46 protein-coding genes (2 of these 46 cut by a window edge) are annotated in these 57,671 nt (G+C 61.2%); 19 read left to right on the top strand and 27 right to left on the bottom strand.

What is annotated here, in order from left to right:
- The 8 genes from BM026_RS01030 to aspA form a co-directional block, all read right to left on the bottom strand.
- Positions 1–3,425: the 5' portion of a dermonecrotic toxin domain-containing protein gene (locus BM026_RS01030; protein ID WP_093527143.1), read on the bottom strand. It extends 1,231 nt beyond the left edge of the window; 3,425 of the gene's 4,656 nt are visible here — the first part of the coding sequence; its start codon is at positions 3,423–3,425; its stop codon lies beyond the left edge, outside the window.
- A 96-nt stretch (positions 3,426–3,521) separates the two neighbouring features.
- Positions 3,522–8,000 (bottom strand): hypothetical protein, encoded by a 4,479-nt coding sequence (locus BM026_RS01035; RefSeq protein ID WP_371914401.1) that lies wholly within the window; start codon positions 7,998–8,000, stop codon positions 3,522–3,524.
- Between the two features lie 216 nt (positions 8,001–8,216).
- Positions 8,217–9,308 (bottom strand): polyamine ABC transporter substrate-binding protein, encoded by a 1,092-nt coding sequence (locus BM026_RS01040; RefSeq protein WP_092241597.1) that lies wholly within the window; start codon positions 9,306–9,308, stop codon positions 8,217–8,219.
- Positions 9,305–10,339 carry a histone deacetylase family protein gene (locus tag BM026_RS01045; RefSeq protein WP_093514221.1) on the bottom strand — a complete coding sequence of 345 codons (1,035 nt, stop codon included), beginning with the start codon at positions 10,337–10,339 and terminating at the stop codon, positions 9,305–9,307. The genes BM026_RS01040 and BM026_RS01045 overlap by 4 nt, the downstream gene beginning before the upstream one ends.
- Before the next feature lie 131 nt (positions 10,340–10,470).
- Entirely contained in the window at positions 10,471–11,463 is a 993-nt protein-coding gene (locus BM026_RS01050; protein ID WP_093527147.1) for an AraC family transcriptional regulator, read from the bottom strand.
- A 51-nt stretch (positions 11,464–11,514) separates the two neighbouring features.
- Entirely contained in the window at positions 11,515–12,492 is a 978-nt protein-coding gene (locus tag BM026_RS01055; protein ID WP_093527149.1) for an asparaginase, read from the bottom strand.
- A 77-nt stretch (positions 12,493–12,569) separates the two neighbouring features.
- The gene (locus BM026_RS01060) at positions 12,570–14,021 is read right to left on the bottom strand and encodes an alanine/glycine:cation symporter family protein (RefSeq protein ID WP_093120311.1); all 1,452 of its coding nucleotides are present in this window, start codon (positions 14,019–14,021) and stop codon (positions 12,570–12,572) included.
- A gap of 380 nt (positions 14,022–14,401) precedes the next feature.
- The gene (gene aspA / locus BM026_RS01065) at positions 14,402–15,826 is read right to left on the bottom strand and encodes an aspartate ammonia-lyase (protein WP_071490829.1); all 1,425 of its coding nucleotides are present in this window, start codon (positions 15,824–15,826) and stop codon (positions 14,402–14,404) included.
- A 182-nt stretch (positions 15,827–16,008) separates the two neighbouring features.
- Here aspA and BM026_RS01070 point away from each other — a divergent pair, with 182 nt between their 5' ends.
- From BM026_RS01070 to BM026_RS01090, 5 genes are all read left to right on the top strand, one after another.
- Positions 16,009–16,917: a LysR substrate-binding domain-containing protein gene (locus BM026_RS01070; protein WP_093514219.1), complete on the top strand. Its 909-nt coding sequence runs from the start codon at positions 16,009–16,011 to the stop codon at positions 16,915–16,917.
- A 240-nt stretch (positions 16,918–17,157) separates the two neighbouring features.
- Positions 17,158–17,649, top strand: coding sequence for a 5-(carboxyamino)imidazole ribonucleotide mutase (purE, locus tag BM026_RS01075; RefSeq protein WP_003176980.1), 492 nt, complete (start codon positions 17,158–17,160; stop codon positions 17,647–17,649).
- 11 nt (positions 17,650–17,660) lie between these two features.
- Complete coding sequence (locus tag BM026_RS01080; RefSeq protein ID WP_015886586.1) at positions 17,661–18,746, top strand: 5-(carboxyamino)imidazole ribonucleotide synthase; 1,086 nt, start codon at positions 17,661–17,663, stop codon at positions 18,744–18,746.
- Positions 18,747–18,852: 106 nt separating this feature from the next.
- Complete coding sequence (locus BM026_RS01085; RefSeq protein WP_058424295.1) at positions 18,853–19,098, top strand: GlsB/YeaQ/YmgE family stress response membrane protein; 246 nt, start codon at positions 18,853–18,855, stop codon at positions 19,096–19,098.
- Between the two features lie 78 nt (positions 19,099–19,176).
- Complete coding sequence (locus BM026_RS01090; protein WP_071490826.1) at positions 19,177–19,713, top strand: DUF3299 domain-containing protein; 537 nt, start codon at positions 19,177–19,179, stop codon at positions 19,711–19,713.
- Positions 19,714–19,774: 61 nt separating this feature from the next.
- On the opposite strand, the gene BM026_RS01095 is transcribed toward BM026_RS01090, so the two are convergent.
- Both BM026_RS01095 and BM026_RS01100 read right to left on the bottom strand, forming a co-directional pair.
- Positions 19,775–20,674, bottom strand: coding sequence for a D-hexose-6-phosphate mutarotase (locus tag BM026_RS01095; protein WP_093514218.1), 900 nt, complete (start codon positions 20,672–20,674; stop codon positions 19,775–19,777).
- Between the two features lie 58 nt (positions 20,675–20,732).
- Entirely contained in the window at positions 20,733–21,137 is a 405-nt protein-coding gene (locus BM026_RS01100) for an acyl-CoA thioesterase (protein WP_003176975.1), read from the bottom strand.
- Positions 21,138–21,595: 458 nt separating this feature from the next.
- Between BM026_RS01100 and BM026_RS01105 the strand changes: the two genes are divergently transcribed.
- The 10 genes from BM026_RS01105 to BM026_RS01150 all read left to right on the top strand — a co-directional run bounded on the left by BM026_RS01105 (position 21,596) and on the right by BM026_RS01150 (position 32,542).
- Positions 21,596–22,885, top strand: coding sequence for an MFS transporter (locus BM026_RS01105; RefSeq protein WP_093120318.1), 1,290 nt, complete (start codon positions 21,596–21,598; stop codon positions 22,883–22,885).
- A gap of 218 nt (positions 22,886–23,103) precedes the next feature.
- Entirely contained in the window at positions 23,104–24,090 is a 987-nt protein-coding gene (locus BM026_RS01110; protein WP_092241611.1) for a phosphate ABC transporter substrate-binding protein PstS, read from the top strand.
- Between the two features lie 384 nt (positions 24,091–24,474).
- Positions 24,475–26,508: an ABC transporter permease subunit gene (locus BM026_RS01115; RefSeq protein WP_172963318.1), complete on the top strand. Its 2,034-nt coding sequence runs from the start codon at positions 24,475–24,477 to the stop codon at positions 26,506–26,508.
- A gap of 15 nt (positions 26,509–26,523) precedes the next feature.
- The gene (gene pstA / locus BM026_RS01120; protein WP_071490822.1) at positions 26,524–28,194 is read left to right on the top strand and encodes a phosphate ABC transporter permease PstA; all 1,671 of its coding nucleotides are present in this window, start codon (positions 26,524–26,526) and stop codon (positions 28,192–28,194) included.
- Between the two features lie 69 nt (positions 28,195–28,263).
- Positions 28,264–29,097 (top strand): phosphate ABC transporter ATP-binding protein PstB, encoded by an 834-nt coding sequence (gene pstB / locus BM026_RS01125; protein WP_025856391.1) that lies wholly within the window; start codon positions 28,264–28,266, stop codon positions 29,095–29,097.
- Positions 29,098–29,167: 70 nt separating this feature from the next.
- Complete coding sequence (gene phoU / locus BM026_RS01130; protein ID WP_058424288.1) at positions 29,168–29,929, top strand: phosphate signaling complex protein PhoU; 762 nt, start codon at positions 29,168–29,170, stop codon at positions 29,927–29,929.
- A gap of 168 nt (positions 29,930–30,097) precedes the next feature.
- Entirely contained in the window at positions 30,098–31,009 is a 912-nt protein-coding gene (locus BM026_RS01135) for a response regulator (protein WP_092241615.1), read from the top strand.
- Between the two features lie 187 nt (positions 31,010–31,196).
- Positions 31,197–31,520, top strand: coding sequence for a type II toxin-antitoxin system RelE/ParE family toxin (locus BM026_RS01140; RefSeq protein ID WP_092241617.1), 324 nt, complete (start codon positions 31,197–31,199; stop codon positions 31,518–31,520).
- Positions 31,521–31,524: 4 nt separating this feature from the next.
- Positions 31,525–31,824, top strand: coding sequence for a helix-turn-helix domain-containing protein (locus BM026_RS01145; RefSeq protein WP_092241620.1), 300 nt, complete (start codon positions 31,525–31,527; stop codon positions 31,822–31,824).
- A gap of 55 nt (positions 31,825–31,879) precedes the next feature.
- Positions 31,880–32,542 (top strand): M23 family metallopeptidase, encoded by a 663-nt coding sequence (locus BM026_RS01150; RefSeq protein WP_092241622.1) that lies wholly within the window; start codon positions 31,880–31,882, stop codon positions 32,540–32,542.
- Positions 32,543–32,545: 3 nt separating this feature from the next.
- On the opposite strand, the gene BM026_RS01155 is transcribed toward BM026_RS01150, so the two are convergent.
- The 3 genes from BM026_RS01155 to phoB all read right to left on the bottom strand — a co-directional run bounded on the left by BM026_RS01155 (position 32,546) and on the right by phoB (position 36,213).
- Complete coding sequence (locus tag BM026_RS01155) at positions 32,546–33,886, bottom strand: hemolysin family protein (RefSeq protein WP_010207573.1); 1,341 nt, start codon at positions 33,884–33,886, stop codon at positions 32,546–32,548.
- Between the two features lie 269 nt (positions 33,887–34,155).
- The gene (phoR, locus tag BM026_RS01160) at positions 34,156–35,442 is read right to left on the bottom strand and encodes a phosphate regulon sensor histidine kinase PhoR (protein WP_219731685.1); all 1,287 of its coding nucleotides are present in this window, start codon (positions 35,440–35,442) and stop codon (positions 34,156–34,158) included.
- An 81-nt stretch (positions 35,443–35,523) separates the two neighbouring features.
- Positions 35,524–36,213, bottom strand: a complete 690-nt coding sequence (gene phoB / locus BM026_RS01165) for a phosphate regulon transcriptional regulator PhoB (RefSeq protein ID WP_003176964.1) — start codon at positions 36,211–36,213, stop codon at positions 35,524–35,526.
- A 155-nt stretch (positions 36,214–36,368) separates the two neighbouring features.
- On the opposite strand from phoB, the gene BM026_RS01170 reads away from it, so the two are divergent.
- Entirely contained in the window at positions 36,369–36,746 is a 378-nt protein-coding gene (locus BM026_RS01170) for a COG4315 family predicted lipoprotein (RefSeq protein WP_093527153.1), read from the top strand.
- 128 nt (positions 36,747–36,874) lie between these two features.
- Here BM026_RS01170 and ubiA read toward each other — a convergent pair whose 3' ends face one another.
- Positions 36,875–37,765, bottom strand: coding sequence for a 4-hydroxybenzoate octaprenyltransferase (gene ubiA / locus BM026_RS01175; RefSeq protein WP_093514212.1), 891 nt, complete (start codon positions 37,763–37,765; stop codon positions 36,875–36,877).
- Positions 37,765–38,328 (bottom strand): chorismate--pyruvate lyase family protein, encoded by a 564-nt coding sequence (locus tag BM026_RS01180; protein WP_092241628.1) that lies wholly within the window; start codon positions 38,326–38,328, stop codon positions 37,765–37,767. Before BM026_RS01180 ends, ubiA begins: the two co-directional genes overlap by 1 nt.
- A gap of 196 nt (positions 38,329–38,524) precedes the next feature.
- On the opposite strand from BM026_RS01180, the gene BM026_RS01185 reads away from it, so the two are divergent.
- The 3 genes from BM026_RS01185 to BM026_RS01195 all read left to right on the top strand — a co-directional run bounded on the left by BM026_RS01185 (position 38,525) and on the right by BM026_RS01195 (position 40,345).
- Positions 38,525–38,692, top strand: coding sequence for a rubredoxin (locus BM026_RS01185; RefSeq protein WP_015886569.1), 168 nt, complete (start codon positions 38,525–38,527; stop codon positions 38,690–38,692).
- A gap of 37 nt (positions 38,693–38,729) precedes the next feature.
- Positions 38,730–39,878 (top strand): NAD(P)/FAD-dependent oxidoreductase, encoded by a 1,149-nt coding sequence (locus BM026_RS01190; protein WP_092241630.1) that lies wholly within the window; start codon positions 38,730–38,732, stop codon positions 39,876–39,878.
- A 191-nt stretch (positions 39,879–40,069) separates the two neighbouring features.
- Positions 40,070–40,345, top strand: coding sequence for an HU family DNA-binding protein (locus BM026_RS01195; RefSeq protein WP_003176958.1), 276 nt, complete (start codon positions 40,070–40,072; stop codon positions 40,343–40,345).
- A 277-nt stretch (positions 40,346–40,622) separates the two neighbouring features.
- Here the strand turns inward: BM026_RS01195 and BM026_RS01200 are convergent, their stop codons facing one another.
- From BM026_RS01200 to tssA, 12 genes are all read right to left on the bottom strand, one after another.
- On the bottom strand, positions 40,623–41,384 hold the full coding sequence (locus BM026_RS01200) for a pentapeptide repeat-containing protein (protein WP_170856040.1): 762 nt from the start codon (positions 41,382–41,384) through the stop codon (positions 40,623–40,625).
- Positions 41,381–45,763, bottom strand: coding sequence for an RHS repeat-associated core domain-containing protein (locus tag BM026_RS01205; RefSeq protein WP_093514210.1), 4,383 nt, complete (start codon positions 45,761–45,763; stop codon positions 41,381–41,383). Before BM026_RS01205 ends, BM026_RS01200 begins: the two co-directional genes overlap by 4 nt.
- 14 nt (positions 45,764–45,777) lie before the next feature.
- The gene (locus tag BM026_RS01210; RefSeq protein WP_092241636.1) at positions 45,778–46,212 is read right to left on the bottom strand and encodes a DcrB-related protein; all 435 of its coding nucleotides are present in this window, start codon (positions 46,210–46,212) and stop codon (positions 45,778–45,780) included.
- A 15-nt stretch (positions 46,213–46,227) separates the two neighbouring features.
- A complete protein-coding gene (locus tag BM026_RS01215) occupies positions 46,228–48,174 on the bottom strand; it encodes a type VI secretion system Vgr family protein (RefSeq protein WP_092241638.1) in 1,947 nt (648 codons plus the stop codon).
- A gap of 147 nt (positions 48,175–48,321) precedes the next feature.
- Positions 48,322–50,979, bottom strand: a complete 2,658-nt coding sequence (gene tssH, locus BM026_RS01220) for a type VI secretion system ATPase TssH (RefSeq protein WP_093514209.1) — start codon at positions 50,977–50,979, stop codon at positions 48,322–48,324.
- Complete coding sequence (tssG, locus tag BM026_RS01225) at positions 50,972–52,015, bottom strand: type VI secretion system baseplate subunit TssG (protein ID WP_058424270.1); 1,044 nt, start codon at positions 52,013–52,015, stop codon at positions 50,972–50,974. The genes tssH and tssG overlap by 8 nt, the downstream gene beginning before the upstream one ends.
- Positions 51,979–53,838 carry a type VI secretion system baseplate subunit TssF gene (gene tssF / locus BM026_RS01230; protein ID WP_093527155.1) on the bottom strand — a complete coding sequence of 620 codons (1,860 nt, stop codon included), beginning with the start codon at positions 53,836–53,838 and terminating at the stop codon, positions 51,979–51,981. Before tssF ends, tssG begins: the two co-directional genes overlap by 37 nt.
- Complete coding sequence (gene tssE / locus BM026_RS01235; protein ID WP_005792513.1) at positions 53,835–54,350, bottom strand: type VI secretion system baseplate subunit TssE; 516 nt, start codon at positions 54,348–54,350, stop codon at positions 53,835–53,837. The genes tssF and tssE overlap by 4 nt, the downstream gene beginning before the upstream one ends.
- 78 nt (positions 54,351–54,428) lie before the next feature.
- Entirely contained in the window at positions 54,429–54,917 is a 489-nt protein-coding gene (locus tag BM026_RS01240) for an Hcp family type VI secretion system effector (protein WP_005792512.1), read from the bottom strand.
- 171 nt (positions 54,918–55,088) lie between these two features.
- Positions 55,089–56,588 (bottom strand): type VI secretion system contractile sheath large subunit, encoded by a 1,500-nt coding sequence (gene tssC / locus BM026_RS01245; RefSeq protein WP_058424268.1) that lies wholly within the window; start codon positions 56,586–56,588, stop codon positions 55,089–55,091.
- A 2-nt stretch (positions 56,589–56,590) separates the two neighbouring features.
- Positions 56,591–57,097, bottom strand: a complete 507-nt coding sequence (tssB, locus tag BM026_RS01250) for a type VI secretion system contractile sheath small subunit (RefSeq protein ID WP_010207547.1) — start codon at positions 57,095–57,097, stop codon at positions 56,591–56,593.
- Positions 57,098–57,151: 54 nt separating this feature from the next.
- Positions 57,152–57,671, bottom strand: partial view of a type VI secretion system protein TssA gene (tssA, locus tag BM026_RS01255; protein WP_093527157.1) — the 3' portion only. It continues 500 nt past the right edge of the window; 520 of the gene's 1,020 nt are visible here — the last part of the coding sequence; its start codon lies off the right edge, out of view — the gene reads right to left on this strand; its stop codon occupies positions 57,152–57,154.

A 57,671-nucleotide genomic window follows, 5' to 3' on the forward strand; every position in this document is an offset into this window, starting at 1 on the left:
TGCAGGCTCAGGCTGGGCAAGGCCTTCGACGACATCTGGATCACCTGTGCACCCGCGACGCCCAGCTTCTCCAGTTCTTTGAAACGCGAGTCGACATATTCCAGGCGACTGATCATTTCCAGGTTCAACGTGGACATTTCCTCGGCGAGGCGGGCTTTGTCCTCCGGCAAGGTGGCGGAGTCTTCGTCCAGGAGCGCAATGGTGCTGTTCAAGGTGTCTCGATAGGGCCGCAAGCGCTCCTCCACCGCGGACCGGGTGAGCAACAACTGCTTGTTCAAGTAGTCGGCCATCGCCACCTGATAGTGGGGAACCGTGTCGATGATGCCCAACGCCCGGAGCTGCCGGATGGGCTCTTCGTATTCGTCCAGCCGCCGGTTGACGTCTCGGATATACGCCTCGCGGCGCAAGTCGGTCGAGGGGCCCGGCTCCGAGCCGATGGCGGCGAGGGACTCCGAAAGCGCCGCTTGCTCGCTGCTTTCCCTGGCATCGAACTCGCTGAGGTGTTGCCTCAACTCGCTGATGCGTGACGGTTTCAGCTGTTGAGCGGTACGCCGGCGATTACGCAGGCCACCCCCGCGCAGGCGCAGGCGTGTGTCGACAAACCATTGCCCGGAGCGGTTGCTTACCAGCAAGGGGCCGGTACGCGCGGGCGCAAGGGGATCAACGATGACCACGTTATCATTTTCGTCCAGGTTGACTTCGAACCAACGCTCACCAACCGGTGCATACCACCGGTCTTTATCGGGATACAGGTTCAGGTAGGCCCCCGGTTTTCTGTTCTGCTCACCCAAGGTGGAGGGTTTCTCGGTCTTGAAGGTGTCCAGCCGGGTTCCCAGGCTCGAAGGTGCGCGGCTCAATGCGCCGCTGATGTGCAACGTGTTTTGATGCAGGGGGTAGAGGTCGCTGGCAGGCAGGTCCTGCAACTGTCTGGTTTCAACGGGCGCGGGCTTGGGCAGCGGTTGGTCCGTTGTTTCGGGGACGATATGGGGCAGGGTGTCGATGGGGTTTTCGGGTAGTGGCTCAAGGTCCGGTTTGAAGGGCTTGGCCGCAGCCTCCTTGGCCGGATGGCGCATCCCTATATGCAAGGCCAGGGCCATGCCCAGGTTGAACCACAGGTCGACAAGCGCGCTCCAGCCGTCGGCGGCGCTTGAGGGCTCTACACTTTCCTGCACCTGTTCCAGGTCTTCCATGATTTGCCACATCCAGGCGGCAACCCCCACGGTGGGGCCCAGGAAAGGCAGCGTGGCGTTGAAGATCCGCCAACCGGTCTGGCGAAACGTCGCCCAGCGTTTCTGGGTATTGGAAACCGACTGGCGGGCTGCCAGCGTGACCATGGCACTGGCGTTGGCCTGGAACAGCGCTGCGAGCGCGTCACCGCCCACGCTGTCGTCGCTCAGTTCGATAGGCCCGCTCATATGCACCGCCGTCACTGGTTCAACCCACACCCGCACCACGACCCACGGCGACGGCAGGGTATCGGGGAACACATATTGCTCGTAGTTGAAGCGTACGGCGTCGGGTAGCCAGGCAAGTACGGATTCGCGCAGCGCTCGATCCTGCTTGATGGCATCCAGCAGATTTTGCCTGGACGGAAACTGGGTCAACACCGGCTCCAGCAGCGGTCGGTACAACAAGCAGGGGCCACTGGCGGCGTTGAGCGGGCCGATCACGAACATGTTGGCGACCTCGTCGCGCTGAGTGCCCTTGCGCAAGGTCGGAACAAACGCCAGTGGGCGTATCACGATCTGCTGCCCGTCGACCTCCTGTTCCTGGCGCTGCACTTGCAGCGCCGCGGCGACGTAGCGGTAGCCCAACTCGTCAATGCCCTGCCGTTGCTGGATCTTCAAGTGCAGCGCCAACAATGGCAGTTGCACCCGCAAATGACTGGCGTACAGCAACTCCCGGTTCCTGGCCTTGATGGGATCGCCAAGCAATGTACTTTTGATCAGTGCCGGGTAGTGCTCGCCGATGTCGAGTGTTTCGATGACGTCCTTGAGGTAGCTGAACGTCATCCAATCGGGTGCCAGGGAGCCGTCATAAAACACGGTGGCTTGGCCTGTCGGCAGGCCGGTGAGGTTTTCCAGCGTCAGATCGATCAGGTTGCGCCGGGTGACATCGACCTGGCCGGGCAGGGCGAATGTTCCCCAGATCACCGGACTCTCGATGACCACCTCGATTTTTCTAGGATCAAGGCCCGCGCCTTCTTTGTGGGTGCGGATGTGCGCTTGCAGTCGCTGCAGGGCGTAGTCGCGCAGGGGCGGGATATCGTCCTGAAACGAACGGCCGTGGTTGGCCGTATGGATCTGGGCCAATTCAATGACGTAGCGGCTGTAAAAGGCGATGTCCTGATCCGAGGCATCGGTCAGCCAATCCGGTAATTGCTGGTGTATCTGCCGGATGTTGGACAGCGCATGATCGCTCAGGTTTTCGATACCGGGGAACACCCGCAGGAGCGGGGCAGGCATCTCGGGTGGCGGGGTAATGGAGCCGGGCATCAATGACTCCGCCTCGCCGATCGCTTCGATCTGCATGGTGATCAGGGCACAGGCCAGGCTGTCGAAAAAATTGTCGCCGGGCTCGTACAGCTGCCACTGCAGGGTAGTTCCCGATTGCAGTTGGATCAGCTTGGCCGGCAGCGCCTGGCCCAATTGCTCAAGGGATTCGAAGCGCTCGTAACCGCTGACCAGTGAGTAAGCGAGGATCATTGTGCGCTGGTTGTACTCGCCGACCAGCACTGCCATGTCCAGAACGCCGACATGTACGGTGCGGCCATCGCGTAACAGGCTGGTATCCACCAGGTAGGCACGGCTGTTATAGGGGTCGCTGGTGGCGCGTTGGGCGCGTCGCGGAAACTGGTAAAGGCCCCGTGCCATAGCACACTCAAGGACATCCCAATCCTCATGGACGCTGACGTTCCAGGCTTTGCGCAACGTATAGGCAAAGATTTGCCAGCGTGGCCATGTGCTGCCGCTCGACGCATTCCAGTAGTCAAGCTGATGTTCCTGGGACGCAACGAACAGCAGGCCGGCCAGTTCATTGATCAAATGGGCAATGGCGTCGATTTTCACGGGCAGGTGCACGGCGCTCGGTGACTCCGGGTTTAGCGTGAGAAAGTGCTCGCCTTCGATGTAGGTCACCGGGTTGGAGGCCAGCACCTGGCGTGCCAGCGCCGAGGTGAGGGACTCCACGTGGGGCCGCACGGGCACGATGCCCGATTTGAGTACCCGCCAGCGTGGCGTGACGACCATCGTCAAATCCGGGTCGATGTTAAGCCTCGGATACTGCTCGCGCAGAGCCGACCGCAAGATATCGGACGCCACTTCCCGGGTGGACGGTCCGGTGGTCAGTTGGGTGAGCAGTTCGTAGGCGTTGGTGGGGCGCCCGTTCAGGTTGTGGTTGTTGTTGGTGTGCGCGTGGGTGGGCATTTTCGGCTCCTTCTGTCGTTGACCCGGGCGAATGCGCACGGTAATGACAGAAGGAAGGTCGCGGATGGTAGTTAATTAACGGTCGACCCGGGCGGTTCAGGTTCTGCGCTTCTCGAAAAACAGCCGGCGGGCTTGCTCCAGGCTGATTTCGCTGAGGTAGAAGTCGATGCGCTGGGTTTCGCTCAGGCCTGTGGTGGTGTCAGCGGTCCGGCCCTGGCGTTGTTCGGCCACGGTTTTCAACCGCGCGGCGATGTAGTTTTTTGCCGGTGTCCAGGAGGCACTGTAGCGAAAGTGCGCATACCACAGCGGGCTGCCAGAGCTGCGCTCGGTGATGCTGTATTCATCGAGAAAGTCCGGGCGAGGGCCCTTGAGCCTGCGTCGAGAGACCGTTTTCCGGATTGTTATTTCATCATGCTCCAGCAGCCACTCGACACTCTGGGTGGTCGGCGGCAACTTCTTGTAAAGCCTGCGCACGTGATTGCGACTGCGGTTGTACAGCTCGGCGATGGCTGCTGTCAGCGCCTTGTTGACAGTGCTGGCCGAGAGCGTGTCGTCGTCGGTGATGTTGCTTTGGGTCAAGGCGCGGTCAATGGCTTCGACAGCCTGTTCCAGGCGCTGGGCTTGCTGGTGATAAAGAAATTCGATGCCCGTTGGTGTACGTGCCTCCTGGTTGGCACGCAATTCGGTACGACGATGGAAGTCGGGCAGTGTGTCCAGCAGGGCCTGGCCTTCGCTGACGGCGACGGACGTGCTGAGCGTGGGCATCGGTTTTTTAGAGGTGGGCAGCCTTTCGACCCAGACCCCCGGGCTTTTCTGGTGATAAGTGGCGATGATCCTGTTTGTAGTCGGGGAGCGGATATCCACCAGGTCGGTCTCCTGCCCGGCCGACGACAGCCGCGCTTCGCCGATGCGGATGCCATCGTAGCGGGTACGGATGAACTTGGTCAGGGGGCGCGGCCTCACGGGCGCCGGGGCGGGGCGCAACCTGAACGCATCTCTCTCGACGATCAGCAGTGCCAGATTCTGTGAAGCCTGCTGGCTGAACTCGCTGATGTGCGTGTGCAGCTGCCTGACCGGGTCCGTCTGTACATGTTCGGTAAAGCGTTCGGCAAAATCACTCAAGCGTTCGTCAAGCATCTGGAACTGACCGACCAGGCTGCCCAAGGTGTCGATACGTTCATCAAGGCGCGACTCACTGCGCTCCTGCAAGGTGTCGTTCAGGCATTGGACGACGATATCGGCGGCGTCGACAATCGCATCGATGGTCGACCAGGCCTGCGGGGCGGTGCTCAGTGTGTTTTGCGACAGGCACAAGTGGCGGGCGAGGGTGATCTGCAGGGCCTTGAGGTATTCGCGAGGATAATGCGGCAAGGTGCCCTTGGTGTCTCGGATCAAGGTGACGCCTTCCCTGGACAACAGCCGGAGTTCGTCGAAGCGCGTGTTCATGTAGTCCAGGCGCTCAAGCATGTCCTGGGTCAGGCCCATCATCTCGCGTGCGTCATCGAAGGGGCGTTCATCGGTTGGATTCTGAAGTTGGTCCAGCACCCTGCGCATCATGGGGGCAAAGCGGGTGAGGGCCTCGCGAATACCCGCGCGGGTGAATTCGATCTGTGCCTTGAGGTAGGTGATGGCCTTGGACGCGTAGTCCGATGAGGGCGCGAAGATATTCAACTGCTTGAGTTGCTGCAGGGCCGATTCATAGTTTTCGCGTTGATCGACCAGGGTCTGCAGATAGCGTTGCCGACGTGAATCGGCCGTTTCGGCGGCCCCGTTGGTCATGTCTGCGTGGGCTTTTTGCAGCTCGGCCTGTGCATCTTTTTTGGTTTTTTCGAATTCGCTCAACTGGGTGCGCAAGTGTTTCGCGCGCTCTTGCGCCAAGGCCTTGGCCCTTCTGGCTTTCAACGTAGGCCCGCCGCCGCGCAAGCGCAGGCGGGTATCGACGAACCAGTTGCCTTGGCGGTTGGCGATCAACAAGGGGCCCAGGCGCGACAGCTGTTTCCCATCGACAATCACGACATAGTCGCTTTCATCAATGATCACCTGGAACCAGCGGTTTCCCACGGGGGCGAAATATTTGTCCGCGACCTTGTAAAGGTGTTGGCTGGGGCCTTGCTCGCTGATCGGTTCGCCCAGGTTGCTGGGTTTCTCGACCTTGTAGGTGTCCAGGAACGCGCCCAGTTGCGAAGGGTTGCGGTGGGATGCACCGCTGGTGTGCAACGGCTGGGAGCGGTCTGCGGGGGTTTCAGAGGTATTGACGTCTGCGATCTTGCGAATGGTGGTCGATGGTTTTTCTTCGGGTAGTGTTGGCTCTATCAGCGGCCGCTTCGCAGGGGGAGGCAACGCCTCGGTGCGGCGAGTTACCCGGTGCAACGTGATCGCCATGCCCAGGTTGAGCAGCAAGTCGGTGATGGCATTCCAGCGTAACCGGTGCAGGGGGTCCTCCTCGGCGTCGACGACTTCTTGCAGTTGATCCATGACTTGCCAGATCCACGCCGCAACGCCGGCCGTGCGCCCCAGGAACGGCAAAGCGGCGTTGAAGATCAGCCAGCCGGTGCGCTCGAAAGTGGCCCAGCGTGCATCGGCATTGGAGACCGACTGCCTGTCGGCCAACGTGACCAACGCATTGGCATTGGCTTTGAACAGGGCGGCTAGCCGGTCGCCATCGAGGGTTTCCTCGCCCAACCGCAACGGACCGCTCAGGCTCAGCACCTTGGCAGGGTCCACCAGGAAATCCACCACCGACCAGGGTGACGGCACGGAGCTTGGGAACACGTACCGGGCGTAATCCGTGCGCACGTTGTCCGGCAGCCAGGCCAGCACCGATTCGCGCAGGCTCGGGGATTGCTGGATCGCGTAGATCAGATTGGCCGGCGAGGGGTATTGGCTCAAGGGGTCCTCGAGCAAGGGGCGGTAGAGCAGGCAGGGCCCGGCCTGCATATGGGAGGGCCCGATCACGAACATGTTCGCAACCGTGTCCGGCTTGCCGCTGGTGTTCCGACTTACAAAGGCCAGCGGCCGGATGACGATCGTATTGCCTTCGACTTTGTGATCGGTCGCGTTGTCTTGCATCACGGCGTTCACATAGCGATAACCCCGTTCGTCGATGCCGCCGATCCGGTTGAGTTTGCAGTGCAGCGCCAGCAGCGGCAGTTGAATGCGAAGATGGCTGGTGTAGAGCTGCTCGCGTCGCCACGATTCCGTCGGGTCATCCAGCAGTTTGCTTTTGATCAGCGCGGGGTAGGCGTTGCCGACATCAATGCCGGTAATCAAGGTTTCCAGGTAGCTGACAGTGAGCCACTTGGGTATTGCGCCGCCATTGCTTCTGCGCAGGGTTTTGTTGCCCAGGGGCAGGGCGATCAGGTTTTGCAGGGCCAGTTGCGCCAGGCTGAAGGTGGTGGTCACGGTTTGTCCAGGCACGGTGAAGGTGCCCCAGATGACGGGACTCTGGATCACGATGTCGAACTTTTCCAAAGCCAGGTCCCTGGCCTCTGCGTGATCTTTGCTCATCTGCAGTTTCAGCGCTTCGAGCGCGTACTGCTCGATCGGCGCAATGCCGTCATCGTAAGCCTGGCCTTCGTTCAGGCTATGCAGCGCCGCCAGATCCTTCAGGTGGCGGCCATAGGCATCCTGGTCCGAACTGGAGGCCTTGATGAGCCATTCCGGCAAGGCTTCCCTGTACCAGTCCAGGCCGGGTGTCTTTTGGCTGACAGCCTTGGCGGCAGGTGCCGTGATTGGCCCCGGCAGGCTTTGCATCGTGTCCGTAAAGTGCAGTGCACCGATGGCGTCGATCTGAATGGAGATCAAGATGCAGGCTTGTTGGTCGAAAAAGTTGCCGCTGGGTTCGAACAGGCGCCAATCGATTTTCTTGCCCAGGGCGCGGTCCGGCAGATAATTCTCCAGGGCATTGCCCAGTGCCTCGGTGGAATTGAATTTGTCATAGCCGTGCCCCGGCGCGTATGTAAGTAAAACTTCCTGGCCGTTCTGTTTACCGACCAGTACCGCGATCAAGCTGTCATTGAGGTGGGTGGCCTTGCCAGCGTCGTCGATCAGGAAGATATCCACCAGGCAGGCCCGGGATGCATAAGGGTCGTTGCGCTTGCGCAGATCCGGGTCCGGTTCAACGTACAGGCTGCGCGCCATGACACAGTCTTCATGGGTCCAGCCCTCCACCTTGTCCACATTCCAGAAGCTGCGAAGGGCGCTGGAGAGTTGATGCCAGTGGGGGACGGCATTGCCGTTGGACAAGTTCCAGTAATCGGCCTGTTGTTCCTGAAACCCGATGATCATCACCGGTGCCAGCAAATTGATAGTGTTGGCGATGTCTTCAATGCGCACGGGCAGGTGCACCGGCGGTTCAGCGATAGGCAGTTGGGTGAGAAAGTGTTCCCCTTCGACATACAGCGTCGGTACACCGAGTACTGCCTGTTTGGCCAGCACGTCGGACAGTGCCTGATACCGAGGGGGCTTGGCGATGATCTTATCGCCGACGATGTCCCAGACGGGCGTACCGACCACGGTGACATTGGGGTCTATATCCAGATGGGGATAGTTTATTTTGAGCTCGCGTCGCAGCAATGCGGCCGCCACCTCGCGAAAGGCAGGGCCGGCAGATAACTGAGTGATCAAAGTGGCTGTGGAGTAGAAGCGGGAGGCTGACGACGAAGCAGGCGATGCTGTGGTTGATGTCATAAGGGACCTGACAGGCATGGGTGGGCGACGCCCGAGGCTGAGCCCCGGGTGTTGCCATGCTAGGAAGCATGCCGTCAGGAAGGCGGTGTTTATCTATGGCAATCAGGTGCCGGACTTGATCTTGGTCCAGGCGCGGGTCCTGGCACGTTCGGCATCACGGCCCAGGGGTTTCAGGGTATAGAGCCCCGCCATCGCCGCCTCGGTGGGGTACAGGTTGGGGTTGTTGCGGATCGCCGGGTCGACCTGTTCGGTCGCATCCTTGTTCGGGTTGGGGTAGCCGACAAAGTCGCTGACAGGTGCGATCACCTGGGGTTGCAGCAAGTAGTTGATAAAGGTGTAGGCGTCCTGTGGGTTCTGCGCACCCTTGGGAATGGCGAGCATGTCGAACCAGATCGGCGCGCCCTCCTTGGGCAGGCGCATATCCACCACTACGCCGTTCCTGGCCTCCTTGGCGCGGTTGGCCGCCTGGGAGAAGCTGCCCGAATAACCCACGGCCACGCAGATGTCACCGTTGGCGATATCGGCCATGTACTTGGACGAATGGAAATAGGTGATGTACGGGCGGATCTTCATCAACAGCGCCTCGGCCTTGACGTAGTCCTTGGGGTTGCTGCTGTTGGGGTCCAGGCCCAGGTGCTGCAGGGCCAACGGCAGGATCTCCGAAGGCGAGTCGAGCAGGGCCACGCCGCATTGCTTGAGCTTGCTGATGTTCTCTTCCTTGAAAATCAGGTCCCAGCTGTCCACCGCAGCGTTGTCGCCGAGCGCAGCCTTGACCTTGGCCGGGTTGAAGCCGATCAGGATGGTGCCGTACATGTAGGGCACGGCGAATTTATTGCCGGGGTCATTGGCCTCGATCAGCTTCATCAGCTTGGGGTCGAGGTGGTTCCAGTTGGGCAATTGGCTGCGGTCCAGGGGCTGGAACACGCCGGCTTCGATCTGCTTGGCGAGGAACACGTTGGAGGGCACCACCACGTCATAGCCGGAGTTGCCGGTGAGCAGCTTGGCCTCCAGTGCTTCGTTGGTGTCGAAGATGTCGTAGACCAGCTTGATCTTCGGGTTCTGCGCCTTGAAGTCCTCCAGCGCCTTGGGCGTGATGTAGTCGAACCAGTTATAGACCTTCAGGGTTTTTTCTTCGGCGTGTGCGGTGCTGCTCAGCACGGCGGCGCAGAGCATAAGCGACTTGAGCATATTCATTGGGCGGCCCCCTCAAAACCTTCGAGCACATTGACGGCGTTGATGCCGATTTCTTCCACCGCGTAACCGCCTTCCATCACGAACAGCGTCGGCTTGCCCAGGCGTGCGATGCGCGCGCCCATGGCCAGGTAGTCCGGGCTGTCGAGCTTGAACTGGGAGATCGGGTCATCCTTGAAGGTGTCCACGCCCAGTGAGACCACGAGGATGTCGGCGCCGTAGTGTTCGATCTCCCGGCAGGCCTGCTCCAGTGCTGCGCTCCAGGTGTCCCAGCCGGAGCCGGCGGGCAACGGGTAGTTGAAGTTGAAGCCTTCGCCGGCACCTTCGCCCCTCTCATCGGCATAGCCCAGGAAAAACGGAAACTCGGCCTCCGGGTGACCGTGGATCGAGGTAAACAGCACATCGCGGCGGTCGTAGAAAATCGACTGGGTGCCGTTGCCGTGGTGGTAGTCCACATCGAGGATCGCGACCTTGCGGTGGCCCTGGTCGAGAAACGCCTGGGCGGCAATCGCGGCGTTGTTCAGGTAGCAATAACCGCCCATCAAGTCGCTGGCGGCGTGATGCCCCGGTGGGCGGCACAACGCGAACGCACTGTGGGCGCCGCCCTGGATCGCCTGTTGTGCGGTGAGCGCCACTTGCGCCGCCGAGTAGGCCGCCTGCCAGGTCCCGGCGGTAATCGGCGCGCCGCCGTCGAAACTGTAATAGCCCAATTGGCCGTGCAGGCTGGTGGGCAGCACGCGGCGCAGGGTGCGCGCGGGCCAGGTGTAGGGCAGCAGATCGCCGTCCTCGCCGTATTCGGTCCAGCGCGCCCAGGCGCCTTTGAAGAAATCCAGGTAGTCGCGGTTGTGAATGCGCTGCAAAGGCGCCAGGCCAAAGTCGTATGGCGCCTGCACTGGCCCCAATTCGCGGTCCTTGACCCGCTGCAGCACATGGTCGGCCCGCGAGGGCATTTCGAAGCAGGGCATCAGTTGCCCGTCCATCAATTCGCAGCGGCCGTGGTGCAGGTGGTGATCGTCCGAGTAGATCGTCAGCATTCTTGTTCTCCGCAGGCTGGGTCGGTGCATGCAGTCTTGCGGTGGGCGCGGTTCAAGAGAACGGCAGGAGCGGCCAAAAGGGGATGAATATGGCCAAAGTGTCTGTCCGTAATTCGCCCCTCAATGGCGCATCATGCTCGAAATTGGCTCGGTGCTACGCCGCTCCAGCGCACAAATGCATGCCGGAAACTCGCTGTTTCGCTGAACCCCAAGGCCTCGGCAATCCGGTAGATCGGCCACTGGTCCTCCGCCAGCAGTTGCTTGGCGCGCTCGAAGCGCAACTCGTCCAACAGCTCCTGGTAGCTGCAACCCTGGTCGTGCAAATGCCGGCGCAGGGTGCGCGCCGAGCAGTTCATCTGCATGGCCAGGCCTTCCAGGCCCGGCGCGGCGTTGAGTTGCGCGGTGAGCAACTGGCGAATCCTGCCCAGCCAGGCCTGGCGCCCGGTGAACTCCAGGTTCTGCTTGCGGCAGCGCTCGGCCATGGCGTGGTGGGTGACGGTGTCTGCCAGCGGCAGTGGCTGTTCGAGCCAGTGCCGGTCGAAGGCAAACGCGTTGGCGGTGGCCTGGAACTGCAACGGGCAAGGGAAGCTTTCGGTATAACGCGCGCAGTAGTCCGGGGCGTCGTACTCGAAGCGTGCGGCGAGCAGTGGCAGCGGCTGGCTCAGCAGGTCGTCGCAGATGACCTTCAGCGAGGCCAGGCACAATTCGACATTGAACATCTCAAGCGTCGGGTCTTCGCGATAATCACGGGCGGTGAACCAGACGCGCTGGCCATCTTCCTCCAGGCTCAGCTCGAAAAGTGTTCCCAACAGCGCCGGGTAGTGCAGCGCCAGGCGCAAGGCGTCACCAAAGGTGGCACTGGTGAGCAGGGCATAGCCGAGCATGCCATAGGCCGATACATGCATCTGCCGGCCCAGTTCCAGGCCGATATCCCGACGCCGCGCTACGGCATTGGCACACACGCGCATCTCCTGGTTGGTGGTGATGCGCGTGTCGGCGCGGCTCAAGTCCGCCGCGCAGATGCCGCTGCCAGCCAGCAGTTCCTGGGCCGGCAAGCCTTCGGCCTTGAAAGCGTTAAGCACCAGGGACACGGCGTTGAGAGTGGTCAGGTGGGAGTGCAGCATAGGGGACTTCCAGCCAGGGGATGGCTGGAAGGGAAGCAAGTTACAGGCCGGTCAGCTCAGCTCGCCACACAGGTCGAGTTCCACCAGGCGACGAACCTCGGCGGTCTCGAGCCCCGCACCGAGCAGTGCATTGAGCTTGCCGAACACCGCTTCGCGGGTCATGCCGCCACCGGACAACACGCCGACGCCGCGCAAACGGCTGCCCGCTTCGTACACATCCAGCTCCACACCGCCTTCATGGCATTGGGTGATCGCCACCACCACAACGTCTTGATCGTGCGCGCGTTGGAGGCTGGCCAGGAACGCCGGGTTGTCGCTCGGCCCGGTGCCGCTGCCGAAGCATTCCAGCACCAACGCCTGAATGCCGCTGTCGATCAGTGCATCCAGTTGCCCGGCGGCAATACCCGGCACCAGCGGCAGCACACCGACGTTGGCCACGGCTTTGGGCTGACGGTAATGCAGGGCGGCCGGGATCATTTCGGCCTGGGCGACGCCGCCATTGCGCTGCAGGGCAGCAAACGGGTGGCGACCGAAACTGCGGATTTTCGCGCAGCGGGTCGGCGCCATCAGCGCACCGTGGAAGAACAACTGCACGCCCGGCGCCAGGCCTTCGCCCAGCGCCGCCAAGGCACCGCTGACGTTTTCCCAGGCATCGCTGTCGGGCACGCCGGCGGGTAGCATGGAGCCGGTGAACACCACCGGCGCCGGCAGGCCGAGCAGTTGGAAGCTCATGGCGGCGGCACTGTAGGCCAGCGTGTCAGTGCCGTGCAGGATCAGTACGGCGTCGCAGCCGGCGTCCACCGCCTCAACCACGGCGGCGTGCAGGCGCTGCCAGTAGACGGGGGTCATGTTGGCGCTGTCGATCAGCGGCGACATTTCCTGGAAGCGCCATGCGGGCAGTTGCGCGTCGGCAAGCTGTTCGCGCATACGCGCCTCAAAACCTGAAGCGGGCGCCAGGCCGTTGGCGCTGGCCTGCATGCCGATAGTGCCACCGGTGTAGAGCACCATCACGTTGTTAGCTGGGGACATCGAATTTTCTCCTGAACGAAAAACGCCGCCGGGCCCAGAGCATGCCCAAGGCCGGGCGGCGTGTCATCTCTCTACACTCAGCGTTGCGCTTGAGCGTTCAGTTCAGCGGTAGTTTGAGCGTCTGGCTCAGGCTTGACCGGGTTGGCTGGCCAGGCCTTGCGGTCCAGGTCCAGGTCAGGGAACTGGCTGGAATCGAATACCGGGGTCTTGATGCCTGCGGCGCGCTGGTTGTCGTAGTCGTTGAGGATGCGCATGGCGATCTTGAACAGGAACGCCAGGGCGAACAGGTTGACGAACGCGAGCAGGGTCATGGTGATGTCGGCGAAGGCGAACACGGTGCTCAGGTTCTCGATGGAACCCCAGAAAATCAGCACCAGCACCAGGGCGCGGTAGCCCATCAGCACCTTGCGGTTGTTGCCTACCAGGAAGCGCAGGTTGCTCTCGCCCAGGTAGTAGTTGTACATGATCGAGGTGAACACGAACAACGCCAGGGCCACCGAGATGAACATGCGGCCCCAGTCGCCCACCACCGCCGCCAGGGAGTTCTGGGTCAGGGCAATGCCGTCGCCTTCGAAGCCCGGGGTGTAGAAGCCGGAGAGCAGGATCAGCAACGCGGTACAGGTGCAGATCACGAAGGTATCGAGGAACACGCTGAACGCCTGCACCACGCCCTGGGCGATCGGGTGTTCGACCGACGCCACCGCCGCCACGTTAGGCGCACTGCCCAGGCCGGCTTCGTTGGCGAACACGCCGCGCTTCACACCCATGATGATCGCGCTGCCCACCAGGCCCCCGAAGGCCTGGTCGAGGCCGAAGGCGCTCTTGACGATGGTCGCGAGCATGGCCGGCACATGGTCGAATTGCAGCACGATTACATAGAGAGTCACGGCGATGTAGACCAGGGTCTTGACCGGCACCAGCAGGTCGGCAATCGAGGCGATGCGCTTGATCCCGCCGATGAACACCAGGCCCAGCAGTACCGCCAGCGCCAGGCCGGTGTAGGTGGTGTCCAGGCCAAAGGCGTTGTTCAGCGAGTGGGTCACGGCGTGGGCTTGCAGGCCGTTGAAAGCAAAACCGAAGGTCACCAGCAACAGGAACGCCATGACCATGCCCAGCCAGCGCTTCTGCAAACCGTGCTGGATGTAGTAGGCCGGGCCGCCACGGAAGGTGCCTTCCGCGTCGGTGCGCTTGTACAGCTGGCCGAGGGAGCACTCGATAAAGCTCGATGACATGCCCACCAGTGCGGTGACCCACATCCAGAACACGGCGCCCGGGCCACCCAGTGTCACGGCAATACCGACACCGGCAATGTTACCGGCACCCACGCGACCGGCCAGGCTGAGCATCAGCGCCTGGAAGGAGCTGAGCTGGTCGGAGCTGTTTTTCAGGCTGTCGCGAAACACCGAAAACATGTGGAAGAAGTGACGCAGTTGTACGAAACGCGAGCGAATCGTGAAATAACCGCCGAGCCCGACAATGAGCACGATCAGTACTTTCCCTGAGAGGAAGTCGTTGATGACTTCGAGCATGGAGTGTTCCTCGCTGATTTTTCTAATGGCAAACGCAGGACGGTTCGACGCTATCGCTCAGCACCAGGCAGTGCACGACGTTCGACCCCAATCCTTTTGCGGGTGTTGTTATTCATGCGGTTTCGCGCTGCACAGGACCTCGTTACCGACGATCTCTGACGCGAAGAGGGGCGGCACTATACCTAGGCGAACGTGATCCGTCTGCTCGGGGCGATTAAAGGTTTCAGCTGGGCGGTGGGCCTGCAGAGCGATATTGGCGTTTTTATAGGCTTCATTTCACAACCTCGGGGCAAAAAAAAGGGCCTGAAGAACGAGCCTTCAGGCCCTCAAAAGGTGAGAGGTGTCTAGTCCCTCAGCCTGGTGAGCGGTGCAACAAACGCTTAGGCCTTCAGCGGGACCAAGCGTGGAGCAATCATGTTTTCGGGGCGCAGGATGTCGTCGAGCATGGCGTCGTCGAGCAAGCCTTCTTCGCGCACCAGTTCCAGCACGCCACGGCCGCTTTCGAGGGCGATACGGGCGATGCGGGTGGCGTTTTCATAGCCGATGTACGGGTTCAGCGCGGTAACCAGGCCGATGGAGTGCTCCACCAGTTCGCGGCAGCGGGCTTCGTTGGCGGTGATGCCGACGATGCAGTGCTCGCGCAGCATGTCCATGGCACGTTGCAGCAGGCGGATCGAGTCGAAGATCTTGAAGGCGATCAGCGGCTCCATCACGTTCAGTTGCAGTTGGCCGCCTTCGGCCGCCATGGTCAGGGCCAGATCGTTACCGATGACCTGGAACGCCACCTGGTTCACGGCTTCCGGGATCACCGGGTTGACCTTGCCGGGCATGATCGAGCTGCCCGGCTGGCGGGCCGGCAGGTTGATCTCGTTGATGCCGGTGCGTGGGCCGCTGGACAGCAGGCGCAGGTCGTTGCAGATCTTCGACAGCTTCACCGCAGTACGCTTGAGCATGCCGGAGAACAGCACGAAGGCGCCCATGTCGGAGGTGGCTTCGATCAGGTCGGCGGCTGGAACAACCGGCTGGCCGCTGATCACCGCCAGGCGCTGTACGGCCAGGGCCTGGTAGCGCGGGTCGGCGTTGATGCCGGTACCGATGGCGGTGCCGCCCAGGTTTACTTCGGTCAGCAGCTCAGGCGCCAGGGTTTTCAGGCGTGCCAGGTCTTCACCCAGGGTGGTGGCGAAGGCGCGGAATTCCTGGCCCAGGGTCATCGGCACGGCGTCTTGCAACTGGGTGCGGCCCATTTTCAGTACGTGGCTGAATTCTTCGCCCTTGGCGGCGAAGGCCTGGATCAGGCTGTCGAGGCTGGCCAGCAGCGCGTCATGGCCCAGCAGCAGACCCAGGCGGATCGCGGTCGGGTAGGCGTCGTTGGTCGACTGCGCCATGTTCACGTCGTTGTTGGGGTGCAGGTACTGGTACTCGCCCTTCTTGTGGCCCATGGCCTCCAACGCGATGTTGGCGATGACTTCGTTGGCATTCATGTTGGTTGAAGTGCCGGCGCCGCCTTGAATCATGTCCACCACGAACTCTTCGTGGAAATCGCCGCGGATCAGACGGGCACAGGCTTCGCTGATGGCAGCGTGCTTGGCTTCGCTGAGCTGGCCCAACTCGCGGTTGGCGTCAGCCGCCGCTTGCTTGACCATTGCCAGACCGACCACCAATTTCGGGTAATGCGAAATCGGAACGCCCGAGAGGCGGAAGTTGTTCACCGCTCGCAGGGTCTGGATGCCGTAATACGCTTGAGCCGGTACTTCGAGTACGCCAAGCAGGTCTTTTTCGGTACGGAAAGATGCAGCGGAGGACATGACGGAAATCATCTCGATATGGACCCGGAACTGGCCGGAACGCTGCGAATGCTAGGCTTGTAGAACTTTTTGGGCCAATGCTGTTAAGCACTGGCCTATGCACAAACGGCATAATGTGAGTGTGACCCGGTTATCATGGCGGGCGTGTGTGCCAAAATGGTGCGTACCCACGGGAGGCAGCAATGAACCTTGAGAGCAAATGGCTGGAAGACTTCAGCGCCTTGGCGGCGACCCGCAGTTTTTCCCAGGCGGCGGAGCGGCGCTTCGTCACCCAGCCGGCGTTCAGCCGACGCATCCGCAGCCTGGAGGCGGCCCTGGGCCTGACCCTGGTCAACCGCTCGCGCACGCCGGTGGAGCTGACGGCGGCGGGCCAGTTGTTCCTGGTCACGGCGCGTACAGTGGTCGAACAGCTCGGTGAAGTGCTGCGCCATTTGCATCACCTGGAAGGCGGGCAGGGTGAGGTCATGCAAGTGGCTGCGGCGCACTCCCTGGCCCTAGGCTTCTTCCCGCGCTGGATCGCGCAATTGCGCAACGAAGGCCTGAACATCGCCACGCGGCTGGTGGCCACCAACGTCGGCGACGCCGTGCATGCGCTGCGCGAAGGCGGTTGTGACCTGATGCTGGCGTTCTACGACCCGGACGCCGCGATGCAGATGGATTCGGAAATCTTCCCGTCGCTGCACCTGGGCAACACCGAAATGCTCCCGGTGTGTGCCGCCGATGCCGATGGCAAACCGATGTTCGACCTGGAAGGCGACGGCAGCGTCCCGTTGCTGGCCTACAGCGCCGGCGCGTTTCTCGGTCGCTCGGTGAATTTGCTGCTGCGCCAGCGTGCGCTGCGCTTCACCACGGTGTACGAAACCGCCATGGCCGACAGCCTCAAGAGCATGGCCCTGGAAGGCCTGGGCATTGCCTGGGTGCCGCAGTTGAGCGTGCGTGCCGAGCTGGCGCGTGGTGAGCTGGTGGTCTGCGGCGGGCCGCAATGGCATGTGCCGCTGGAGATTCGGCTGTACCGCTGTGCCTTGGTACGCAAGGCGAATGTGCGGTTGTTGTGGCGCAAGCTCGAAGGCGGGGCGGCGCAGAATACTTGAGCCCCTTCGCACAAGGTTTCGTGGTGCCTTGGACTGACTTCAAGGTCAATAAAACCGCCACTTTGCACCGCTAGACAGATGGTCATCCCAGGGGCTGTTTATCTGGATTATTACGGTATACTGCGCGGCCTTCGGCCGGTCCAACCGGCCTTAATTCGTACACCAAGCCACGCCGGATTTCCCGCGTGGCTTGTTGTTTTTTGACGCGCCTGTGGGCGCCCAGAGAGAAGAGGCACGACGATGAGTGCATTGGTTGGCGTGATCATGGGCTCCAAGTCCGATTGGTCCACCCTTAGCCACACCGCCGATATGCTGGAAAAACTCGGCATTCCCTACGAAGTGAAAGTGGTCTCCGCCCACCGCACTCCGGATTTGCTGTTCCAGTATGCCGATGAAGCAGAATCCCGTGGCATCGAGGTGATCATCGCCGGTGCCGGCGGTGCAGCGCACCTGCCCGGCATGTGTGCGGCCAAGACCCACCTGCCGGTACTCGGCGTGCCGGTGCAGTCGGCGATGCTCTCGGGCGTGGATTCGCTGTTGTCCATCGTGCAGATGCCGGCCGGTATCCCGGTGGCGACCCTGGCGATCGGCAAGGCCGGCGCGATCAACGCCGCCCTGCTGTCCGCCAGTATCCTGGGCGCCAAGCACCCGCAATTCCATGCGGTGCTGAAAAAATTCCGTGCTGAGCAGACAGACAGCGTGCTGGACAATCCAGACCCACGCATCGCCTGAGGTTGTTGACGATGAAAATCGGTGTAATCGGTGGCGGCCAACTGGGCCGCATGCTGGCCCTGGCGGGCACCCCGCTGGGAATGAACTTCGCTTTCCTGGACCCGGCGCCGGACGCCTGCGCGGCAGCCCTGGGCGAACACCTGCGCGCTGACTACAGCGACCCGGACCACCTGCGCCAGCTGGCCGACGAAGTCGACCTGGTGACCTTCGAGTTCGAAAGCGTTCCGGCTGAAACCGTGGCGTTCCTGTCGCAATTCGTGCCGGTATACCCGAGCGCCGAAGCCCTGCGCATCGCCCGTGACCGCTGGTTCGAGAAAAGCATGTTCAAGGACCTGGGCATTCCGACCCCGGCCTTCGCCGATATCCAGTCCCAGGCGGACCTGGATGCCGCCGTCGCCAGTATCGGCCTGCCCGCCGTGCTGAAAACCCGCACCCTGGGTTACGACGGCAAGGGCCAGAAAGTCCTGCGCACCGCCGCCGATGTGGTCGGCACCTTCGCCGAGCTGGGCAGCGTTGCCTGCCTGTTGGAAGGCTTCGTGCCGTTCACCGGTGAAGTCTCGCTGATCGCCGTGCGTGCCCGTGATGGCGAAACCCGCTTCTACCCATTGGTACACAACACCCATGACAGCGGCATCCTCAAGCTGTCCGTGGCCAGCACCGACCACCCGTTGCAAGCGCTGGCCGAAGACTATTCCAGCCGTGTACTCAAGCAGCTGGATTACGTCGGCGTGATGGCGTTCGAGTTCTTTGAAGTCGACGGTGGCCTCAAGGCCAACGAAATCGCCCCGCGCGTGCACAACTCCGGGCACTGGACCACCGAAGGCGCCGAGTGCAGCCAGTTCGAAAACCACCTGCGGGCGGTGGCGGGCTTGCCGTTGGGTTCCACGGCCAAGGTCGGTGAGAGCGCCATGCTCAACTTCATTGGTGTGGTGCCGCCCGTGGAAAAAGTCATCGCCATCGACGACTGCCATCTGCATCACTATGGCAAGGCCTTCAAGGCTGGGCGCAAGGTTGGCCACGCCAACCTGCGCTGCAAGGACCGTGCGACGCTGCAAGCGCAGATCCTCAAGGTCGAAGCGTTGATCGCCGAGCAATAAGCCAGGGAGCGGCGGGAACCATTCGGCGACCGCCGTCCTCTGATTGCAGGATGCCAAAGCCTGACTAGGCTTTGGCATAGCTCACCTACATTCAGAGGGAAATGCCATGGGTATCATTGGAACCATTTTTATCGGCTTGATCGTCGGCCTACTCGCGCGTTTCCTGAAACCAGGCGACGACAGCATGGGCTGGATCATGACCATCCTGCTGGGCATCGCGGGTTCGTTGGTCGCCACTTACGGTGGCCAGGCCCTGGGCATCTACCAGGCAGGCCAGGGCGCAGGCTTCCTCGGCGCGCTGATTGGCGCCATCGTGCTGCTGGTGATCTACGGCCTGCTGAAAAAGAAATGATCTAAGCGACGAAGCCCTCTGCGCTGCGCAGGCGCGGAGGGCTAGAATGCTCGCCACCTGTACTTGCCGAGCCTCTCCATGCGCCGTCTTTTGTTGATACTCCTCCTGCTGGGCCCTGGCCTGGCGCACGCCGGCGAACTGCCGGAAACCGACTGGCTCGACCTGATGCCGTTGTCGGATCAAAAAGCGCTCGAAGCCATGCCCGAGATCGACCACAACTCGCCAGAGGCCCAAGGCACGTTCACCGACAAGGGTGGCCTGAAGCAGAGCAAAGGCTTGCCGGCGGTGATGTATTCAACCAAGACCGTGGCGGCCATGAATGGCAAGAACATCCGCATCGGCGGTTATCCGGTGCCGTTGGAGACCGACGCCAAGGGCCGCAGCACCTTGTTCTTCCTCGTACCGTATCCGGGCGCATGTATCCATGTGCCGCCACCACCGCCTAACCAGTTGGTGCTGGTGCGTTATCCCAAGGGCTTGAAGCTGGATGATATCTATACGCCGCTGTGGGTCACCGGCACGTTGAAGGTGGAGAAGGTGAACAACGATCTGGCGGATGCGGCGTATGCGCTGGATGCCGGAAAAGTACGCGTGGTCAAGGAATCCGATCTTTAAAGGGCAACATATAACCAATGTGGGAGGGGGCAAGCCCCCTCCCACATTGTGATTGGCGTTCTTACAGGGCGACAGCGCTGATGCTCACGCCCAAGGTGTGGCTTTCACCGGGTGCCAGACTCACCACATCATCCAGCACATTGGCTGTCTCGATGCACAACATGCCCGTCCAGCCATCGTCAGCCATGTCATCAAACGCCTTGGCACGTTCGGTCCAGGGGTTCCAGATCACCGTTGACGTCGAGCCCTCGGCAGTGAGCTGGATACGGCGCTGCCAATCTTTATCGACAATACTCAGCTGTGCAGGCGTATCGAGGTAGATACGGTCAGTCTCGCCGGTGAAATGCAGCAACCCGGCTTGCTGCTTCGTTGCCCAGTTGTCAGCGGTATCGATATACGCCGCTCCGTCCAGTCCCTCGACGTGCACCTTGCGTACGTCGCTCACCGCAAAATAGGTGTGCAGTGCCTGGCTGAGGGTCACGGTATCGTTGCCACGGTTATGGCTGGTCAGGTGGACGTGCAACTGATCGTCCAGCAACAGGCTCAGTTTAAGATCGACCTCGTGGGGCCAGCCAGGAAAGCCGCCTGTTGGAACTGGCAGTACCAAGTCCACCCGCAGTGCCTCACCTTCAAGCGCGCTCGCGGCCAATTCCCACAGCGCTGTGCGCACGAAACCATGGGCGCCGGCTGGCTGATCGCTTTGGCGCATCGCCTTGACGCTCTGCGGGTTACGGTCGAACACGCCAAACCACGGCCAACATACCGGCACGCCGGTGCGGATGCCTTTGCCCTGCTTGAACACCGCTTCGGGGTTCGGCCAGATCAGCGGCTGCTCGCCGTCGCGCTGGTAACTGAAGATATGTGCGCCCTGTCGGGCCACCATCAGTTCGGCGCCGTTGTGACGGATGCGCCAGCAGTCCAACTCGTCGATTTTCACGGTTTCAACGTGGGGTGTCGGCATAACAAAGCACTCTTCATGGCAGGCAATGGGGCAATTGACCGTCAAAACCCGGTGAGGTTTAACGTGCGCGCGACGGCACCGAACGCGTGCGGCCACTGCCATCGATGGCGACGAACACGAACACCGCCTCGGTCACCTTGCGCCATTCGCTGGACAGCGGGTCGTCGCTCCACACTTCGACCATCATCTGGATCGAGCTGCGACCGATTTCCAGGGCCTGGGTATAGAAGGAGAGCTGCGCGCCCACGGCGACCGGCACCAGGAACGCCATGCGATCAATGGCCACGGTGGCTACACGCCCGCCCGCGACCTTGCTTGCCATCGCGGTGCCGGCCAGGTCCATCTGTGCGACCAGCCAGCCGCCGAAAATGTCGCCAAAACCGTTGGTTTCACGCGGCAGGGCGGTGATTTGCAGGGCGAGATCGCCTTGCGGGATAGGATCTTCTTGTTCGAGTTCGATCATGCCAAGGGTGCCTCTGACCCGTAACGCTTCATGGGTATTTCAAGTGGATAGCCGTCTTATGGAAAAACGTTTCAGCACCAACATACTCCGCGTGATGCGTTTCTCGTAAGGCGTACTAAAGGGAAGCTCTGCCAAATCGGCTGGACGGCTTCCAACGACGGTTTGGCACAGCAGCCCCTCAAGACTGGGGGTCTTGCGCTTGCAAGGGCCGAGTATATCGACACGTTGTCGCCACGACGACCTCTGGGCGTTCATTTGGTCGGCAATTCGCGGCTGTATTGCGGCTTTTTCCGGCAACTGTGCTTCTGTGCGCAGATAACGCTCAGGAAAGCGGAATAATTCGCGCGGTTGAACGGTTATTCGCTCACCGCTGTGCTTTTGCGAGCGATTTGCTATCTTGCCATGCCTGCCGCAAGTCCCGGGCTTGCCGTCCCGACTACTATAAGAGAAGCCTTGCCATGTCCTCCGTGCCCGCAAGCAGTGCGCAACCTTCGCGCCCGCTGACCCGCAACGACTACAAAACCCTGTCGCTGTCTGCCTTGGGCGGGGCGTTGGAGTTTTATGACTTCATCATTTTCGTGTTTTTCGCCACCGTGGTCGGAAAACTCTTCTTCCCGCTCGACATGCCCGAATGGCTGCGCATGATGCAGACCTTCGGCATCTTTGCCGCCGGTTACCTCGCGCGCCCCCTGGGCGGCATCATCATGGCGCACTTCGGCGACCTGCTGGGCCGCAAGAAGATGTTCACCCTGAGCATCTTCATGATGGCCGTGCCCACCCTGATCATGGGCCTGCTGCCAACTTACGCGCAGATCGGCCTGTGGGCGCCGATCCTGTTGCTGCTGATGCGCATCATCCAGGGCGCGGCCATTGGCGGCGAAGTACCCGGCGCCTGGGTGTTCGTCTCCGAACACGTACCGCCACGGCATATCGGTTACGCCTGCGGCACCCTGACCAGCGGCCTGACCGCCGGGATCCTGCTGGGATCGCTGGTGGCCACCGCCATCAATACTATTTACAGCCCGGAGCAAGTCTCGGATTACGCCTGGCGTATCCCGTTCCTGCTGGGCGGTGTGTTCGGCCTGTTGTCGGTGTACCTGCGCCGCTGGCTGCATGAAACGCCGATCTTCGCCGAGATGCAGCAGCGCAAGGCACTGGCCGCCGAGTTGCCGTTGCGCGCGGTGCTGCGCGACCACCGTGGCGCCATCGTCTTGTCGATGTTGCTGACCTGGTTGCTGTCGGCCGGCGTGGTGGTGGTGATCCTGATGACCCCGACCGTGCTGCAGACCCTCTATCACTTCAGCCCGACCGTGGCATTACAGGCCAACAGCCTGGCCATCGTCACCCTGAGCCTGGGCTGCATCGCCTCCGGCGCCCTGGCTGATCGCTTCGGTGCCGGCCGGGTACTGGTGATCGGTTGTGCGCTGTTGCTGGCCACATCCTGGACGCTCTATCACAGCCTCTTCAACCATCCTGACTGGCTGTTCCCGCTGTACACCCTGACCGGTCTGTTCGTGGGCACCATCGGCGTGGTGCCCTACGTGATGGTCAAGGCCTTCCCGCCCGTGGTGCGTTTCAGCGGCCTGTCGTTCTCTTACAACGTGGCCTACGCCGTATTCGGCGGGCTGACGCCGCTGGCGGTATCGCTGCTGATGAAGGAAAGCCCGCTGGGTCCGGCCTACTACGTTGCCGCCCTGTGTGTGATGGGGATGGTGGTGGGTGGGTATTTGTGGAAGCGTTCGCGCTAAGCCATGGATGATGATCGTTCCCGGCCCTGGGAACGATCACGTTTCAACGTATTTCCAAGCCTCAATCTCTCCCTCCCAGGCCTCGTGCCTGCGCGCTTTCCGTGGCGTCGTTGAGTAGTGGCCTTTCATCTAATTGTCACATTACAGACATAGAGTGTTCACACGGCCTCCCGATACTTGGCCCCGATCCAATTATCCCTATCTGCTAGGAGCAAGGCATGAAACTGAAACGTTTGATGGCGGCAATGACTTTTGTCGCTGCTGGCGTTGCGACCGCCAACGCGGTGGCCGCTGGTGTTGATCCGGCAATCCCGGCGTACGTGAAGACCACTGGTGTGTCGGGCAACCTGTCCAGCGTTGGTTCCGATACCCTGGCTAACCTGATGACCCTGTGGGCCGAGGGTTACAAAAAGGAATACCCGAACGTCAACATCCAGATTCAAGCTGCCGGCTCGGCCACCGCGCCACCTGCGCTGACCGAAGGCACCTCCAACCTGGGCCCGATGAGCCGCAAGATGAAGGACACCGAACTGGCTGCCTTCGAGCAGAAGTACGGTTACAAGCCAACCGCTATTCCGGTTGCGGTGGATGCCCTGGCCGTGTTCGTGCACAAGGACAACCCGATCCAGCACCTGACCATGGAACAAGTCGACGCGATCTTCTCCTCGACTCGCCTGTGCGGTGGCAAAGCCGACGTGAAAACCTGGGGTGATCTGGGCGTGACCGGCGACCTGGCCAACAAGCCGGTGCAACTGTTCGGTCGTAACTCGGTGTCCGGCACCTACGGCTACTTCAAGGAAGAAGCCCTGTGCAAAGGCGACTACAAGCCAAACGTGAACGAACAACCAGGCTCGGCTTCGGTCGTGCAGTCGATCAGCTCTTCGCTGAACGGCATCGGTTACTCGGGCATCGGCTACAAGACTGCCAGCGTGAAGACCGTGGCTCTGGCCAAGAAAGGCAGCACTGACTTCGTCGAAGACAGCGAAGAAAACGCCCTGAACGGCAAATACCCGTTGTCGCGTTTCCTCTACGTGTACGTCAACAAAGCGCCGAACAAGCCTCTGGCCCCGCTGGAAGCCGAGTTCGTGAAACTGGTGCTGTCCAAACAAGGCCAGGAAGTTGTAGTGAAAGACGGCTACATCCCACTGCCAGCCAAAGTCGCCGCCAAGGCCCTGGCTGACCTGGGTCTGAAAGAAGGCAACTGATTGCCTCTGCGGGGCCGGCCTGCCGGCTCCGCATCCGAATTTTCTAGTCCGCTGCCAGCCATGCTTCGCGGCGGATTTGTTGCGTCACTGCACTGTCATCTTTCTGTCATACAGGATCGCTAGGGTGTGCGCATGAATGATCTGGCCAATTCCACCATGACGACGACTTCTCCCCCCAAGCGCATTGACTTCAATACGCCTGAGTTGCAACGCAAGCGCCGCATTCGCGCGCTCAAGGATCGCCTGACCCGTTGGTACGTGCTGGTCGGCGGCCTCGCCGTCCTCGGCGCCATCACCCTGATTTTCTTCTTCCTGGCCTACGTCGTCGCGCCACTGTTTCAAGGCGCCTCATTGACCAAGGAAGACGCACTGACCCCGGCCTGGATCCAGGACGCGGGCAAGCCGCTGATGATCTCCCTCGAAGAACAGAACCAGGTCGCCATGCGGGTTTCCGACAAGGGCCAGGCGCTGTTCTTCAATGTCGAGACCGGTGCCGAGCTCACGCGTGTCGACCTGCCCCTGCCCGCCGGCACCAGCGTTGCTTCTATCGGTGAAGACCAGCCCGGCAGCCCGCTGGTGATCCTCGGTCTATCCAATGGCCAGTCCCTGGTGTTCCGCCACACCTATAAGGTGTCCTACCCGGACGGCAAGAAAACCATCACGCCGGCGATCGAATACCCCTACGGTGAAACGCCGATCGTTCTGGATGACGCCGGCCGCCCGCTGGAACACGTGGCCCTCAACGCCACGGATTCGTCCCTGGTGGTGGCAGGCTCCGCGGGTTCGCACTTGAATGTGCTGTCCCTGAGCCGCGAAGAAAACATGATGACCGGCGAAGTTACCAGCGAGCAGAAGCGCATCGAGCTGCCACAGATGACCGAGCCGGTGAAGGCAATTTTCATCGACCCGCGCCAGCAATGGCTGTATGTGATCAACGGCCGTGCCTTGGCCGATGTGTTCAGCCTGCGCGACAAGAGCCTCAATGGTCGCTACAAACTGCTGGAAGACGGGACTGCCGAAGTCACCGCGAGCACGCAGCTGGTGGGCGGCATCTCGCTGATCATCGGTAACTCCAAGGGCGGCCTGGCCCAGTGGTTCATGGCCCGCGACCCGGATGGTGAACAGCGGCTCAAGCAGATCCGTACCTTTCAGATGGGCACCACGCCTATCGTGGAAATTTCCGCCGAAGAGCGCCGCAAGGGCTTCACCGCCCTCGACGCGTCCGGCCAGTTCGGCGTATTCCACAGCACTGCCCACCGCACCCTGCTGGTGGACCCGGTGGTCGACGGCCAAGGCGTGTACGGCATGTCGCCACGGGCCAACCGCGTGATCGTGGAGGCGGGCGGCAAGCTGCAGCCGCTGATGCTCGACAACCCGCACCCGGAAGTGTCTTGGAGCGCGTTGTGGAGCAAGGTCTGGTACGAAAACTACGACGAGCCTAAATACGTCTGGCAGTCGACCGCCGCCAACACCGACTTCGAACCCAAGATGAGCCTGGCCCCGTTGACCTTCGGCACCTTGAAGGCCGCGTTCTACGCCATGTTGCTGGCCGCGCCACTGGCCGTTGCCGCCGCGATCTACACCGCCTACTTCATGGCCCCGAGCCTGCGCCGCAAGGTCAAGCCGGTGATCGAATTGATGGAGGCGATGCCGACGGTGATCCTCGGCTTCTTCGCCGGCCTGTTCCTGGCGCCGTATGTGGAAGGGCATCTACCGGGCATTTTCAGCCTGTTGATGCTGTTGCCGATCGGAATCCTGGTGGCCGGCTTCATCTTCAGCCGCCTGCCTGAGTCCCTGCGCCTGCGCGTACCGGATGGCTGGGAAAGCGCGATCCTGATCCCGGTGATCCTGTTCGTGGGCTGGCTCTCGCTGTACATGAGCCCGTACCTGGAAACCTGGTTCTTCGGCGGCGATATGCGCATGTGGATCTCCCACGACCTGGGCATCACCTACGACCAGCGCAACGCCCTGGTGGTCGGCCTGGCCATGGGTTTCGCGGTGATCCCGAACATCTACTCCATCGCCGAAGACGCCGTGTTCAGCGTACCGCGCGGCCTGACCCTGGGTTCCCTGGCCCTGGGCGCCACGCCGTGGCAGACCATGACCCGCGTGGTCATCCTCACCGCCAGCCCGGGCATTTTCTCGGCACTGATGATCGGCATGGGCCGTGCGGTAGGCGAGACCATGATCGTGTTGATGGCCACCGGTAACACCCCGGTGATGGAGATGAACCTGTTCGAAGGCCTGCGAACGCTTGCGGCCAACGTCGCCGTGGAAATGCCCGAGTCGGAAGTGGGCGGCAGTCACTACCGCGTGCTGTTCCTCTCGGCGCTGGTGCTGCTGCTGTTCACCTTCATCATGAACACCCTCGCCGAGCTGATCCGTCAGCGTCTGCGCAAGAAATACTCGTCGCTTTAAGAAAGGTAGAAGTCTGTGAAACAGAACTCCCTGAATGGATGGTTCAAGAGCGGCGCCCCCGGCGTCTGGATCAGTGGTGGCGCGGTGTCCATCGCGGTCATCATGACCATTGGTCTGCTGGCTGTGATTGCCGTGCGTGGCCTGGGCCATTTCTGGCCGGCCGACCTGATCCAGGCCAACTACAACGTGCCGGGCCAGGAAAATCATATCGTCATCGGCGAAGTGGTGCAGAAGGAAGAAGTGCCCCGCGAACGCCTGAAAAGCGCTGGCCTGCCGGTGCCGGACCAGGGCCCTGAGTTCATGACCCGCGAGCTGATCAAGGTCGGAAACCGTGACCTGAACGGCAACGACTTCACCTGGATCGTCGGCGAGTGGCTCAAGGACCAGACCACGCCGGCGAACCTGATGACCATCGAGCGCCGTGAGTGGGGTAATTTCTACGGCACCCTGGTCAACGTTAAGCAGGACGGTAAAGTCATCGCCGAAGGCGAGGCCGCATGGCCGGAGCTGCAGGCCCGTGTGGACCGCGTCAACAAGCTGGCCGCTCAACTCAAAACCCTGGAAAAATCCGACATCGGCGCGATCAACGCCGGTTTGGAGCGCATCCGCCTGCACGGCCGCAAACTGGAGCTGGAAGGCAAGCTCGACGCCGCCGCCCAGGCCGACATGGATGCCGACCGCGCCGAGCTGAATGCCCGTTACCAAGACATCGAAGCCCGCCTGGCCGACCTGCACGCCCAGTTCAACCGCGACGCGCTGACCGCTCGCGACGGCAACGGCAAGGAAGTGGAAATCGGCATCGGCAAAGTGGTGCACGCCTACCAGCCGAACGCCATGGGTACGATCACCAAGATCGGCTTCTACTTCAGCAAGGTCTGGGAATTCCTCAGCGATGACCCACGGGAAGCCAACACCGAAGGCGGGATCTTCCCGGCCATCTTCGGCACCGTGATGATGACCCTGATCATGGCGATGATCGTGACCCCGTTCGGCGTGCTGGCGGCGGTATACCTGCGTGAATACGCCAAGCAGAACACCCTGACCCGCGTCATCCGTATCGCCGTGAACAACTTGGCCGGCGTACCAGCCATCGTCTACGGCGTGTTCGGCCTGGGCTTCTTCGTGTATGTATTGGGTGGCTCGGTTGACCGGCTGTTCTTTGCCGAAGCCCTGCCGGCGCCGACGTTCGGCACGCCGGGCCTGTTGTGGGCCTCGCTGACCCTGGCGCTGCTGGCGGTGCCGGTGGTGATCGTGGCCACGGAAGAAGGCTTGGCGCGAATTCCTCGCACTGTGCGTGAAGGCTCCCTGGCACTGGGTGCGACCAAGGCGGAAACGCTGTGGAAGATCGTGCTGCCGATGGCCAGCCCGGCAATGATGACCGGCATGATCCTCGCCGTGGCCCGCGCCGCCGGCGAGGTGGCGCCGCTGATGCTGGTGGGCGTGGTGAAACTGGCGCCGTCGTTGCCGCTGGACGGCAACTACCCGTACCTGCATCTGGACCAGAAGATCATGCACCTGGGCTTCCACATCTATGACGTCGGCTTCCAGAGCCCCAACGTCGAAGCCGCCCGGCCGCTGGTGTACGCCACCGCGTTGCTGCTGGTGCTGGTGATCGCCACGCTCAACTTGTCGGCAGTGTGGATCCGTAACCACCTGCGCGAAAAATACAAAGCGTTGGACAGCTAAAGCTTTTCAATGTGGGAGGGGGCAAGCCCCCTCCCACACACAATGAATTGGTAGCACAGGGAGCATCCCATGCAACAAGACACCCACACTCACGGCATCAACATGTCTGCCCTGGGTCGCGACAAGCAGAGCCTGAGCCTGGCCCAGGAAACCGTGGCCATCGAAGTGCCGGGCCTGAGCCTGTACTACGGTGAAAAACAGGCGCTGTTCGACGTCAGCATGAACATTCCCAAGCAGCGCGTGACCGCCTTCATCGGCCCGTCGGGCTGCGGCAAGTCCACGCTGCTGCGTACCTTCAACCGCATGAACGACCTGGTGGACGGTTGCCGTGTGGACGGTGCCATCAACCTCTACGGCACCAACATTTACCGCAAGGGCGAAGATGTGGCCGAGCTGCGTCGGCGCGTGGGCATGGTGTTCCAGAAGCCCAACCCGTTCCCCAAGACCATCTACGAAAACGTGGTCTACGGCCTGCGTATCCAGGGCATCAACAAGAAGCGCATCCTCGACGAAGCGGTCGAGTGGGCCTTGAAAGGCGCGGCGCTGTGGGACGAAGTGAAGGACCGCCTGCACGACTCGGCCCTCGGTCTGTCCGGCGGCCAGCAACAGCGTCTGGTGATCGCTCGCACAATCGCCGTGGAGCCGGAAGTGTTGCTGCTCGACGAACCCTGCTCGGCTCTCGACCCGATCTCGACGCTGAAAGTCGAAGAACTGATCTACGAGCTCAAGTCCAAGTTCACCATCGTTATCGTGACCCACAACATGCAACAGGCGGCGCGGGTTTCCGACTACACCGCGTTCATGTACATGGGCAAGCTGGTGGAATTCGGCGACACCGATACCCTGTTCACCAATCCGGCGAAGAAGCAGACCGAAGACTACATCACCGGTCGCTACGGCTAGGAAGCTGTGGTTCTGATTGCACTGACGCTGCGGTTATCCGCACCTTACCGGACGCTCCAAGGACGCCAACATGATTAGCAAAGAAGGCCTTACCCACCACATCTCCGCGCAGTTCAACGCCGAGCTCGAGGAAGTGCGCAGCCACCTCCTGGCGATGGGCGGGCTGGTGGAGAAGCAAGTCAACGATGCGGTCACCGCGCTGATCGAGGCCGACTCGGGCCTGGCCCAGCAAGTGCGTGAGATCGATGACCAGATCAACCAGATGGAACGCAATATCGACGAAGAATGCCTGCGCATTCTCGCCCGTCGCCAGCCGGCGGCGTCCGACCTGCGGTTGATCATCAGCATCTCCAAATCGGTGATCGACCTGGAGCGCATCGGCGACGAAGCCACCAAGATCGCCCGACGCGCCATCCAGTTGTGCGAAGAAGGCGAAGCGCCGCGCGGTTACGTGGAAGTGCGCCACATCGGCGACCAGGTGCGCAACATGGTGCGCGATGCGCTCGACGCCTTTGCCCGCTTCGACGCCGAACTGGCACTGTCGGTGGCCCAGTACGACAAGGTCATCGACCGTGAGTACAAGACTGCGCTGCGTGAGCTGGCCACCTACATGATGGAAGACCCGCGCTCTATCTCGCGGGTCTTGAGCATTATATGGGTGCTGCGCTCCCTGGAGCGGATTGGCGACCATGCGCGCAATATCTCCGAACTGGTGATTTACCTGGTGCGCGGCACCGACGTGCGGCACATGGGCCTCAAGCGCATGAAGGCCGAAGTTGAAGGTTCAGTCGATCAAATCCCTAATGTTCCGGGCGTACCTGACGATAAGTAAGGTTGCCCGAGAAATTAACGCCCGGCCTTTGGTCGGGCGTTTTTGTTTGCGGGCCCGAATTTTTCAGCGAGGGGGCACAAGAAAGTCCCAACGTGACTGCAGAGTTTTTGGCAAAATGCCATCAGTCAGGCGTCTTGCGTGCCGAAGTTTTTATAGGATGAAGGGTCGATGAGTAAAGTCAGTGTGTTGGTGGTGGATGACGCCTCGTTTATCCGCGACCTGGTGAAGAAGTGCCTGCGCAACTACTTCCCCGGGATCAAGCTTGAAGATGCGGTGAACGGCAAAAAGGCCCAGGCCATCCTGATGCGCGAGACCTTCGACCTGGTGCTGTGCGACTGGGAAATGCCAGAGATGTCCGGCCTTGAGCTGTTGACCTGGTGCCGCGAGCAGCCTCACCTCAAAGCCATGCCGTTCGTGATGGTCACCAGCCGTGGCGACAAGGAGAACGTAGTCCAGGCTATCCAGGCCGGGGTTTCCGGCTACGTCAGCAAACCGTTTACCAACGAGCAGTTGCTGAACAAGGTCAAGCAGGCCCTGCACAAGATCGGTCGCCTCGACGCCCTGGTCGCCAGCGCGCCGACCAAGATGAACTCGGCTTTCGGCAACGATTCCTTGAGCGCCCTGACCGGCGGCAAACCCGAAGTGGCGCGTGCGGCTCCCGTTGCGGCTGCCGCTCCTGCGCCTAACAAAGGGTTGCTCAACAGCCCACCGGTGCAGGCGCCGGTAGCGGCTGCGCCGGCTGGCGGTCGTGGCCAGGGCCAATTGCGCCTGTCCAGTGGCACCCAGCAATGCGTGATCAAGGCGCTGAGCATCAAGGAAGCGCTGCTGGTGGTGCGTCGCGGTGAAGTCCTGCCCCAGGTACTGGAAAGCGCCGTGCTCGACCTGGAGCAAGGCGAAAACGCCGAAGTGGCCCGCCTCAATGGCTACCTGCACGCCATCGTCGCCTTCGAACCGAAGCCGGACAGCGATTGGCTGCAGCTGACGTTCCGGTTTATTGACCAGGATGCGCAGAAGCTCGACTACATCTCCCGCCTGATCGCACGTGGCACGGCGCAGAAGCATTTTGTGCCGGGTGCGTGATTCCCTGAGTGCCGGGAATCGACCGACTGTCTGATTCCCGGTACGTGCCTTGATTTATATCTGTTTCGATATAGGCTTTCGGTAACGCTTCGGTGTCAGCGAGGCTTTGCTATGCCTTGAAACAAACCTCCACGTTCCTTGGCCGAATCGTCGATTACGCTTTTTCTTTCCATGAAAGGAGAAGCCAATGCCAAGGCACAAGGATGTGGTGTTTCTAGGAAGCTCGCTCAAGGATCTCAAAGCGTTTCCGCTCGATGCCCGGAGGGCAGTGGGGTTTCAGTTGGATCTCTTGCAGCACGGTGAGCAACCCTTTGACTGCAAGCCGATGAAGACCATTGGGAGGGGCGTCAGCGAGATCCGGATCACTGAAGAGTCGGGCGCTTTTCGGGTGTTTTATGTGGTCAACCGGCCAGAGGCCATCTATGTGTTGCACGCGCTGCGCAAGACCACACAAAAAACCGAAGGGCGTGATATCGAGCTGGCTCGTGCCAGATTGCAGGAGTTAGGGTGAGCCCATGACGAATCAAAAAGATTACGGCGAGCGTTTCAGTTGTGTCTGGGATGCTCTGGAAGACACACCCCAGCAAGCCGCCAATATGCGGCTGCGTTCAAAATTGCTTTTGGAGCTGTGCCAAACCATTCGTCGCTGGGAGCTTTCTCAAAAAGATGCGGCGCAAAGACTGGGGATCAGTCAGCCCCGACTTAACGACGTTCTCACCGGCAAGATCGACAAACTCTCCCTGGATGCCTTGGTCAATTTGTCGGCGGCCGCCCAAATGAACGTGGATATTTGTTTCAACGGGCTGCCTGCCTGAAGTTGTCATCAAACCGCGCTAACCTGCCGCTCAGTCATCCCGGCAGGTTTACGCCATGCTTATGCGCTTCTTGCTGTGCTGCGGGTTGGCAACGGTCGCCGTGTCGACCCAGGCCATGACCCTCTACAAATCCGTCGATGCCAATGGCCTGGTGTTTATCAGCGACCGGTATACGCCGGGCGCCCAGGTATTTGTGATCCGGGAGCGCAAGCTTGAACGGCCGATAATCGACAGGCCTCCGGCCCGCTACCCGCCTCAGGCCTACCGCTACCCCTTGCCCTGGCGTGGCGGTCCGTTTCGTCTGACCCAAGGCCCCAACGGCACCTTCAGCCATACCGATAGTAAGAGCCGCTACGCCATGGATATCGCCATGCCCGAAGGCACGCCAATCATTGCGGCGCGCAGCGGGATGGTGGTGAAAACCGAGAACGAGCAGACCGGGCGGGGCAGTGATGCGTCGGGGAATTTCGTGAGGGTGCGCCACGACGACGGCACCGAGGGCGTGTACCTGCACCTCAAGCAAGGTTCGGTCAGCGTCCGGGTCGGGCAGCATGTAGCGGTGGGGAGCCCGCTGGCGTTGTCGGGCAATACCGGCAACAGCAGCGGGCCGCATCTGCATTTTGTGGTGCAGCGCGTTACCGGGGCGGGGCTGGTCTCGATCCCATATGAGTTCAATCAGCCGGTCGGTGCATTGCCCAATTTTGCATTGGGCAATTGACGGTCAATCCAGCAACAGCACCTTGGCCAGTACGATCTTCGGCCCTTTCATCTTCTTGATGATGATGCGCAAGCCTTCAACCTCCAGCACTTCTTCCTCCTCGGGCACCCGCTTGAGGGTGTCATAGATCAGGCCGGCCAGGGTTTCGGCTTCGATGTGGTCCAGGTCCACGCCCAGCAGGCGCTCCACCTTGAACAGCGGCGTGTCGCCACGCACCAGCAGCTTGCCCGGCTGATAGGCCAGGATGCCGCGCTCGGCCTTGCGGTGTTCGTCCTGGATATCGCCCACCAGCACTTCCAGCACGTCTTCCATGGTGAGGTAGCCGATGATCTTGCCGTCGGCTTCTTCCACCAGGGCGAAGTGCGCGCCGCCTTTGCGGAACTGTTCCAGCAGCTGCGACAACGGCATGTGCCGCGACACACGCTCCAGCGGGCGGGTCAGCTCGGCCAGGTTGAACGACTCGGGGATGTGGTCCAGGGCCGCCAGTTCCAGCAGCAGGTCCTTGATGTGCAACAGGCCCACGAATTCGTTGCGTACCGCGTCATATACCGGGTAACGGCTGAACTTGTGGCGACGGAACAGCGCAAGGATTTCCTTGAGCGGCGCGTTGAAGTCCAGGGTCACCAGGTCTTCCCGGGAGTTGGCCCAGTCCACCACTTCCAGCTCGCCCATTTCCACGGCGGAGGCCAGTACGCGCATGCCCTGGTCGCTCGGGTCCTGGCCACGGCTGGAGTGCAGGATCAGCTTGAGTTCTTCGCGGCTGTAATGGTGTTCATGGTGCGGGCCAGGCTCGCCCTGGCCGGCAATGCGCAGGATGGCGTTGGCGCTGGCGTTGAGCAGGTAGATCGCCGGGTACATGGCCCAGTAGAACAGGTACAGCGGCACCGCCGTCCACAGCGACAGCAGCTCGGGCTTGCGAATCGCCCAGGACTTGGGTGCCAGTTCGCCGACCACGATGTGCAGGTAGGAGATCACGAAGAACGCCGCAAAGAACGACACGCCCTTGATCACTTCCGGCGACTCGACGCCCACGGCGCCCAGCAGTGGCTCGAGGATGTGCGCGAAGGCCGGTTCACCGACCCAGCCCAGGCCCAGGGAGGCGAGGGTGATGCCCAGCTGGCACGCCGACAGGTAGGCGTCGAGCTGGCTGTGTACGGTGCGCAGGATCTGCCCGCGCCAGCCGTTCTTGTGGGCGATGGCCTCGACCCGGGTGGCGCGCAGTTTGACCATGGCGAACTCCGCCGCAACGAAGAAGCCGTTGAGCAGTACCAGGATCAGAGCAAAAAGAATCATGCCGAAGTCGGCGAAGAGTGTCGCGAGGGTGATACCAGGGGAAGGGTCCATGATGGGGTTTTGCAGGTTCCGTATGTTCAGTAAGGGGTGGCAGGCGGGCCTGAAAGGCAGGCGCAAGTCGGCCAATGTAGCGGCTGACGGGGCGCTTGCCTAGTGCCCACTGCCGGGCGGGGCCTGGAATGCACTCTCTAAAACAACACCGGTCCACTGTGGGAGGGGGCTTGCCCCCGATGGCAGTATGTCAGGCAGCACATTCATATCTGACCCGCCGCCATCGGGGGCAAGCCCCCTCCCACATGTAGGCCCGTGGTGTCTTTGGTTTAGTTGTCGTTGCCGAGGGCTCGCGAGCGCGCCACCTGAGCCGGCGGAAAATGGCAGGTAAACGTGCTGCCATGTCCCAGCACGCTGCTGATTTCCAGGCGTGCGCGGTGGCGCAGCAGCACGTGCTTGACGATCGCCAGGCCGAGCCCGGTGCCACCGGTGTTGGAATTGCGGCTGGAGTCGACACGGTAGAAGCGCTCGGTCAGGCGCGGCAGGTGCTTGGCGTCGATACCGATGCCGGAGTCCTGCACGCTCAAATGCGCACCTTGTTCGTCGGCCCACCAGCGGATGCGGATATTGCCTTTGTCCTGGGTGTACTTCACGGCGTTGAACACCAGGTTGGAAAACGCGCTGCGCAACTCGCCTTCGCTGCCCTTGAGCAGCACGGCCGGGTCGGCTTCCAGGCTGATCTGCTGCCCGCGTTGGCCGGAGAGGGCCTGGGCGTCGTTCTTGATGGTCTGCAACAGGCTTTGCACGGCCACCGGCTGGTTATCCGACGGATAATCGGTGGCTTCCAGCTTGGCCAGCAACAGCAGGTCGTTGAGCAGGGTCTGCATGCGCGAGCCTTGCTGCTGCATTTGCTGCAGGGCCCGGCTCCAGCGTGGGTTGATCTCGTCGACGTTGTCCAGCAGCGTCTCCAGGTAGCCGCAGATCACCGTCAGCGGTGTACGCAACTCGTGGGAGACGTTGGCGACGAAGTCCTTGCGCATCTGCTCCAGCTGGTGGATGCGGGTGACATCGCGCACCAGCATCAGGTGTTCATTATTGCCGTAGCGCGTCAGGTACAGCTGGATGCGTACGCGGTCATTGGTGGGCGAGGGGATTTCCAGGGCTTCTTCGTAGTTCTCCTGTTCGAAGTACTCCTTGAAGCGCGGGTGGCGCACCAGATTGGTCACTGGCTGGCCGCTGTCCTGGGGGGTCTTGAGGCCCAGCAGGGTCTCGGCGGCGCGGTTCCACCATTCCAGGTTGCCGTCGCTGTCGAGCATGATCACCGCGTCCTTGAGCGCGGCGGTGGACTCCTGCACCCGGTCGATCACCGCTTGCAGGCGGCCGCGCACACGCTGGTCGCGACGTTGCAGGTGGTAGATGCTGTCGAACACCTCGCCCCACAGGCCGTAGCCATCGGGTGGTGCCTCATCGGGTTTATGCTGGCGTAGCCATTCGTGCAGGCGCAGCAGTTGCTTGAGGGTCCAGCCCAGGTACAGCGCGATGCCGACTGCCAGACTCCAGCCGTAATAGCCGCTGACCAGCCCAACCAGCAGGCAGCCGGTGATCAGCAAAAGCATGTGGCGGATCAGGGTGCCATGCCAGTTTTGGTTCACTTGAACATGCGTCCTTGTCAGCTGTTAAGTCAGGATCCGATTGGCTCAGCCCTTGGTAGAGAAGCGGTAACCAGTGCCGCGCACGGTTTGTACCAGATTCTCGTAGGCATCGCCCAAGGCTTTGCGCAGGCGACGGATATGCACGTCCACGGTGCGTTCTTCCACGTACACGTTGCCGCCCCACACTTGGTCCAGCAGTTGGCCACGGGTGTAGGCGCGCTCCTGGTGGGTCATGAAGAATTGCAGCAGGCGGTATTCGGTGGGGCCCATCTCGGCCGGTTTGCCGTCGATGGTCACGCGGTGGCTGATCGGGTCCAGCAGCAGGCCGCCGACTTCGATAGGCGCTTCGCCATCGGTAGGCCCGGCGCGGCGCAGTACGGCCTTCAGGCGCGCTACCAACTCCCGTGGGGAAAAAGGTTTGGTGATGTAGTCATCGGCACCGACTTCCAGGCCCTGGATCTTGTTGTCCTCTTCGCCCTTGGCGGTGAGCATGATGATCGGGATGTCCCCGGTCAGCTCGTCACGCTTGAGGCGGCGGGCCAGTTCGATGCCGGAGGTGCCGGGCAGCATCCAGTCCAGCAGGATCAGGTCCGGCTTGCGGTCGACGATAATGGCATGGGCCTGCTGGGAGTTCTCCGCCTCCAGGCAGTCATAGCCGGCCATTTCCAACGCAACGGCGATCATCTCGCGGATGGGCGCTTCGTCGTCAACAATCAGAATGCTCCTGCCAACCATGCTCGAAAATCCTCTTGTCATTTAACTGTCTTGCGCCGCATTAGATAACGGAATTATTGCAGTCGTGTGACAGTAATTTAGTCGCTCGGGCAATTCCCGCCTCTCTGGACTACGCTTTGAGTCCGAATCCTGACAACCACAAAAGGAAGGTTCCGATGACTTACAGCACGATTTCCTGGAAAGCCCTGCTGGTGACGGCTGCGTTGACACTGCCGGGCCTGGCGTTTGCGGCGGAGCCGGCGATGACCAAAGACGGAATGCTGGTGGACCACAAGGGCATGACGCTCTACACCTTCGACAAGGACGCTGACGGCAAGTCCGTGTGCAAGGACCAGTGCGCGACCAATTGGCCGCCGTTGAAGGCAGAGTCCACTGACAAGTCGATGGGCAAATGGACCGTTATCACCCGCGATGACGAGACCAGCCAGTGGGCCTATGACGGTAAGCCCGTCTACACCTACAAGGATGACCACAAGGCCGGTGACAAGACCGGTGATGGCAAAGGTGGGGCGTGGCACGTGATCAAGCCTTGATGACGCGGTGCCGCTGAAATCACCGGGGGCAAGTCGAATCGTCGTACCACCCCTCCCACAGGGGAACACATTCCAAATGTGGGAGGGGGCTTGCCCCCGATGAGGTCGGGACAACCGCCACAAAAACCTCAGCGAAACGCATAGTCCGCCACAATCCCGACAAATATCGCCAACCCCGCCCAGTGGTTGTGCAGGAACGCCTTGAAGCACTTCATGCGGTCCTTGTCCCGGGTGTACCAGAACTCCCAGGCAAAACAGCCCGCCGCGCCCAGCAGACCCAGGTGGAACCAGCCACCCAACTCGAATCGCGCCCCCGCCAGCAACAGGCACACCAACGACAGCCCTTGCAGCGTAAGGATAATCACGCGATCCGCATCGCCAAATAGAATGGCGGTGGATTTCACGCCGATCTTCAAGTCGTCATCCCGATCGGTCATCGCGTAATACGTGTCGTAACCCACTGTCCACAGCAGGTTGGCGATATACAGTAGCCAGGCCGTAGCGGGAAGGTGACCCGTTTCGGCAGTGAACGCCATCGGCATGCCCCAGGAAAACGCCGCCCCCAGCACCACCTGCGGGTAATAGGTGTAGCGCTTCATGAACGGGTAGCTCGCCGCCAGGGCCAGGCCACCGAGGGACAGCAGGATGGTGGTGGCGTTGGTCAGCAGCACCAGCAGGAAACTGATGCCCATCAGCACGGCAAAAAACACCAGCGCCTCTTTGGAGCTGATCTTGCCGCTCACCAGCGGGCGTTGCTCGGTGCGCTTCACATGGCCGTCGACCTTGCGGTCGGCCCAGTCGTTGATCACACAGCCACCGGCGCGCGTCAGCACCACGCCGAGCACGAAGATCACGATATTGATTAAAGAAGGCGAGCCTTTGCCGGCGATCCACAGCGCCCATAGGGTCGGCCACAACAGCAGGTAGATGCCGATGGGCTTGTCCATACGGGTCAGTTGAATGAAATCCCAGGCCCTGGGGTTCAGGTGGTTCAGGGACTTGAGCAGACGTTGGTACATCAGCAATTCTCCGGATGGGCGTGCAGCGCGTGCCAGAAACTGGGCAAGAAGACTTCCGCGACCAGCACGCTCAGCGGCCCGCGATCAAAGCGTGAGCGGCGTGCCCACAGCCCGTCGACCTGATCGGCCGCTGGCAACCAGTGCCGAGGGTAATGGCACACTTCGATGGCCTGGCGGGTGAAGGCCTGGTCACAGAACAGCAGTTCGCCCAGGGACCGGCTGCCCAACTCATCCATATGCAGGCCGTCGCCCTGCAGAGCGCCGCGTGCGGCCACACTGCGTGCGAACACCCACGGCTGACCATGCCCACGCAGATACACCTCGCGCACCCAACCGATACTGGCCGGCGCCAGCGCCAGGGCGGCACATTCGTCATCGCGTAGCGGTTGCCAGCCTTCGAACAGTGGCGTGACGCTGAAACCGTCGTTGGACAGCCACGTCAACCGCCGCGTCAGCGAGTCTTCGTTGAACAGCCAATTGAGGGTCAAGGACGTGGGTACAGGGGCCAGGAGGCTCTGGGTCAACCATTGGCAAGCATCGGGAGGGTCGATTGAGTGCGGCACGGTGAGTCAGTATCGGCAGCAAAAGAGGCGGCGAGCTTACCATGGCGTCCAACGTTTTTGCCGGAGGCAACCGGCTGTTTGCGTCGATCATGCTTGCATCTGTCGGCCACCATCAGTACAAAACGCCCTGAGCCGTACGGCAATGCGGGTCTATCGACCGTCGGCCAAGAAGCCTGGACTCCTGAGGAAACAAGTAATGAAGAAGTGGCAATGTGTCGTCTGTGGCCTGATCTACGACGAAAAGGACGGCTGGCCGGATGACGGAATTCTGCCTGGCACCCGTTGGGAAGACGTCCCGGAAGACTGGCTGTGCCCGGACTGCGGCGTGGGCAAAATGGATTTCGAAATGATCGAAATCGGCTGATTCTCGATTTTCAGAAAAGTATTACAAGGAGAAAGGAATGAACGCACCTGTCGTGATCATCGGCACCGGATTGGCCGGTTACAACCTGGCCCGTGAGTTTCGCAAGCTCGACAGCGAAACCCCATTGCTGCTGATCACTGCGGATGACGGGCGCTCCTACTCCAAGCCCATGCTTTCCACCGGGTTTGGCAAGAACAAGGAAGCCGATGGCCTGAGCATGGCTGAACCGGGCGCCATGGCCGAGCAACTCAAGGCCGAAGTGCGCACTCACACCCGCGTCAGCGGTATCGACCCCGGGCACAAGCGCCTGTGGATCGGCGAGGAGGCGGTGGCCTACCGCGACCTGATCCTGGCCTGGGGCGCAGAAACCGTGCGTGTGCCGGTTGAAGGCGATGCGGCTGACCTGATTTTCCCGATCAACGACCTCGAAGACTACGCGCGCTTTCGTGCCGCCGCTGCCGGCAAGCGCCGTGTGCTGCTGCTCGGCGCCGGCCTGATCGGCTGCGAGTTCGCCAATGACCTGATCCTGGGCGGTTATGAAATCGACCTGGTGGCACCGTGCGAGCAAGTCATGCCGACCCTGTTGCACCCGGCCGCCGCCGCCGCGGTACAGGCCGGCCTCGAAGGCCTCGGCGCGCGTTTCCACCTGGGCCCGGTGCTCAATCGCCTGCAGCGCACCGCTGATGGCCTGGAAGCTCACCTGTCGGACGGTGAAGTGATCGCCTGCGACCTGGTGGTCTCGGCCATCGGCCTGCGCCCACGCGTCGACCTGGCCGCCGCCGCCGGCCTGCAGACCAATCGCGGGATCATGGTGGACCGCCACCTCAAGACCTCCCACGCCAATATCTACGCCCTGGGCGACTGCGCCGAGGTCGACGGACTGAACCTGCTGTACGTGATGCCGCTGATGAGCTGCGCCCGTGCGTTGGCCCAGACCCTGGCCGGCAACGCCACCGCCGTCAGCTACGGCCCGATGCCAGTGACCGTGAAAACCCCGATCTGCCCGCTGGTGGTTTCGCCACCGCCTCGGGGCACCGAAGGCGTCTGGAGTGTCGAAGGCGAGGGCGCCGACATCAAGGCCCTGTGCCGTGACGCCAGCGGTCGCCTGCTGGGTTACGCACTGACTGGCAGCGCCGTGATGGAAAAACTCGCCCTCAACAAAGAACTTCCGCCGTTGCTGGCGTAAATACCGGTCGTTCTGTCGGAATAAGCACGTTTTTCCCTCCAGAAAGGTCGCCGCTAGACTGGCGGAGCGTGCGAGGGCATGCCATCCTCACTCCCGTCTGCCGCAGAGTAGAGCCTGCGGCGCTTTGGGCGCTGCTCCAGAAGAGAGCAGCACGGACATAACAACAAAAAACCGTCAAAGAGGCTTCACTTATGCGTAAACCAGAACTCGCAGCCGCCATCGCTGAAAAAGCCGATCTCACTAAAGAACAGGCCAACCGCGTCCTCAACGCCGTTCTCGAAGAAATCACCGGCGCCCTGCACCGCAAGGACAGCGTCACCCTGGTTGGCTTCGGCACCTTCCTGCAACGCCACCGTGGCGCTCGCACTGGCAAAAACCCTCAAACCGGTGAGCCGGTGAAGATCAAGGCGAGCAACACCGTTGCGTTCAAGCCGGGCAAGTCGCTGAAAGACACTGTCAACGCGTAATAGCGTTACCGTCTCGAAGGGGGCGGGGTGGTAGGAGAGATGGGCACGCCGACTGGATCGGGTGCCCATTTTTTGTGGGGTATTGATACGTATGCCAATTCAAGCCAGTTCGTCTAATCGCGTTTTAGAGCGTCGACTTGCTCTTCCACTGCCTTGACGACATCAGCGCCACCTTCCCCGATATCAACAAATTCCCACTCCTCACTGGGCGGGTCAATCATCTTGGCCAGTGTTGAAATAGCGTGCACGATCAAAGGCTTCAACTGTACTGTGCTGTTTAAGAATCCTGGAGAAGTGAAATAAATCGTGCGGTGAATTCTGCGCCTTCATATTCTTCCAGATTGTCAGTGTTGAAAACTGCACCTCGTTGAGTTGTGAGTTTTAACAGTCGTCGCTTTAATATTTTGTTGATCTGGCTTTCAGGTTCCGCAGAGATCACTGTGAGTGCTTTTTTTGCGCGGGCTGCCACATCCTTAAAGAAAACGTGTTTGGCCTCGGCGGGGGGTATGATGTTTTCCAGGTTGCAGTTTTCAAAGGTTACATAGTCAAGTTTGCAAAGTTCAAAGTCGACAGAAATTGGGGTGTGGGGCTGATCTGATATAAAACGGACTTCCTGGAGTTTTCCAATGAATTTAATGTTGGTTATATTTTTTGCGTTAAACGAGTTATCAATGATTTTGCACTGAGAAAAGGTGCAGCTGACAAAGGTGCAATCCTTCAAGGATGCTTCACGGAAGTTGCATTTCACAAACGTGCAGTTTTCGAATTTGCTATTGCTGAAGCCGGATGCCTGAAAATCCGCATTCTTGAACGAGCAACGGGTCAAGGATGTTTTATTGAAGAATCGCGAGCCGGAAAAGTCAGCTTTCTCAAAGTCGCAATTTTCCAAAACACATTGGTCAAAAATCGGATCGCAGAGGTTCGCGTTTTTCAGTTTGCAACCACTGATGAGCTCGTTTTCAAAGCGCGTTTTTTTAGGCAAAACAAGTCCGTCCTGCTCAACGCCGGACAGTACCTTTGATGGAATTTTTTCACTCACCATAATATTCCTTCATAACCATTGCCCCAGTCCCCGTAACGCCGCTGATGCGTGCCCCTTTTCCAATCAGCCTTCGTCGTGAGATCCCACCAGGTTTTAGTTTTAGTTTCATACACATCGGGTAGGCGTTGCCCTGATTTGGATACCTCCAAATGCCCCAGTGACGGGTCATTTTTTACTCTGTTTTTGAAGTCTGCATCTATTCTCTGCCCTACATACCGGCGATAGCGTGATCGTGCTTGTCCGAGATCACCTCTGTCATAGGCTCGTTTTACTGCTGCTCTCTGTTTCGGGGTCAACGACCGTTGAGGGTTACTGTAAACAGCCTTTCTAGCGGCATTGGCGTGTGCCTGAAGCTTGGCTGTTGTTGAACCGCAAGGTGCCCATCCCAACGGATCGATCCATCCGGAAGGATTAGGAGAATACTGATAAAGGTTAAAACCTCCTGCCAGCCCAACAGGGTCCGGCGTTGTAAAGCGCCCTATATCCGGATCATAAAACCGAAATGTATTGAAATGCAGCCCCGTCTCCCGGTCCAGGTACTGTCCCTGGAATCGTAGGTTCTGCTCTTCAATGTAGTAAGGCTCGCGCACTTCCTCGGAGGTATTGCCCCACACTTGGTAACTGGCCTGCCAGAGGGGGTGTCCATCGGCCTCGGTAAGCTGCTCAGGGAGGCCGTTCAGATCATTGTGGTAATAGCGAATTTTTTCAAGCGACCCGGTACCGTCTATTCGGGCCAGAGGCTCGTAGCTTTCCCCTTCATAAACATAAAGGCTCGTCTGGCTGTGCTTATGCTCTTGCAACAGGCGTAAACCATCCCAGGTGAAACGTGTCTGACCCAGCGGATAGCCATCGTCGTCATATTCGTTTTTTTCGACGCGTCGACCCAGTGGGTCATAGGTCATCCTGACCACGCTGCCGCTCTCATTTCGCACTTCAACCAGCCGACTTTCCGCGTCATAGGCAAAGCGCTGAAAACCACGCATGCCGCTGCGTTTTTCGATCATACGGCCCATGGCATCGTATCGATAACGCTTGTCCTGATAGGTGAGCAGCCGGTTATGTCGTACAAGTCCCCCTTGATGCCCGCTATCCAGCAGGTTGGCTGCGGCGTCATAGGCGTAGGTTTCGCTCTTTCCGACGTGGTGGCAGACAAGAATGCGGTCGGTGCTGTCGTAACCCAAGTGCTCTTGGCGATCGTGAATACGGCCGATGCGACGACGCCCGATCAGGTTATCGCTGGAATCGTAGCTGTAGCCAGTCTCGACCAACGGCGGCAACTGCCACGGTTGGTCAATACTGCGGCGCTGCCGTGAGCGAATCCTGCCACTGCGGTCGTATGTGGTACTTGTCTTGAGTTGGCCTTGAGTGCGCTGTACTTCGCGGTGCAAACGATCACGCTCGAAGTCGCTGATGACCTTTCCGTCGAGATTTAACTGATGCAGGTGGCCGCTGCCGTAGTAGAGTCGGTTCAGCCATCGACCGTCGGGCAACCGGGTCTGAATCAGGTTCCCCAATTCGTCGTAGCAATGCTGTAGGGAGCCCGCTGTACTTTGCTCCTGCAGCAGTTGCCCAAGCGCATCGTAGCTGAAGTCCAGTCGATGCTGTCGACCGTCAGGCGCGGTGGACGTGACGCTGACCAGTTGATCGTTCAGATCATGTTCGTAAACGGTGATGCCGTCTGCGGTGACTTTACTGACCAGGCGTCCGATTGGGTCTCGTTGAAACTGGTGTGAGAACGGCGCTACCGGTTCGCCTTCCGTCCCCGGCAGATAGTCCACGGCGACGACATCATCCAGCGGATCATAGGTGTAGCAGCGCCGACTCTGGTCGAGGTCTTGCTGTTGCACCATGCGGTCGGCCGCATCCCACTCGAAGCGGTAGCTTTCGCCGTTCTCATTGGTCAGCTTGCGCAGTCGCCCGTAGGCGTCGTGATCAAACATGACCGTGCGGTTATGCGCATCCCAGCGTTGCTTGACCAGGCCGCGTGTGTCATAGGCGTAGCGCGTGGTGCTACCGGCGGGATCGACATGGGCCGTCAGATAACCGCTGGCGCTGCGCTGGAACTGTTCCACACGGCCATCCGGGAGTTGGCTCTCCAAGAGCAGCCCTCGAGGGCCGTACCGGTAGCGCACCGACTCGCCTTCTGCATTGGTTTGCACCACCAGATTGCCAAAGGCGTCGTACTGATAACGAGTGGGATAACCCGAGCAATCCACCGCTTCGACCAGTTGGCTCCACTCGTTCCAATGCAGCACTTTGGTTTTTTCCGTGGCATCGATGATGCGCACCGGCTGACCGAAACCGTCATAGACATAGCAAGTACGGTTGCCCAGTGGGTCGATTTCTTCGATGCAGTTGCCTCGCTGGTCGTAGCGATAATGCCAACTGTTGCCCGCCGGATCAGTTTCCACTTGGGGCAATGCCCAGTGCGCCAGCCACTGCGTGCTACTGGTCCTGGCCAATGGATCGATCACCGTGCTCAGGTTGCCGGACGCGTCATAGTTGAAGCGCCACTGGCCGTTTTGCGGGTCAATCGCACCGAGCAACTGGCGATCTTCGTTCCACTCGAACTGCCACGTATGGCCCAGGTTATCGACGTAGCGAGTGATCTGGTACTGCGGGTTCCAATGCCGTGTGCTGACGCGCATCAGGCCGTCGGTCACACGGGTAATACCAGCGTAGAGATCGTAGTCGAAGGTGTACTCATCGCCAGCGTCTGTCCAGTGGCGGCTCACGCGCCACTCCTCGCCGTGCGGCCCGGGCACTGCACCCCATTGGTAGAAGCAGCGCAGGCCAACGGGCAATTGGTGTTCGACCATTCGCCGGCAATTGTCATAAGCAAAGCGTCGAAGGGTCGTACCTTGCCCGTCCAAGACTTCAGCCAGGTCGCCGTGACTGTCATAGCGGTAACTGACGAGCACATCGCTGCGCGCTTCGAAATGTTGCTGGTGCAGGTAACGTCGTTCGATTTCGCTCACGCGCCGTGGGTGTTCGGCCGAGTAGCTCAGCTCTACGTGCATCAAGTCATGGGTGTCGCGTAGGCGATACAGCCGCCCCTGAGTGTCGTAGTCGAGAAAGATCCGCCCTTCATTGCGATCACCCAGCAGATGCAGGCGCATCCGCGAACTGTTTAGCGGGTCGGCTTCGAACAGTCGATACAGGCCGTCGATACTCTCGATCAATATTGCGCCGTCACCGCTGCGCCTGACCGCAAGGCCTTCGCCCGGATCGAAGGCTCCACCGGACAAGGGGATATAACCGATCTCCAGGCGGCGCCCCTGCTCATCGATGTAGAACAGGTTATCGTCTGCCTCTATCTCGATCGACACCTCATACGCAACGCTCCAGCTGGCGCCAAAGAGGCCATCCCGGCGTGTGTCGAGGCTGCTGTAGAAACGCTGCCAATCTATCGGGAGCAAGCCCGGGAGGATGAAGTCGAGTTCCTCGTCCCCGCCCAGGATCTTGGCCCCGGTCGCGCTGTGAACCGGATTGGGCGAGCCATTTGTGGCGCTCTTGAGCGCAGAGGTGATCTTGCTGGTTGCGTAAGAGACGGCACCTCCTACCAACAAACCTCCGACCAGGCACGGCAGCTTGCTCCAGAAACACTTCAGGTTGCCTCGCAACGCCATCACCACAGCAATCGCCAGGCCTACGCCGGGCGTTTTTCCGCTGCGAATTTCCTGCACCACGATGGTCTCACCACCGATGCGCACATCCGGCGAGATCAGACCCTGGGCTGTCCCTACCTTGGCGTCACAGGTGCTGCGATCGCCGCTTCGCGCTGCAGGTTGCCCATTGATGAACACTGAGCTTGAGCCCTCTGCAATGAATTGCAAGGGCATCGGCGGGTGCTTGTTGCACGCAACGGTGTCCAGTCGGCAAGGCTCGGTGCCGGGAGCGGGTGAGGCGACGGTCGGTCGCCACAGTTGAGAGAAAAACTCCCCGGCCATGTCCAGAAAGCTCGGTTCTGGTGGCTCACTGGGGGCCACCGGCACAGCGGTCATCTTGCCAGCCGCTCGTGCAGCCTTTTTCCCGTTGATGAAAACGTTGTCTGAACCACTGGTAATGAAGGCGTCGATCACCGGTGGAAACACCCAATTGGCAGCTGACTCGCACCAACTGGATATTTTCAGATCGGCCCCTGTAAGCCCCGCGGTGATCCCGACGACCGCACCCACGACCAAAACCAATGCAACGCCACCGGTGGCGATGGTTGCGCCGGTTGTTATAGCAACCGCCGCCGCGACCGCGAGGCAGCCCACGTAGGTGATTGCCGCATAGGCGGCCACTTCCAGTACACCGCCGAGAATATCGGCCATCACCGAGGTGTGCAGCAGTGCGTCGCCTTCGCGGGCGGCCCAGAGGTCTTCACTCATTGCTCAGTTTCGACTCAGGGCGTGGCGAGAAAGGTGAGGGTGTTTTTCAGTGTTGCCCAATGCGCTGCCTCGGCAGACCCCAAGGGCTGGGTCTTTACGTAGCTGAGGGCGATCAAGCGACGTGTGCCGGGTATCTGCATGGCCAACTGATACTGGTAAATGTTGTCGCTGCCTTTATTGAAACGGTTCTGCACCTCAAAGGCATCGATATCCTGCGCCGGCCCCACCTTGATAGCTTGCGCTGGCGAATAACGAAGGTCTTTGACTTGCTGTTCAAGCTTCTTAAGCTGGCCCTCGAAGTTGCTGTGCAAGGTCTCGCCCTCCGCCAGTGGGCTGCGACTGACCACCAGCGTGGTACCCAGGCTGGCGAACTTGAGAATATTGATTGAGGTGTCCTGCACCTCGGCATCTGGCAGGGTGAATTGGGCTTCGTTAATTACGTAATTCATGGTGGGGAAATCTCGTTATTGATCAGCGCCGGGCTTGCCGGAAAATTTTGATTCGACGGCGGACTTGATCGTGCTTTGCACACCTTGGGCGCCGGGCGATGTGCCCTTGTCGCTGCCCAGGTTGATGTCCAGTTTTCCTTTCGTCTGGATCTTGCTGCTGCCGCTGGAAAACAGATTGAACGAGCCACAGGTCAGGTTGATGTCTCCACCGGCCTTGAGCTCGATCACACTGTCGCCGCACACCAGGCGAATACTCTCGCCGGCCTCGATCGTGTAGTGCGTGGCGGCGCTGTCCGATTTGGCGCCGCCCACCAGTACGGTGTCGTTGCTGCGCACGACACGCAGGCGGTTGTTGCCAATCGTCACCGTCTCGTTATGCCCGATGCTCTTGTTGCGGTCATGCCCCACCGAATGGCTCTCATCCACCTCGACCACGATGTCTTGATTACGCTCGGCATGGATATACAACTGCTCCAGCCCCTTCTTGTCCTCCATGCGGATTTCATTGAAGTTGGCCGGCGTGCCGCCCTTGCTCGAGCGGCTTTTCATGCCGCTCTGTGTGGCGTTTTCCGGCAGGTCGTAGGGCACGGTCTGCTCGGCGTTGTACACCCGCCCAGTGATGATCGGTCGGTCGGGATCACCTTCCAGAAAGCTCACAATCACTTCCTGGCCGATCCGTGGGATCTGCATCGAGCCCCAGTTCTTGCCGGCCCAGGATTGCGACACGCGAATCCAGCACGAGCTGTTCTCGTTGGATTGGTCGTGACGGTCCCAGTAGAAGTGCACCTTGACGCGGCCGTACTGGTCGGTCCAGATTTCCTCGCCCTTGGGGCCGACCACCAGCGCGGTCTGCGGGCCTTTGACGATAGGGCGGTGGGTGATGGCCAGCGGGCGGAAACTCTGTTGGGCGTCAATGCAGGTCAGGCTGCTTTCGAACTGTGCCGAGCCCGAGCCGCCGCCGCTCTCCAGGCTTTCCTGGACGATGTAGTAGCGGCAGCCGATGATCAGGTATTCACGGTTCTGGTCCTGGCGACTGAAGCCGGTGAGGCTGAACAAATGCCCCGAACCCAAACCCCGCGCATTGCCGCTGAATTCGATCTGCTCATGCAGGGTCTGCAGGGCTTCGATGCGGGTGCGTGCGTAGTGTTCGCCGTCCTCGCTTTGCACGTAGGTGCCGGGGTAGTCGTACAGCGGGTAGTCGCCGGCGGTGTGCGGGCGTGGCATGGCCGAGCGCACATCGATGCTGGCGCTGGGGCGCTGGAAGTCGTAGTCGTTGAGCTCCAGCGAACCGGGCTGCACCTCCTGCGCCAGGTGCCAGTTGTGCATGTGGTCGCGTTCGCGCTGCTGCTCGTCCTTGGGGTAATACGGGACCGACGCGTAGCCTGGCACCGTGGTGTGGGCGCCGTAGGCGTCGGCCAGCACCAGCACATGGCGGTCCTGTTCGTGGCGGAAGAAATAGTAGATGCCTTCCTGTTCCATCAAGCGGCTGACGAAATCGAAGCTGGTCTCGCGGTACTGCACGCAATATTCCCACTCGCGGTACGGCCGGCTCAGGGCGTCTTCGAAATCGGAAAAACCCAGGTCGCGGAACACCTGCTTGATGATCTGCGGGATGCTCAGGTTCTGGAAAATCCGGCAATCGGAGGTGCGGCTGAGCAACCACAGCCAAGGGCGCAGCGTCACCTGGTAACTGGCGAACTGGCCCTGGTCGATGTTCTGGCTGCACCGTGCGACGATGCCGTGGAAGTGCCGTTCACCGCCGTCCGCCAACTGCAGGCCCACGCTCATGGGTTTGCCGAGCAATTGGTTGAGGTCGATGTTGGCATCCAGGGACGTCAGTTGCAGCTCGTAGTTGAACAGCCGCCCCAGCTCTTCGCCGCCGCCCATTTCATTGAGCAGCAGTACATCCGGCCCGAGGGGGCTGGTGATTTTGGCCAGGCGTGAGGCTTGGTTGAATAGCATCGAAATACCCTAATAACTGAAGGAACCCAATCCAATGTGGGAGGGAGCTTGCTCCCGATAGCAGTGTGTCAGTGGATGCATCAGGTGACTGATTCACCGCCATCGGGGGCAAGCCCCCTCCCACATGTTGAGCAGTATTCCGTCAGGTCAATCGTTGAACTGGTAGTGCAATTCATTATCCCGACTGCTGATCTGTACCCCCGCCAACGCCTTGCCCTCCAACATGCGCGTGAGGAATTCACGGCTCATGTCCGGCAGCAGGCTGTTGGTCAGGATGGTGTCGATCATGCGCCCGCCGCTTTCGGTTTCGGTGCAACGCGAGACGATCAAATCGACCACCGCGTCGTCGTAGTCGAAGGCCACTTTGTGAGTGCTCTCCACACGCTTCTTGATGCGGTTCAGTTGCAGGCGGGTGATCGCCTTGAGCATCTCGTCGCTGAGCGGATAGTACGGAATGGTCACCAGACGGCCGAGCAGAGCCGGCGGGAAAATCTCCAGCAGCGGCTGGCGCAGGGCCTTGGCGATGTCTTCCGGCTCCGGGATGTTCGCCGGGTCTTTGCACACCTGGGAAATCAGCTCGGTGCCGGCGTTGGTGGTCAGCAGGATCAGGGTGTTCTTGAAGTCGATCACCCGGCCTTCGCCGTCCTCCATCACGCCCTTGTCGAACACCTGGAAGAAGATCTCATGCACGTCCGGGTGGGCTTTTTCCACCTCGTCCAGCAGCACCACGCTGTAGGGCTTGCGCCGCACCGCTTCGGTCAGCACGCCGCCTTCGCCGTAGCCGATATAGCCTGGAGGCGCACCCTTGAGGGTCGACACCGTGTGGGCTTCCTGGAATTCGCTCATGTTGATGGTGATGACATTCTGTTCGCCGCCGTACATGGCTTCGGCCAGGGCCAGGGCGGTTTCGGTCTTGCCCACGCCCGAGGTGCCCGCCAGCATGAACACGCCAATCGGCTTGCTCGGGTTGTCGAGGCCGGCGCGGGAGGTCTGGATGCGCTTGGCGATCATCTGCAGGGCGTGGTCCTGGCCGATGATGCGTTTTTTCAGGTGCTGGTCGAGGTTGAGCACCGTCTCCAACTCATTGCGCGCCATGCGGCCGACCGGAATGCCGGTCCAGTCAGCGACCACCGAGGCCACGGCCTGGTAATCCACGGTGGGCAGGATCAGCGGGGTTTCGCCTTGCAGGACGGTGAGGCGCTGTTGCAGGTCGACCAGTTGGGCGCGCAGTTCATCGTTGCCACTGTCCACGACGCCCGCCTTTTCACGTAGCGTTGCACGGGTGGCTAGCAACTCGTCCACCAAGGTTTTCTCTTCAGCCCAGCGGCTTTCCAAGGTCGCCAGACGCTCACGCTCAGCGCTCAACAGCGCCTCTGTATTGGTCTGGCGCGCACCAATCGCAATGCCAATGGCATGTTCGCGAGCGATGATCTGCAACTCGGTTTCCAGCGCCTCGATACGACGACGGCTGTCGTCCACTTCCGCCGGCACCGCGTGCAGGCTGATGGCGACGCGGGCGCAGGCGGTGTCCAGCAGGCTCACGGATTTGTCCGGCAACTGGCGCGCCGGGATGTAGCGGTGGGACAGCTTCACCGAAGCTTCCAGCGCTTCGTCGAGGATCTGCACCTGGTGGTGTTTTTCCATGGTCGAGGCCACGCCGCGCATCATCAGCAGCGCCTTGTCTTCCGACGGTTCGGCGACTTGCACGACCTGGAAGCGGCGAGTCAGGGCCGGGTCTTTCTCGATGTGTTTCTTGTACTCGGCCCAGGTGGTGGCGGCCACGGTGCGCAAGGTGCCACGGGCCAGGGCCGGCTTGAGCAGGTTGGCGGCATCACCTGTTCCGGCGGCGCCACCGGCACCCACCAGCGTGTGAGCTTCGTCGATAAACAGGATGATCGGCTTCGGCGAGGCCTGGACGTCTTCGATAACCTGGCGCAGGCGCTGTTCGAACTCGCCTTTCATACTGGCGCCGGCTTGCAGCAGGCCCACATCGAGGCTGCGCAGCTCTACGTCTTTCAGCGCGGGCGGCACGTCCCCGGCGACGATGCGCAAAGCGAAGCCTTCGACCACGGCGGTCTTGCCCACCCCGGCTTCACCGGTGAGGATCGGGTTGTTCTGGCGGCGGCGCATAAGGATGTCGACCAGTTGGCGGATCTCTTCATCGCGGCCAACAATCGGATCGAGCTTGCCGCTGCGCGCCTGTTCGGTCAGGTCGACAGTGAAGCGCTTGAGCGCTTCCTGCTTGCCCATCGCACTCGGCGCCATCGCGCCGCTGGCTTCGCCCGGCACGGCGCCGGCGTTGAAACCGTCGCTGGCGCTGAGCGCGTTTTCCGGCGAGTCGCCCACGTATTCATCAAAGCGTTCGCTCAGGGCCTCGGCCTTGATCTTGTCGAATTCGGCGGACAAACCCAGCAGCGCGTGACGCAGGCTCGGCGTCTTGAGAATGCCCAGCACCAGGTAACCGGTGCGCACCTGGCTTTCGCCGAACATCAGGCTGCCGTAGACCCAGCCGCGCTCGACGGCTTCTTCCACATGGGACGACAGGTCGGTGATCGACGTCGAGCCACGCGGCAGGCGGTCCAGCGCTTCGGTAAGGTCACGGGCCAGGCGTGCCGGCTCGACGTTGAACTGGCGGATGATGCGGTGCAGGTCCGAGTCCTGCAGTTGCAGCAACTGGTGAAACCAGTGGGCCAGTTCCACATACGGGTTGCCCCGCAGTTTGCAGAACACGGTGGCGGCTTCGATGGCCTTGTAGGCCACGCTGTTGAGTTTGCCGAACAGTGCGGCGCGACTGATTTCACCCATGCTCTGGATTCCTTGAGGTGGTGGCGTGGTCGGCGTAGTGCCGGGCCAGGATTAGGTCGTTGGCGTCATGCTCGGGTTTACCGAGCCAGGTGTTGAAGCCCAGGCGGAACTGGCCGTTGAGTTGCAGCGCCGGGACTTCGGGTTGTTGCAAAACCAGGTTCAGGTCCCAGTCCAGTTCATGGCCCAGGTACTCGGCCACCCACGCCACCAGTTCGTTGAATGGCTGGTGGCCGGGCAGCATGCCCATGTAGTCATCCAGCGTGAGCGGGCCCAGGCGGATACGGAATTTGTGCTGGCGGTCCCACACGAAGCTGCCCAGGCAAAAGTCCACGCCCAGGCGGTTGGCGCTCACACTCACGCGGCTGCGTTCGGGCAGTTCCAACCATTGGCCTACGTACTCTTCGATCTCTACCGGCAGGCCGAAATACTCGCTGAGAATCGCCTTCAGGCCGTCCGGGTAGCGGGTTTGCGCCGACAGGTGGCCGCTGTAGTGCAGCTTGGCGGTATCCGGGATCAGCCCCTGATTCAGCAGGCTCGGCATGCCCCGGCCGCTCAGCGCGGCGAGGCGTGCCGACCAGTAGTCATCGTCCGGGCGGTCGTGGCTGACGGTCGGCCGCGCCTCGGCCCAGGCCCGGTAAAACAGGCTGAGCAGGCGATGGTGGAACACATCCAGGAACTGCTTGCTGGTGCTGTCGGCGTTGTTGCGCTGACGCTCGCGCACGTACTCGGTGATGTGCAGCGGCAGCGGGCCGTTGGGGCCGCCAAGACCGAAGAAGAACTGCTCCAGGCGCGCCGGCTTGCCGTCGCCGCCGGGGTCGACCGAGGCCAGCGTGGCCGGGGCGAAGGTGCAATCGGCCTGTTGCCCCAGGCGCAGCGGGTCATCCGCCAGGCGCAGGGAATGGCCCAGGCGCGGCAGCTCCGGCGATTCGCACTCGATACGGCGCAGCGCCTGGAAGAAATCGTATTCCCAGGGCTCCTGATGCATCGCATCCAGGGTACTCACAGGGTCGGACGACGTCCGGGCTTGGCTTTCCATCGCATGATCTCGCCGCGTTCGGTGGTACGGATCACCGTCTCGGTAAAACTGTTGATCGACACGTAGCGTGCCAGGAAGCGTTCCAATACCGCACCGAGCAGGAACACGCCGGTGCCGCGAAACGCGTTTTCATCGAATTCCAGGGTGATCTCCAGGCCCCGGCCAAACACGATCGGGCCGGGCATCGGCAGGCGTCGGGTCACGGCTTTGCTGCTGACCTCGCGCAGGCCTTCGATCTGCAATTGCAGCGCGGCGTCGTTGCTGTCGCCGTACAGGCGCAGCAGTTCGCGCAAGGCGCCGGCGCCCTGGCCCTGTTCACTCAGGGACAAATAGTTGAGCGAGAGCTGGCTGATCAGGCGCCAGGCCTTGGCGTCATGGGCGTGGCTGGGGCGCGGGCGGCTGGGGCCTGCCACGCAGCGCACCGACAATACCGGCGCGCTGTCGGCCAGGGTGAAGTCGGTCTTGCCGTTGCCCACGCTCATGAACAACGGCAGATCGCGGTTGGTGCACAGTGCGGTCACGCCGAGCTGGCGCAGATCGTGGCGGTACGGCGACTGCCGGCTGTCCACCAGGCTGACAAAGGTTTCGCTGCCCACATAGGTGGAGCGCGGCCCGTTGCGGCGCTGGTCGCTGGACAGTACGCGCGGTTCGCGACGCACGGTGTAGTACGCCTGGTCGCGGCCATAGCGCGACGGGTCGCGCACCGCGTAGAACGGCAAAAACGGCTGCTCCAGCCCGGTGCCGTGGCCGGTGATGCCGCTCAGGGAGTGAATCTCGAAATCCATCGGCCGTGTGCGATCGGCGATCACATGGTGTTCATTGACCCGGTCGGACAAGTGGATACGATCCACGCGCTTGGGGAACAGGTTGATCGCCGGGGTGCAGAACGGCAGGAACTGCGCTGCGCCGACGCTGCCTTCCAGGCTCGGTTCGTGGCGGTCGAACAGCACGATCAGTTCCAGCTCCTGGCCGTCGCAACGCTTGACCGCACGGCTCAGCTCGGCGAATTCGACGAACAGGAAGCGGTGGGGCAGGGCGAAGTATTCCTGCAGCAGGCGATAGCCCTGGAAGGCGCGTGCGACGACCGGCATCGCGGCGTCGGCGTCATCAAAACCACGGGAGCGCAGCGCATCTTGCGGCAGGCGCTCGACCCAATCGCCACCGGGCTTGCGTGCGAACACCGCGCAGGCATTGCCCAGCAGTTGCTCGTAGAGACGGAACGGTTGCTCGTCGGCGCCGCTGAGGTACAGCGGCAGGCTGTCCAGGTCGAGGCTGTTGAACGGCAGCTCGGCGCCGGTGCGCAGGGTCAGGCGCAGACCGGCCTTGGCTTTCGGCTCACTGGCGGCTAAGCGTCCCAATACGGCGGCAGGGTTGCCGAAGTACTCGGCGTTGCTCACCTGCAGCGGCCACAGCGTCACCGGGTGAGCGGTGCGGTACTCGCAGCAGGTCTGGGTTTCGCGGCCCAGGGCGGCGCGCAGGACGGTGTCGCGGGGCAGCGGGAAACCACTGGCCAGCGAGCCTTCGTCCGGGTCGGTCTGCAACTGCACCACCGTCATCGACGGTGTCGGTGCCAGGTAGTGCGGGTAGGCGATTTCCAGCAGGTTGTGGGTGAAGGTCGGGTACTCGGCGTCGAGCTTGAGCTGCACGCGGGCCGTGAGGTAGGCAAAGCCTTCGAGCAAGCGTTCGACGTACGGGTCGGCGCAGTCCATACCGGACAGGGTCAGCCGACTGGCGATCTTCGGGTATTCCTTGGCGAACTCCGCGGCGCTTTCGCGCACGTGGTGCAGTTCCTGGTTGTACAGCTCCAGCAGGCGCGGGTTCATGGGCGCCTCCGCTGGTCGGCATTGACCACGCGTACGTGGCCGGATTCCAGGTCGAGGTCGGTTTGCAGCAACAGGCGCAACGGCACCGGCTGGGCCCACAGGTCGCCTTCGATCTCGAAACTCAGGGCGTTGTGGTTCATTTCGCCATGGCCGACACGGGCTTTGACACGCAGGGTGTGGCGCAGGATGCGCGGCTCAAAGGTGGCGATGGCCTGGTAGATCAGGGCTTCCAGCGCCTTGATATCCACGCTGGAAACACTGTTGCCCGCCAGCGCCGGCAGGCCGTAATTGACCACCGAGGTGCCGGCTGGAGTGTGCAGTGTGGCATCGGCATCGAGCAACGACGTGGTGTTGAGCAGCCACGCCAGGTCACGCAGCACCGAGGCTTTCAATTGGGTCAGGGACAGCACGCGTTTGTCGGCGCTTTCCTTGGGATTGGTTGGATCGTCGTCCGTCAGCCGGTCCAACAGGGACGGTTGCAGACGGTCGCGGGAAGCGATTTCAGTTACCACCAAAGCAGCTCCACGGACGGGTTGCGAGAGGGACAAAAAACCAGGGGCCGTGGCATGGCGCCACGGCCACCAGGGCTATCAGCGCTTGGTGTTGGAACGGATGTTCCAGCCAAACTTGATCGCGCCGCCGTCTTTGGTGCCGTCGGCTTTCTGCGGCTGGTAGTCGACCATCACTTGGGCGAAGTTCAGGGTGACGTTCTCGGTCAGGCGGTCATCGGTGCCCGAACCGCCGGTGCTCAGCGAGGTCACCAGCACTTCTTCCAGGTTGATCACCATGTACTCGACCTGGCTTTCGCCACCGGCCTTGCGCACGGTCAGCTTGACCTTGTCGATGTGCTTGCCGCTGGCGCAGTGCATCATCAGGTTCGGCGAAGCCTTGTCGACGTACTTGGTCAGCGACAGGTCCTGGATGTTCACCTTGCCCGCGCCGCCACCGCCGCCCACGTGCATGTTGCCGGACTGGGCCATGCCCCAGCTCCAGTTCAGCACGTCGATTTCGTCCTTGTGGGCCTTGTCCATGGACTCGCCCTTGATGTCGCCGATCTTGATGAAAATATCAACAGCCATGTTTTCTCCCTGTGTGGCGTGGGCCACTGAATTTGATTAACTCCAAATGGGCAGTGCTTTTGTGTGGGAGGGGGCTTGCCCCCGATGCAGGCACCTCGGTGTGTCAGTTACACCCCGGTGATGCCATCGGGGGCAAGCCCCCTCCCACAGAAGAGCTAGCTCATCGGTGGTTTACGCGCTTTTCGCCGAAGGCAGCTTGGATACCAGGCGCAGCGACACCGTCAGCCCTTCGAGCTGGTAGTGCGGGCGCAGGTAGAACTTGGAGTTGTAGTACCCAGGGTTGCCTTCGACTTCTTCCACGATCACTTCGGCGGCAGCCAATGGGTGCTGGGCCTTGGTGGTTTCGGTGGAGTGCGCCGGGTCACCGTCCACGTAGTTGAGGATCCAGTCCTGCAACCAGCGCTGCATCTCGTCCTTCTCTTTGAAGGAACCGATCTTGTCGCGCACGATGCACTTCAAGTAGTGAGCGAAACGGCAGGTGGCGAACAGGTACGGCAGGCGCGCGGCCAGGTTGGCGTTGGCGGTGGCGTCCGGGTCATCGTACTCGGCCGGTTTCTGCAACGACTGCGCGCCAATGAACGCGGCGAAGTCGGTGTTTTTCTTGTGCAGCAGCGGCATGAAACCGTTTTTCGCCAGTTCCGCTTCACGGCGGTCGCTGATGGCGATTTCGGTCGGGCACTTCATGTCCACGCCACCGTCATCGGTCGGGAACGTGTGGGCCGGCAGGTTTTCCACTTCACCGCCAGACTCGATGCCACGGATGCGCGAGCACCAGCCGTAGTGCTTGAACGAACGGTTGATGTTCACCGCCATCGCGTACGCGGCGTTGGCCCAGGTGTACTTGGAGCTGTCGGCACCGTCGGTGTTTTCTTCGAAGGCGAAGGCTTCCACCGGGTCGGTCTTGGCGCCGTACGGCAGGCGCGCCAGGAAGCGCGGCATGGTCAGGCCGATGTAGCGCGAGTCTTCCGATTCACGCAGCGAACGCCAGCCGGCGTATTCCGGGGTGGTGAAGATCTTGGTCAGGTCGCGTGGGTTCGATAGCTCTTGCCACGAGCCCATGCCCATCACGGTCGGCGAAGCGGCAGCGATGAACGGGGAGTGCATGGCGGCGCAGACTTTCGACAGTTCGCCCAGCAGTTCCACGTCGGGTGGCGACTGGTCGAAGTAGTAGTCGCCCACCAGGCAGCCGTAGGGTTCGCCGCCGAACTGGCCGTATTCTTCTTCGTACATCTTCTTGAAGATCGGGCTCTGGTCCCACGCGGTGCCCTTGAATTTCTTCAGGGTCTTGTGCAGGTCCGGCTTGGAGATGTTGAGCACACGGATCTTGAGCTGCTCATCGCTCTCGGTGTTGTTGACCAGGTAGTGCAGGCCACGCCAGGCGCTTTCCAGCTGTTGGAAGTCCGGGTGATGGATGATCTGGTTGACCTGGGCGGTCAGCTTGGCGTCGATGGCAGCGATGATCGATTCGATCGACTTGATCGCGTCATTGGAGACCAGGTCGGTTTGCGCCAGGGCCTGTTCGGCCAAGGTGCGCACGGCGGTTTCCACGGCTTCGCGGGCGCGCTCGGTCTTGGGCTTGAATTCCTGCAGCAGCAGGTTGGCGAACTCGCTGGCTTCTTCGGTCTGGGTGCCCAGGATCTGGGAGCCTTCGCGGGCGGTATTGTCAGTCATGATTACTGGTCCCCTGCAGGCTTAGGCGCGCTGGCAAGTGCTTGCAGCAGTGCCGGATCCTTGATCGCCTTCATGATGATTTCTTCAGCGCCGGTCTTGCCGTCCATGTAGGTCAGCAGGTTGGCCAGCTGGGTGCGGGCTTCGAGCAGTTGATTCAGCGAGTCGACCTTGCGTGCCACGGCGGCCGGGCTGAAGTCGTCCATGCTTTCGAAGGTGATGTCCAGGCTCAGGTTGCCTTCGCCGGTCAGTTCGTTCGGTACGTGAAACGCCACGCGCGGCTGCATGGCCTTGAGGCGCGAGTCGAAGTTGTCGACGTCCACTTCAAGGAACTTGCGGTCGGCCACCGGCGCCAACGGCTCGGCAGGCTTGCCGGCGAGGTCGGCCATCACGCCCATTACGAAGGGCAGCTGGACCTTTTTCTCGGCGCCGTAGAGCTCGACGTCGTACTCGATCTGCACTCGAGGCGCACGGTTGCGCGCGATGAATTTCTGAGAACTTTGCTTCGCCACGTTGCTGCTCCTGGTCGCTTGAGCGACGGTGTTGTTACTGCACAGTCGGATGGCTTACTCGCCGTCCGGCCCGCGCAGGTTTTCAAATTGGGACATGCCGTCGGGAATCAGATTGCGCACGATGGCCGCAAAGTCGGCGTGCACCAGATTCTTCGCCCGGTTCAACAGCACCGGCAGCGGGCTCGAAGGCTCGTGCCGGGTGTAGTACGCAAGGATCTTGTCGAGACTGCGCAGCACATCGTCGCGGCTGGCGATATCGCCAACGGGACGCGGTGCTGCGGGGGCGGCGGCGAAGTCGGCCGAGGGGGCATTGTCGTCACTGACGGCCTCGGGTTCGCTGCTGCCGGCGGCGCCGGGCACTGCTTGATTGAGTATCTGCAACGCCTGCTTGAGCAGCTGCTTCAAGGCGCTGAGGTCCACGCCCTGGGCGGAACCGACCTGATCGTTGACTTGTTGTTCGATCGCTTCGCACGCCGCACGCGCCGTAATCAGAGCGTCGCGGGTGGCCTGTAGCTGCTCGGGGTCGCTGTCGAGGAACGCGGCGTTGAGCTGCTGCGCGCCGAGTTGTTCATCG

Source organism: Pseudomonas sp. NFPP24, assembly GCF_900112095.1.
Taxonomy (GTDB): Bacteria; Pseudomonadota; Gammaproteobacteria; order Pseudomonadales; family Pseudomonadaceae; genus Aquipseudomonas; species Aquipseudomonas extremorientalis.

Coding starts and splice junctions, on each gene's coding strand:
- tssH (WP_093514209.1), bottom strand. CDS start 50,979: ATGGGTGAAATCAGTCGCGCCGCACTGTTCGGCAAACTCAACAGCGTG.
- tssG (WP_058424270.1), bottom strand. CDS start 52,015: ATGGAAAGCCAAGCCCGGACGTCGTCCGACCCTGTGAGTACCCTGGAT.
- BM026_RS01210 (WP_092241636.1), bottom strand. CDS start 46,212: ATGAATTACGTAATTAACGAAGCCCAATTCACCCTGCCAGATGCCGAG.
- BM026_RS01170 (WP_093527153.1), top strand. CDS start 36,369: ATGACTTACAGCACGATTTCCTGGAAAGCCCTGCTGGTGACGGCTGCG.
- BM026_RS01215 (WP_092241638.1), bottom strand. CDS start 48,174: ATGCTATTCAACCAAGCCTCACGCCTGGCCAAAATCACCAGCCCCCTC.
- BM026_RS01195 (WP_003176958.1), top strand. CDS start 40,070: ATGCGTAAACCAGAACTCGCAGCCGCCATCGCTGAAAAAGCCGATCTC.
- BM026_RS01110 (WP_092241611.1), top strand. CDS start 23,104: ATGAAACTGAAACGTTTGATGGCGGCAATGACTTTTGTCGCTGCTGGC.
- BM026_RS01050 (WP_093527147.1), bottom strand. CDS start 11,463: ATGCTGCACTCCCACCTGACCACTCTCAACGCCGTGTCCCTGGTGCTT.
- BM026_RS01150 (WP_092241622.1), top strand. CDS start 31,880: ATGCTTATGCGCTTCTTGCTGTGCTGCGGGTTGGCAACGGTCGCCGTG.
- tssC (WP_058424268.1), bottom strand. CDS start 56,588: ATGACTGACAATACCGCCCGCGAAGGCTCCCAGATCCTGGGCACCCAG.
- BM026_RS01140 (WP_092241617.1), top strand. CDS start 31,197: ATGCCAAGGCACAAGGATGTGGTGTTTCTAGGAAGCTCGCTCAAGGAT.
- BM026_RS01185 (WP_015886569.1), top strand. CDS start 38,525: ATGAAGAAGTGGCAATGTGTCGTCTGTGGCCTGATCTACGACGAAAAG.
- BM026_RS01070 (WP_093514219.1), top strand. CDS start 16,009: ATGAACCTTGAGAGCAAATGGCTGGAAGACTTCAGCGCCTTGGCGGCG.
- BM026_RS01095 (WP_093514218.1), bottom strand. CDS start 20,674: ATGCCGACACCCCACGTTGAAACCGTGAAAATCGACGAGTTGGACTGC.
- BM026_RS01155 (WP_010207573.1), bottom strand. CDS start 33,886: ATGGACCCTTCCCCTGGTATCACCCTCGCGACACTCTTCGCCGACTTC.
- BM026_RS01040 (WP_092241597.1), bottom strand. CDS start 9,308: ATGAATATGCTCAAGTCGCTTATGCTCTGCGCCGCCGTGCTGAGCAGC.
- pstB (WP_025856391.1), top strand. CDS start 28,264: ATGCAACAAGACACCCACACTCACGGCATCAACATGTCTGCCCTGGGT.
- purE (WP_003176980.1), top strand. CDS start 17,158: ATGAGTGCATTGGTTGGCGTGATCATGGGCTCCAAGTCCGATTGGTCC.
- BM026_RS01105 (WP_093120318.1), top strand. CDS start 21,596: ATGTCCTCCGTGCCCGCAAGCAGTGCGCAACCTTCGCGCCCGCTGACC.
- BM026_RS01055 (WP_093527149.1), bottom strand. CDS start 12,492: ATGTCCCCAGCTAACAACGTGATGGTGCTCTACACCGGTGGCACTATC.
- phoB (WP_003176964.1), bottom strand. CDS start 36,213: ATGGTTGGCAGGAGCATTCTGATTGTTGACGACGAAGCGCCCATCCGC.
- BM026_RS01135 (WP_092241615.1), top strand. CDS start 30,098: ATGAGTAAAGTCAGTGTGTTGGTGGTGGATGACGCCTCGTTTATCCGC.
- phoR (WP_219731685.1), bottom strand. CDS start 35,442: ATGCTTTTGCTGATCACCGGCTGCCTGCTGGTTGGGCTGGTCAGCGGC.
- phoU (WP_058424288.1), top strand. CDS start 29,168: ATGATTAGCAAAGAAGGCCTTACCCACCACATCTCCGCGCAGTTCAAC.
- BM026_RS01080 (WP_015886586.1), top strand. CDS start 17,661: ATGAAAATCGGTGTAATCGGTGGCGGCCAACTGGGCCGCATGCTGGCC.
- BM026_RS01205 (WP_093514210.1), bottom strand. CDS start 45,763: ATGAGTGAAGACCTCTGGGCCGCCCGCGAAGGCGACGCACTGCTGCAC.
- BM026_RS01045 (WP_093514221.1), bottom strand. CDS start 10,339: ATGCTGACGATCTACTCGGACGATCACCACCTGCACCACGGCCGCTGC.
- BM026_RS01190 (WP_092241630.1), top strand. CDS start 38,730: ATGAACGCACCTGTCGTGATCATCGGCACCGGATTGGCCGGTTACAAC.
- aspA (WP_071490829.1), bottom strand. CDS start 15,826: ATGTCCTCCGCTGCATCTTTCCGTACCGAAAAAGACCTGCTTGGCGTA.
- BM026_RS01145 (WP_092241620.1), top strand. CDS start 31,525: ATGACGAATCAAAAAGATTACGGCGAGCGTTTCAGTTGTGTCTGGGAT.
- tssF (WP_093527155.1), bottom strand. CDS start 53,838: ATGAACCCGCGCCTGCTGGAGCTGTACAACCAGGAACTGCACCACGTG.
- BM026_RS01100 (WP_003176975.1), bottom strand. CDS start 21,137: ATGATCGAACTCGAACAAGAAGATCCTATCCCGCAAGGCGATCTCGCC.
- BM026_RS01085 (WP_058424295.1), top strand. CDS start 18,853: ATGGGTATCATTGGAACCATTTTTATCGGCTTGATCGTCGGCCTACTC.
- BM026_RS01060 (WP_093120311.1), bottom strand. CDS start 14,021: ATGCTCGAAGTCATCAACGACTTCCTCTCAGGGAAAGTACTGATCGTG.
- BM026_RS01240 (WP_005792512.1), bottom strand. CDS start 54,917: ATGGCTGTTGATATTTTCATCAAGATCGGCGACATCAAGGGCGAGTCC.
- BM026_RS01090 (WP_071490826.1), top strand. CDS start 19,177: ATGCGCCGTCTTTTGTTGATACTCCTCCTGCTGGGCCCTGGCCTGGCG.
- ubiA (WP_093514212.1), bottom strand. CDS start 37,765: ATGTACCAACGTCTGCTCAAGTCCCTGAACCACCTGAACCCCAGGGCC.